Genomic DNA, 52,141 nt, shown 5'->3' on the forward strand with positions numbered 1-52,141 from the left:
AGGTATGGGAGGGACCCCGCAGAGTGGCGCGGCTGGTGCGCGGGAGCAGACCGGGTGAGCAACAAGCGTAAGGCCCGGAACGAGTGTGAGCTACTGCGCGTCGTGGGGGGAAATCCCGCGGGTTCACGCTGGGCGGGCCTCCCTTATGAAAGGCAAGCGACGATCGCGAGTACTACGTCGGCGCCGAGCTCGCCCGAATACATCGAAAAGAGAATCCCGGCACCAGCCGCGACTGCAATGACTTTGAGCGTGATCATGTCCCCTCGCTATGTGAACGAAGATAGATCCGAACCGTTTCCGGACAGCTTCAAGCGAGCGCCAAATGGTTTCATTCACCGAAGCGTTATCCTGAGGCTGCTTGCGGGACTGCAAAATGGGACGGCAGGGGCGAAACCGCCATCGGTCAGCGCGTAGAACCGCCGCTCCGCTTTCGCCAGGTCTCGTGCGTCGTCAGGATTGAAAAGGTGACGGCTGTCGCCGGTACGGTCCAAGAGGATCTGGATTGCCATGATCTGCCTCCTAGGAACGCTGATGGCAGGGACCTGACTAAGTATCCGACTGACGCCGTGGCGGTTCAAGAGAGAAGAAGTTGCCGTCATGAACCTCGGACACCCATAAGGACCCGGCCGCCGAGCCGATCTTGGCCGGACGGGGAAAGCCGCCGTGAAGATCCATTTCATGAGCGTTCTCCGGGCTCGGTTTCCGCGAGACCAATTCGATCCGGAGGTGGTCGTTCCGCTGCGGGCACGTTCCTGACTGCAGCTCCGAGATTCGCTCGTCTGCAGCGGAGCCGGCCTCGTCGGCGAGCCGCCACCCCCCTCGCGTCAAGGAGCAAGTCCCTGGCCTCCGAGTTTCCCACCTGCTGGAGCGAAATCGTTCATGCATGGAGAGGTCGTGCGCGCGGTCAAGGAGAGCAAACGGTCCAGGAGGTCCCGCTTCCTCCGCGACGCGATGGTCGACGTGCAGATTGCCAGCCGCGGCATTCGCAGCAGGCGGGTCCTGCTGGCGATGCGGCAGGTCCCCCGCGAGATTTTCCTCGATCGGCGGTTCGCGGAAGCCGCGTACGAAGACTGCGCCGTGCCGATCCCGAAAGGGCAGACCATCTCTCAGCCCTACATCGTCGCCAGGATGCTCGAGGCTGCCGCGATCGCGAAGTCGGACCGGGTTCTGGAGATCGGCGCGGGTTCGGGTTATCTGGCGGCACTCGCCGCCAAGCTCGGGCGGGAGGTTTGCGCGCTCGAGCGTCATGAAGCATTGGTGCAGCGCGCCCGATCGCGCCTTCGTCACCTTGGCTGCCGCAACGTGGATCTGCGCGCAGGCGACGGGACTGCAGGATGGGCCAGATGGCGGCGAGTTCGACGTGATCCTGGTGTCGGCCGCCACCGCGCAGACGCCCGGGGCTCTCAAGGCTCAATTAGCTCCGTCGGGAAGACTTCTGATACCGCTCGGCCATCCGGACGGTGTCCAGTGGCTGACGAAGCTGACGCGCGGGCCGGACAGTCATTTCGTCGAGAAAAGGATAGAGGAGGTCCGCTTCGTTCCTCTGATCTCCGGCTAGGGACCGCAGAAGCGATGCTCCACTATTCGGAGGATGCAGGCGACTTCGTCACCTTTGCTCTGGCTGATATCAGCCGACTGCAGCTGGAACCAGATCCTTGGGCCAGGGTTGGGTGCTCGGCACAAAAGTCGACCTCGGCCCATGAGGGGCACCGGGGTCGACTTTGAGGGGTGTAAGGCCGCGGCGAGCGGTCTCGGCGCACCGGAGTCGAGCAACTTGCGCGCGGCCCTTCTCCGCTCGCGAACGTAGCGGGCGAAGCGTGATGAAGTGGATGCTTGTTGTCCTGGTAGGCGGCGTAACCCCGGTCAATACGGACTTGGTGTTCGACAAGTTCACCGACTGCCTCTCTGCCGAGGAGCAGATGCGGAAGCACTACTCCGACGCATTCGAGGCTTGGGATCGATGGGCCGTAGCGAACATCGATCGACGACGGGAATACTCAAAAGCCCGCGACCTCCAGGCCAAGCGCTTGCTGAGCAACATCGGCACGTGCGTCCCGCATGGAGACGGCGATCGGCCGACCGTCGCCGCACCTCAGCAGCAGCCCGCGACACCTCCTGCATCGCAGCCGTCCGCGCCGCAGGCTTCGCCAACGCCGCAACCGCCACCGAAGACGTGAACCCCCGATCCGAGCGCCCGCAACATGACTGCATCCGCCGGCAAGCCTCAAGGCGGCCCGGTACAGGCCCAGTGACGACGAGGACGCTGTCGGCGCCGACGGCTAGTCCTTCAATAGTGTCGGCGCGATTTGAACGAGCCTAGGGTATCTTGCCGGTGAGCAGGGGCCCGCTGCGCTCAACTGGCCGAGCGGCTCCGGCGCGAGACGTGGCGGCTCGGCTCCGCACGCCCCACCGACCGATGGGAGACCGACAGCAGCGTCAGCAGAAGCGCGCGATTGGCATTGTACCTCGCGGCCCGCCTCCTGCTCTCCGACCCCTGCATGACCACGTCGCCGTCAGTCGTACACACGTACCATTTCCAGGTGCGGCCACGCTTCTTGAGGTGGGTCTCGAAAATGGGCAGTTGGTCGGGCATTGCCACCGTAGGATCGGCCAGAGGGACTTCCATTTATGGTCTGTCTTTCCTTCCCGTCGCAGGTTCAAGCGCGCGAAGGATCAAACAGATTGAAAGCCCAATCGATTAAAGCTACCTTCACACGCGTCGGAGCCCGCATGCCTCGCGTTGGCACTGCGAGCGAGCGGCAGCATCGAAGCCGCCCCAGCCCCGCCTTCAGCTACCAATAATCAGACCTCGTGCGGGAGCGCATTGCTCCGCGTGGGGCAAGCCGAGATGTGCTCATGTCGCCCGTCCCTCGCAGGCTCGCTCTCTTCATCGACGGCGCCAACCTGCATGCCACTTCGAAGTCCCTGGGCTTCGACATCGACTACAAGCGTCTACTGATCGAATTCCAGAGCCGCGGCCCGCTCGTTCGGGCGTTCTATTACACCGCAATCATCGAGGATCAGGAGTTCTCCTCGCTCCGGCCTCTGGTCGACTGGCTCGACTACAACGGATACACCGTGGTTACCAAGGCAACGAAGGAGTTCGTCGACTCTTTCGGGCGGCGCAAGGTGAAGGGCAACATGGATATCGAGCTCGCGGTCGATGCCATGAGCCTCGCCGAGCAAATCGACGAAATGGTGCTGTTTTCCGGAGACGGCGACTTCCGCTCGCTGGTCGAGGCGGTGCAGCGTCGCGGCGTCCGAGTAACCGTAGTCTCGACCATTTCCAGCCAGCCGCCGATGATCGCCGATGAGCTTCGGCGACAAGCCGACGTCTTCCTAGACCTGATGGAGTTGCGATCCAAAGTCGGCAGGGACCTCTCGGAGCGGCCACCCTCGCGCGAGCGCGCCGCGCCGCCGCCCGTTCGACAGCAGGTCCAGCGGCGCGCCCGCCCGGTTAGGGCGCCTGGCGCAAGCGACGACCTCAATGCGTAGGTCGGCTCGTGCGTCATTTGATTTACGTACGAGTTCCGTGCCTCACCCAATCGCCCCGTTCATGCTTTGAGCGCCGGGAAACTTCCCAGGTTTCTGCAACTGTTCTCCGTAGAATCCACGAGGGTGGCCGTATAGTAGGAGAGGCGCCACGCAACACGGGAGCAGCGTGAACTTAGAAAGTGTTTGCCCGAGCTCTCAGAAGCGATTGAAGCCGCTGATCAGGAAAACGCAGCCACCGGCGTGCCCCACTCTCCGCCGAGATTGACGTCGAGGATGGCTGCGTCAGGCCGGTCGCCCCAAAAGATACAGACGCTCCCAATAGCCGTGCTATGGTAGCGATTAGGGGCTTAGACGCATGGTAGATCGCCTGAAGGGTTCACTCGCCGATTTGGAGCCAGCCGGCTGCATGTGTTGCAGAATCCCTATGCGATGGTTCATGTCGAAACTGGTGCGCCAGAAGCCACTGGCCACGGTAGTGCATCAGTTCGTCTGTCCAGGTTGTGAGGGCATCGACGGGATCGAAACCGAGTTCAAGCCTATCCATGTCCTTCCGGACGGTCAGGCGAAAGCACGCCCTGCGGCGCGGGTCGCTTGAGAAGTCTCTCGGAAGAGGCCTGACAACGCCCGGAACATCGAGCCCGGAGGGCACGTTGCCCCCGAATGGAAGCCTTTCTGCACCGCCTTCTGTCGGCCAGGTCGGACTTTCCGATCTGGGTGCGCTACACCTTGACGCTCGGCCTGGTCGGCATCGCGTTCTTCGCCCGGGCGATGCTGGACGATCACCTGCGCTCCTACCCCGTTCTGCTGTTTATTCCGGCTATCTTCCTATCGTCGGTCCTCTTCAACCACGGCAACGGTATCCTGGCCACCGCGGCGGGGGCCGCGCTCGCCGCCGCTTTCTTCATCCCGGGGCCACCGTCCTCCGCTGCGATCCCACTCATCCTGTTCATCCTGACGGGCATCTGCATAGCCGCCGTCACCGAGCTCCTCAGGAGCACCTTGCATAAGCTCTCCGGGGCGAAACGGTATACCGAGGTACTGCTGCAGGAGCTCGCGCACAGAACGCGGAATGACCTCGCCACGATCGTCTCGGTTCTCCGGCTGCAGGCCCGCTCAGCGACCGATCCGGCGTACAAATGGCGATCGCATCTGCGGTGGGCCGGGTGGACGTGGTGGCGAAGGTCCACGACCGCTTGCGCGATACCGCCGACAGCAGCCGCATCGCACTCGCGCCCTACGTCGAAGCATTATGCGGGAGCCTGGCCCACTTCCATCGTGGCGTGCGCACGATTTCGATCGGCGTTCGGTGTGAGAACATCGAGGGGCGGAGCTCGCAGCCGGCGTCCATAGGGCTGATCGTGAACGAATTGGTGACGAACTGCTTCAAAAACGCCTTTCCGGAGGGTCGGCCGGGCACCGTCAAGGTCGACGTTCGCGCCAAGGAGGGGCGCGTGCTTGTGACGGTGCAGGACGATGGCGTCGGTTGTCCGGTGGAGGTCAAAAGCGGGCTTGGCGCTGCGCCGGTGGCTCCCACCATCACTCGGCAGCAGCCTCAGCCGCGGGCGATCCGACGCGCCCTCGCAGCGGCATCATCGCGGCCAACGCGCCGAAGCTGAGACTTGCAGTGACGACGCCCCAGCCCAAAGGTTCGATCAGCAGCCCGATCGCGAGCGGCGCCACCGCCTGCGCGATGCGCCCTGCTCTGCAACGCTTTGCGACCGGAGCCATCCTCGTCGTCCTAATCACGGTGCTCGGATCGATTCCGGTGCCCATCTCAATCCAGCGCCGCAGCGCCCGGGGATGGCGAAGTCATGGAGCGTGACCAGGTCGTGATCCGTTGGGGAAAGGTCTCGCCACATCTCCAGTTGACGTTATCATCAGTCAACGCTAATCATTAGCTATGACTAATTATGCCAAAGAGTCGAGCGGCAATGGCTAAAGACAGCGTGCAATTGGCCGCGCTGGGGGATTCCACGCGCAGACGGATCTTCGAGCTTGTGGGCGCGCGGCCTCGCACTGTCGTTGAACTCACTCGAGAGCTGACGGTCTCCCAGTCAGCAGTCTCCCAGCATCTGAAGGTGCTGCGCGAATCTCACTTGGTTCGTGCCGAGCCAAAGGGAGCCAGCAACATTTATCACATCGATCCAGCGGGGCTCGGCCAGATGCGCGCCTGGCTTGACCGGTTCTGGAGCAGCACATTGGCAGCCTACAAAGTGGCCGTCGAAAAATCAGTGGAGGACCAGTAATGAATAAACGTGTATCGGCCGCGCCCGTAAAACAATCCATCGTGGTCGAAGCGCCTATCGATCGCGCGTTCAAGGTCTTCACTGAAGACTTCGGGAGCTTTAAGCCTCGCGAGCACAATCTGCTTACCGTCCCCATCGCAGAGACTGTGTTCGAACCGCGGGTCGGGGGTCACGTTTTTGATCGAGGTGTCGATGGCAGCGAATGCCGCTGGGCGCGTGTGTTGGCTTTCGAGCCCCCGAATCGCGTCCTTCTGAGCTGGGACATCAGCCCACGCTGGCAAATCGAAACCGATCCCGACAAGACCAGTGAGTGGGAGGTGCGGTTCATCGCCGAGACGCCGAGCCGGACGCGATTGGAATTGGAGCACCGACACCTCCAACGTCATGGCGAAGGTTGGGAAGGCGTGCGCGATGGAGTTGAGGGCGATAAGGGCTGGCCGCTCTATCTGAAACGATTCGCCGAGCGCATCGCCCGTGCTGGCTGACGCTCGCAGCAGCTTCATGGTGATGGTGGAGGTCCACGTGGCAGCCTACTCGCTTAGTATTGTCGGAGTGCTTGTTCTTTGCCTCGCGTCAATTCTGCTGGCGATCTATTCGGGATCGTCCAAAGGCAGAGCGGGGGCACTCTCCGGACCTGTTTTTCCGGCGGATGACGATAATCTTTTGTACCGCATCGATCGCGTTCACATGAACACGGTGGAGGCACTGACGCCGTTCGTGGTTCCGGCTGTACTGGCTATGATGACGGGAGTTGGACCCGCCACGCTTGCAACCCTCGTCTGGATCTATCTCGCAATACGTCTGATCCATGTTGCCGTCTATTTGCGCGGCGGCAACGCCGCCAAAGGCGGCAGCATTAGAACCATTCTCTATGTTTCAGGCGCGCTCGTGACGATCGTTCTGATTGCCGTGACGGCGGCCGCAGCTATTCGCTACACGCCCTAGCCCTACCAAGCTTACGGTTTCGTCTGTCGACTGTGCTTGCGCATCAACTAGGACGCGGACTCATTAAGGCGCATCCATAGCCTGATTGACGCGAGTTGAACGAAGGCACGGTAGTTGGCAGCGAGCCTGTCGTAGCGCGTCGCCACCCGTCGGCATTGTTTGATCCTGTTGTGAATCGCTCGACTTGGTGCGAGCGCGGTAGAGATAGGGACTAAAGCAGATCGGATCGCTGCGATTGCTTTTCGGCGGGATGTTAGCCCACGCGTCTTCATGGCAAGCTCCCTGATCCAGTCTGCGTCTTAGCCACGGTCGCCAAGGAGCATTGACCCGGATTTCAGACGAGACAGCAGTTTTCCGGCAAGTCGAACATCATGGGCCTCACCGGGGCTCAGCGCCAGCCGTACCGGTAGACCATTGCTATCGACCACCGCATGGATTTTGCTCGTCAAACCACCACGTGACCTTCCCATCGATTAGCGCTGGTTTCGTGTGATGCAGGCTCCATGCTGATGGACACGGACAATGGAAGTGTCGATCATCTGGACAGCGACATCGTGGGCACCGGCAAACGCGTCTATGATGCGGCCCCAGATACCAGCCCGCCGCCAGCGGACGTCGGTCGTTTACCCGAGGAACGCCACGCGGCTTGTTCAGCAGCATCGGCTTTATGGCAAGCCATTCATAGTCGGCGAGTTCGTAGCGCATGATTCGACCCTCGGTTTGGGAGTTTGAATCACGGGGTCGGTCCAAGCGCAACGCGCTTCTGGCCCGGCCCGGTTCGACGCTCACGGGTAGCAGCGGCTTAATCTGCCGACAGACCCCGTTGAATCCGTCGAAAATGCCCATTGCCGACATGCCTCCCAGAACTCTGGGCGGTGAAATTGGCGAAGCCGGCTCGACCGTTTCGCAGAGCTAACGGCGCGGGGTGGTTGCATGGCTGAGTTCAGATTCAATCGCGGTTGCGTGCCTACGAAGGCGAGCTACAATCTCCTCGGTGCGTTCGGGCGAGCGCCGTCGCGCTGTTGGAGTTATGGCAAGAGCGCCCGGAGCTTCGCCACAAGAAGACCGGATCGCCACAGATATGGGGCTTGTGCCAGGAATGAGGGATCGTTCGCGCCCTGCAAAGCCCTTCGATCGGGCCACCGCAACCTCCTGCAAGATCGCTTCCGTCGATACGCCGTATCGAGAGAAGCGCGATCGGTTCTTGGCGAATACTTCGCGCGCCGCGTCGCTTTGCATGCTGGATAGGATCGCGATTCCGGCGTTGGAGAGGCCAAGGGGGCGGCGTTCACCGACATCCCAAGCGAGCGCCTGGATAGGGTAACTTCCCAGCTGCCTTGCGACGCAGACCGTCTCAAATCCTACACAGCGTGTGAAAAAGCCAGTGTCACCGAGTTCGCTGACGGCAGCCCGCAGATGAGGACTGACGATGTCCAATAGGGGATCGCGTATTCGCCTCGACAGCGCCAGCAATGGCATCTGCTCGCCAATCAGATACCGTTAAGAGCCTTGTCGCCTCTCAGCGATGCCTTCCGCAATCAGGACGCTCAGTATGCGATGTGTCGTTGGGCGAGTGAGTTCCGCGTGTTTAGAAATTTCGGTGAGTCCCAGGCCAGCCTCGCGGGCAGTCGCCAAGATCCGCAACACAGCCACTGCTCACTGAATACATTGCGTTCCGCCCGGCATATCGACGGATGCGGCGCCGGTGGTATCGCGAGGGCCACGAGCTGTCATGGGAGCCCCAATGTTTTAGGGCTTCACGGCGGCAATTGTGGCGCTGGTTAGCGCAGCGCAGCTGGATCAATACCTAACTCACGATCGGCACACCGACGCGGCTATGGCTGTCCTGCGGCAGATCAGGCACGCGTTTGGATTTTAGATAATTCTTTTGGCGCGGAGGAGCGTGATGGACATCTCATGGGCTGATCTCGATAGCGATGAACAGCGCACCATGCGATATTGGGAGCCGGACTTTCCATAACTGTGCGACCCCTCTGGCCCTCCTTACGTTAAGCGACTCGGTCTGATCATTGGGTCCCATTTGACGGCTACTGGACATGATCTGCGAAGGAATGCCGTTGTGAAGAGTGTTTACCGCTGGCTTTCGTCCCGCGTGAGTGCAGCAAGCCTATCCAATTGACTGGCTACCCCCGCGAAGCTCCTGGCAATGTTCTTCAAGATGAAGGCGCGATCGGGGGAGATGCCGGGTGCTCGAGAAAGAACTCTATATTCAATTGCGAGTTCTTCGCATGTTGCTGCGGTGATCATGTTGGCTTGTGCTCTCAGTTTGAATTTTGCTTGAGCCTTTTGAAGTAAGCGTAGAGGTATCCCCTAACAGGCTGTATCGCGACCAGCTCCCAGCCTGCTGCGCCCACCTTATTTAGAGCCGCCTGCACATGATCCACCTTTTGGGCCATGCTGTAGCTGTCGATGAATATTCCCACTGCAAGGCCGACTCCTTGCGAAGCTCACCGCCTAGCCCTCCAAGCCCAAAGCCGACGAAATTTCAAACTGAGACACTACCGGAATTCGAGATCCTCAACGCAAAGATTAGGTCAAGGTGGGGGCGAATAAGGTCCAGGGGCCGGCGGCCTACTTCGGCTTCTCGGCGTGGATGTGGAGGACGTAGAGGGTGTTCTGGAACTCGTCGACTACCTCCATCCGCCATCCATGGTCGGCGTTAGCTTTCCGTCGAGGCCTTGGAGTATCTGCCCGGCCGTCACCGTGGCTTCTTTCCAAGCGGCGTGCTTGTCGGGCAATTCCTCACCGTGGAGGTCTGGCGCTCGTGCGTAATGTGAAAGAAGTATCTCGGCATACCCAGTAATGTTGACGAACCGGGTCGCGTTCCCAGTCCGGGTAGTAAGGGCGGCCTCAATGCATCAGGACGTACAGGATGATGCTGGCGACGATGGCTAGCCAGATCAGCGACAAGCGAATGTAGAGGTTGTCGTGGGACATAGCGTCGTCCCGTACCACTTAAGCTACTTCGGCGGCTGCAAGCCCGGCGACCGTAGCCACTCGTTCATGTGAGAGCCGGTTTCGGCCTGTCGTGCCTTCCGTAGCAGCTCCTCGCGAGCCGCCCCAGGTGGAAGCAAATCGGCTTTATCACGTAGGCGGATCGCTTCTTCGGCAAGGCGGACCTCTAGGATGTCTGTTTGCTTGAACCGACGCCGCTCACTCATCGCGCACCTCCGAATACGGGTCCTAGTCCGTGGGGCTCAACGGGGCTGAATCTAAATATGCGGATGCGGGGCTGTCGGTTCCATAGTCGACACAATTCAAATCAGGCCACTGCGATTTTCAAACTAGGCCCCCGAGGTCGGAAACAGGCCAGCGCCACCCATTTTTACCGGCGGTCGACCGCAGGGAGATTTTCTTCAGACGCGCGAAACTAAGGGGGCTGGTCATGCGCCAGCGATAATGAAAAGGTTGTTTATTACGGGCGTTGAGCAGAACGCAACGACGAGCGCGATGCTGGAAGGGTCCTTAGCGTCTGTAATAGCGGTACGGCGGTTCGAAAACGAATGTCGAGCCGTAGCGATACGGCAGGGGATCATAGCCGATCAAATATGCTGCTCTTATCCGGTAGTGGTTATATCGGACGATTCGGACGGGCCTATATGAGCTGCACGCGCACCGCTGACGAGAGCTGAAATCGGACGCCTGACTGTGCTGCGTGTTCGTCTGATACGCGGAAGCTGCTTCTGGAAGGGTGCAGAAAGCGCAAAAAGCGAGAAGCGCCAGCAGCCGAGTCATATCGACAAATCCTAATGGCAACGGAGCACGCCGCGATAACAGCCGGGAAATACGTAAGTTCCACGGCGGCCAGCGCTGAGTCGCGCCCGCCGCGCGCGCCGTCGGACGAATTGCGAGGCTTAGCCCCTGCCACGGTGACCCCTTCCCGGCCGAGGGCAGCCCTAGTCGGCAGCGGGTTCCAAAAACTCGTTCACGAGGCGCAGAGTGATTTGCTTTGGTTCACGCTCTCCTTGCGAAGCGAGCCAGAGAACGCGCTCGGCAACCTCTACCGCAGAGCGGTGCCGCTGACGAGTGAACGACGGGCTGGAGAGAACTTCATCTAGAACGTCGCGGAGCATATGTATTGTTGATGGGTCGTATGCCATGCGCCAAATATCCTGCTTCCTTGAAACAAATTTCGCCGCGGCGAAGACGCGCAAAGGGAAGACAAGTGAAAAAAGCGTTGCCGGGCTCGAAATACGACGTCCCGGCAGCGCCTATTCTCTAACTGAGCGCTGAAATCCCAGTTGGTCTCAACTAGGCAATGGTCATGCCACAGGTTTGTGACAGTCCCGTCCTCGCCGCCCAATGAAGAGGCCCAGCCCAGGGGAAAAGCTGGGCACTCGTGGGCTTGTGGAGAAGAGGCCGCCCCTGGTGACGGCTGCTGACAGGAATCGGCTAACTTATCGATGGCGACGGAATCCGGGAGGGCTGGACAGTCGCTACCAAGGCAGTGCGGCATAGATCCCGCGCGGCCTTGGCTCATTGAGGGCCGCTCAAAAGCCGAACGTAGGTCCCGGACTCGTGCAACTCGAGCCAGGCGCGCTCGACGGCATGGCTGATGCCGGCGCCGAATTCCGGCCCAGTGGCCTTGAGCGTGTACAGGAACGGCGCGTTGATCTTTTCGATATAGATGCGGCCGTCCTGCACCGCGTCGATGCTCTTTGCGATCTCGACCAGCTTGCGCGCCGCGGCTTCTGGGTCGGCGAAGGGACGTTCGACGGTGAGCTTCATGAACAAACCCTAGCGCGATTCGGGCTTGGGAAGATGCTTACTACCGGACGCCATCACCGGAGCCATCGCGATCACCGGAGCCATCGCGGGATGCGTCCTGTTCCTCGCCTTTATCCAGTGATCGAAGCGGCGTTCCAGAATTAACGTGCAGCGCGGACATCAAGCTTAACGGGGGAGTTAAGTTGTCCGCGATAGAGAGGCTTCTATTGTGCTCACAACAGTGGCCATCTCTTTAGCGCGTTGCCGGGTGGCCAGGGATTGCCGCAGCATAACTGTGGCGAGCCAGCCCAGCTTAGACCTCGCCGAGTACCCATCCGATGTGGCGACATTTTCCTTACCGTACCAATGGGCGCGGCCAAATCATTCTGGCTGGGCTCACTCCAGACGAGACTTTCGACTTTGAGTGGTTAGCCAATCAGATTCACAGAACTCCTGCTGACGAAACACGCTTTCGCTCATTGGCTATGAGGTGCGGTGTGGCGACCCTTCTCTCCGAGAAGTAATCTTAGGAGACCGATGTCTCTTGCCAGATTTCATACTGGGCTTTCAGAGCAAGGCCGATAGAAGGATTATCCTAGAACGCGCAACTGCGGATTCCGCAGCCGAGGCGGTGCGTCGCTTGAAAGCGAAATACCCGGCGCCTGTGTTCAGCTTCGTGTTCATCACCCCGGCCCCCGGCGACAAGCCACCGTCGAAGGATGGTCGCTGACTGCACTGTCCTAAATTGCTCCCGCGAGCGTCCAAATAGGGACAGCACCAGAACAGGGGGGCCTTTGAGGTAGACCGGGGCCGCTCCCGCCCAATCTCTGAAGCCATTCCGCTCCAGACGCTAATCGACGGTAATGCGTCCCGGTGTGAACAAACCAAACGGCTGCAAAACCTTTGGTTCCAAGCAGCCATGATAGTGGTCCGCGATAAGTTATCGGCATGACTTATCATCCGAGCCATTGCGGCCTACGAGCATCCGATAGCCGTGGTGTTTCACACCTCGTGGATGATCCAAGTCTCTCCCCTGTTGGGACCTGTTGTTTGCCGGCCGCCAACGCTCGGGAAGGCATTACGCATGGCTACAAAATAGAAGCGGAAAAGCGAACCGTTGTATCGATTGCTGGTCCTGCCGTGCGCTGCACCCGGCGGCCCGGGCCAGCTAGGAACCAACCACGGCAGGCGCGATTGTTGTGTCAGGAACTCTGACCAGTCTAACGGAATAGTGAAGTCGCGAGCATTGAGGGCGGCCACAATCAGAGGTATTTCTGAAGAATATTGCTACTCAAGCTGCCCTTTTTCAAGACGATCGTTCTCTTTTGCGAGGCAAATCATGGATTTGAAAACAGCCAGGATTGCAGTCGGCATTCGATTCAAGATCAGCAAGCTCGGAAAAATTCGTTGCCCAGAACTGGCTGGTAAGGTCGGCGTCGTTGTCGACGTAAGCCCCCGCACCACCGGCGTCACCGTTCTGTTCGATGGTGCCCAGCGACCAACGGTTGTGCACAGGGATTACATTAGCCCGGAGATCTGATCAGGCGTTACCCCTAACGAGATACCCGTCAAAAGGTTAGGTGGGCGAAGATCATAATCTGCTCTGTGTACAGTCGCAATTTTGCGACTTCGCAACACTTTCCCTCCAGTTTCCCTGCTCCAACCGGGTTATAATTTCCACCACGGTCACCATGGAGGGGGAAAGGGCCATGGAAATTTTTCGCGCGGAGAAGATCTGCGTTGTCGAGGACAACTCCACAAGAACCTGCCGTGTCTGCGGCAAGAAAATGAAGCTTGTCCGGGCAGTGGTGGACGCCGAGAGCGGCGGCATCACGCATATGTTCGAATGCGCGTGCGGAAAGCGCCTCTGGGACGACTGAGGCGCACCGTGGGTTTGGCGATGGGTCTGCGGAGAAGATGCTGTCCTTGGCGGGCGTCTGAGAGGAACTCCATCACCCGAGGCTGGAACGCCGCCGTCCGTGATAGATTTAAGCGGGCAGCGTTTTTGCGTCTGTCTAACTAACTAAGGCTCGCTACTTGGCTCCGGTTCGGATCTCGGAGCTCTGATCAACCAGTGAGGCAGCCGCAATTCGGAGAGCATGTCGAGCACATGGCTCATTTGCCCTTCGCCTTCAGCCAGTGCCGGCGGATGGCCACCTAGATCGCGCCCATCTTCACACAAATCGCGTAGGCAATCACAAATCCCGGCAGAAAAACCACACGACGCCGTTGGGTTCGCCATGCGATGCAAACTCCCGGTTTGCGTCCGTCTCACGGCCATGGGGCACGTCTGAAGAGTAGATCTGACTGGGGCGCCTGCGTCTGGCTGCCATCTTTAGAAGCTGCTTGACGGCGGTTTCCTGCTCGATTGTCGTGGCGTCATCTCGATCGGGCATCCGCGCTCTACCTCCTCGCCTTCCAGCCGAGTTTCGTCCAGGCTATGCCGCGCTCGGCCCGCTCTGACATCCGCAACAATTGCTGTTTATTGTCGCCATGGCGGGCGAGGCAAAAACGCCAAAATCGCTTGGGCGAGGACAACTCCAATCATACCTCCCGCTATTTTCTGAAACAGGTCAAAAATACCGGCTCGCGGCCGGCTGTCAATTCTAGCAAAAGCTCAAGCAGGATCGGCACGCTCGCTGTGAGAGCGCAAGAGAAGTGGAAAAGCCCTGGTAATACAAAGGAGAGCGAAATTCCCAGAATCCCATAAGCGCTCAAGCGCTCGATGACGACCACCCAATCGGCTTCAGCATGTCCCAATGGTGCAGCCCGGCCCGTCAGTCTGATCAGCGTGGCGTACGCGATCAACGTGAGGCACATTCCCGTCGCAGCCTTGAGACGGTTTTGGGGCATTGCTGGAGCATAGAACATCGCCCATCTGGAAGCTCGAAAAGCCGACGCCATAGTTAAAAAGGAGACTGTGAAATACTGGCTTTGGCGCAAAAGCTTGAGGGCCGTTTCTTTGGGGCTAAGTTGGCAATAACCCCTCGAAGGCCTAAAATCCTAAGTTCCCTCGTCTTGTGAGTCGGGGAGCTAAGCCGTGGGTATTTTCTTACTGTCTTTAGCGGCGTGCATTGTTGGGGTTCTGCTCTTCATTGCATTCTGCCGATAGGTCCGACAACGGACGCAACAGTTGCTTTGAATCCTCAGCTGAAGGCCGAAATTAAGAGTTTCGGCTGGTTGTTTTTGACTGTGCACAGCTGAGCGCGTTCACCTTCCCAGGACAGAGGTGAACGTGATCACGTGGCTGCTTGTAGTGCTCATCGCAGTCAGCGTAGCGATCTTGATCGCGCACGCGATCGACGCTCTGCGCTCGTGAAACAGCTGCTTGACGGAGGTTTCGTGCTCGACTCTGAATCGGTAGCCATCAGCGTTGGTCTTCAATCCAAGCCTGCAGGCCGCGTTGGATCAGCCGGCGCATGGCATCGGAGCGGCTGGTCTGTTCGGCTGCCGGCTAGGAAACGACCGCCTCGATCATCTCCTTGGGAAGCCGGATATGCACGCGGACTTGAGCAACTCCCAATCGCTGCCAAGGACACTGCCTGATTTAGCTGGCTTTCTGTAGGAGCTTCATCTGCCGTTCCATTTGCAACGCAAGCTGCTTGCGTTCGAACTTGAGCGCGGCCTGTTGCTCCACAGTAGCGAACGTGATCCTTCGCCGACCCGTCTGGCGGTATTGAAGTACACGAAGACGGTCATTGATCCCTCTTCCGCAGGCCCCAGTGCGGTTCTTTTCCCTTCGGATTGAACTCCGGGACAAAGTGTCGGTTCAGTGCCCGCATCGCGCTTTTGTTCGACCAAGAATTCGCGCCATCTCTTGTTCTGGCCTTCAACCTGCGGCGTTCGGCCTCAGTCAGCCCCGCGGTCAACATTGTTCTGCCTCGTCGGCTGGGTTAAACACGCAGGAACAGTTCAGGGACGAGACTCTAAAGAACGACGATGTGACGTGCGGGCTGGATGATCCATCCCTGCGAAGGTTCTCAGGCTGCAAACACTATCTGCGTCCCGATGAATGTTATCTTGTCGTAGCGCAGCTGCGCGGTTCGCTCTCACGCCGGTGACGTTTGCGTTTGATACGGAGCACCCAAATGGATTCCACGCTGGACGACAAACTCTCGGAAGGGAGGTTTGCGAGCTTGGAGGAGCAGCTTTCAAACCTAGCGCGCGAAGCGGGGGTCAGTCCTTCGGCCCCCCCGACCAGCATGAGGACCTTTAGCCCTCCGCCAACGATTCAGGAATTGGCCGATTGGCGCTACCTGGCTTTCGTCGGTTCTCTGTTGGCTGTATCCATCGGTGCTGCTGCCTGGTGGTGGTCGTCCTCCGTTCATACGGAAACCATGGCCCCCTCAGACCCAGCACCTCTGACACAGGACGCGCCGACTGCGGTCGCCCTGGCGTCCGACTTGGCGCAGCAGCTCCAACCGATGGAGCAAGATCTTGCCGCCTTGAGGCAAGCGGTCGCACAGCTCGAGATGAGGCAAGCACAATTGCTCCGCGAAAATGAAGATGTCGCGAGCCAACTCAAGGCGAGCCAGGCAGAAATCGCACGCAACAACATTATCATCGAGCAGATCAAGGCGACCCAAACACAGGTAGAGCGCAAAAGCGAAACGGTTACCGAGCGGCTCAACGAAAGTCAGAGAGAACTGGCCCGCGTCATCGCCACCAGTTCGGAGCCAAAGGTGAGCCCTGAAGAGCCAAAGGGCAGTCCCGAGGAGCCAAAGGCAATGCCCGAAATACCAGTGCCGCGTCCGCGACCGACCAATGTCGCCCAGACACACAAGCCAGTGCCAACGGCGGAGCGGCCGCAGGCCAGCAAACCGCAACCATTGGCATGGCCATGGTCACCTCGCTAAAATGCCGTGGCGTACCTGTTAGCGAAGCCGGAGTGCTCGAATAGAAGCCGAAAGAGCGATGTCATTCGGCCTGCAATATTGACACCCTAAGCCGGGGGATCGGCGTCCAAAATTGGCTCTGACGCAAGTTTGGTGCAGCGCCGACTATTCTGCGCCGATCAACCTGGCTTGAAGCAGATCGATTTTCCCACGACCGTACATTTGACGTCGAACGAGCTTGAGGCGCGTAATCTGACCTTCGGTCTGTCCGTTCGACCATGGTGAAGCGATTGCCGCCCGTACCGCAGCCTCATCCTTCGCCACGCCGCTGGCGAACGAGGCGACGAGGCTGGCGCGAGCGCGGTCGATCCATGGGATGAAGCCCGCCTCGGTCTTGCGCCGGATCATCAGGTGGAATTCGGCGATGATCTCGCGTGCCTCGACCAGCGTTGGCACGCCAGCTTCGATCGCCACGACCGTGACGGTCTCCGCTTTCGTGAGCAGGTCCCGCCCGATGGTCATGAGGCGAGCGATTGTTCTGGCTGAGGGAATCCGCTGGAGGTTCTGTGCATCGGCCTTTTCGGCCTGTCGTCTGCGGGTCGCCCACTCGCTGACGACGCGGAGCGCGCCGCGGAAGCCACGCGCTGCTAGGCGGCGCCAGAGTTCAGCCCCGTTTCGACAGCCGGACGCCCACTGATCGTCGAGCCATGGCAGGTGCAGGTCCAACGAACTTTGCCGGGTCCGGAAGACATCGGTGCGTTCGCCGCGGATCACCTGCCGTACCAGCTTCCGGCTATGGCCAGTCTGACGCACGATCTGCTTGATGGGTATGCCGTTCTTCGACAGAGCCAGGATGGCCCCATTGGTCTCCTCGCGGCGCACGTAGCCCTCATACTGGAGGCGCTCGGCTGCTGTCAGCAGCTGGGGATCGATCGTGGTCGCACCGATGACGGTGCGAATTTGGCGCATCGATTTGCGGACGGCGTCAAGGAAGGCCCGACTGGCGTTCTCCATCAGATGCCAGCGGTCCGCGACCTGCACCGCGTGCGGCAGGGCCTTTGCTGCCGCTTCGCCATATCCGCCGCCACGATCGCGGGCGACGATCGCGATCGTGGGATGCGCAGCGAGCCAAGCTTGGGCGGTCGCGGGCTCACGATCCGGCAGCAGGGTGACTACCTGGCGCCTTTCCAGGTTGCAGATGATGCTGGCGTATCGGTGATTGCGACGCCAGGCCCAATCATCGATGCCGATAACCTTGAGCGGGTCAGCCGGCGGACGGTGACGGCGTCGGATCACGCGCAGAAGCGTGTCCTTGCTCACCGGCAACATCAGCCGTTTTGCGAAGCCCGCCGCCGGTCGACCGCCAAGCGCCAGGCCAAGGTGATGGACAATAGAGTCCAGCCTCGCCGTGCGTCGCGCTGATGGAGCCAACATCCCATCGGCAAAACGCTCAGTGAAGATCTGGCGTCCGCACAGGACGGCGTCGCAGCGGAAGCGACGGGCGACCACCAGGAGATCTACGACCCGCCCGGACAGCGGCAGATCGGTCACGCGTCGCTGATACCGGCTATGGACACGCCGCGAAACCGTCCCGCACGATGGACACAAGCCGTCACTTCCGGATGCCCGGACCGTGATGACGGCCTTATCACCCTCGTAGCACGCACTCTCTACAACAAACCCACGCGGCACCAGACTGGAGCGGTGGAGTGCTTGCTGCATGGCGCTGATTCTCCTCCAATCAAAACGCCAGACATCCCTCGAACTGCATCAAAAGTGAGTCAGAGCCAAATTTGCAAGCCGATTGACAGTCGAGCAACAGATTGTGGACCTTGACCGCAAGGTGCTGCGGCTGGCTCTCAATAATGCTCAGGTGCGACGGTTCATGACGGCTCCTGGCATCGGCCCGGTCACGGCCCTTTGCTTCCTTGCGACGATCGATGACCCCGCTCGCTTCAAGAGATCACGAAACGTCGGAGCCTACGCAGGGCTAACGACCCGCCGATACGAAGCGGGCTACGCAAAGCCAAGGTTGCGGTTGCCCGAAAACTTGCTGTCGTTCTGCATCGGATGTGGATCGATGGTACCGAATTTAAATGGTCATCAAAGGATGCTGCTGATCAGCCTGCATAAAGCATAACGAGTTCCCGCCGAACAGCGGGAGCGAACGTCCCTGCCGGGACGCTGGCGTTGGTGAGATCGCCCCTGGCTTTGCGGTGCTCGAAAGGGCAAAGCGCGCTTCACACATTGATCCGCTAACGTCATCTTACGCCATCATGCGGAGGGCACGCCCCTACCGCGGAGAGAACCATGGACCCGGCAAGGATGTTCGAGGAGAGCTTGACCTCACGCCCGGAATTAGAGAACAGCCAGGGTCAAAATGCACCGTGAGGCTTCGGATCACTGCTTCCGGTCTACCCCGAAGAGCCGACCAGCAGTGAGGCTCGCAGTTAGATCCAAATCCCGAAGGATCACGGCTCAAGTCTTGCGTGCGATCAGTTCGCAAGGGGCAATGATGCCTTTCGAGATACACGTCATCATGTTGCGTATTTGATCTTGCCGTCTCTCGCCCATCAACGTGTGCAAGCCCAGCGGTCCAGCAACGCCAGCGGGAAGCGAACGGGCTCTCAAGTCGGCAAAATAGGCAAGCGCGAAGTCCTTTCGGTTGCGTTCCGACAGGATTTCGAAACCTGCTCGCTGCAATGCACGCTTGTAGCGCTCTGGAGCGCTTACTGTGCTCGAATCGCTTGTTGTGGCCCATGGCACAGGAAACAGCAATTCGCCTTCGGCTGTTCGCATGACGTCATAGACAGAGAAAAGCGCTCCCGGTTGCAAAACACGCGCGATTTCAAGACAGAGATTTTCCTTGTCTTCGACATTCATGCCGACATGAAGCATGTATGCCTTGCTGAAGGTCGATTCCTGAAACGGCATCGCAAGGGCGGTGGATCGGTGAAGAGTGATGCGATCATCGAGCCCCATCCATTGGCATATTCGGCTTCCCGTCTCGACGTAGTCCCGTGTCAGATCGACGCCGCTGACCCGGCACTTGTAACGGGCGGCGAGAAAGCGCGCTGGGCCACCCAGACCGGAACCGACATCCAGGACATGGTCCGCGGCCGTAATTCTAAGCTGCGCCATCAGCTCCTCTGTCGCTTTACGACCGCCGATATGGAATTCGTCTACCGCGGAGAGATCGTCGATGGTGACAGTATCTCTCGTTTTGCCCATCTGAGCGAGAGCGCTTTCGATCACGTCGATCAGTCCGCCGCGAGCGTAATGATGCGCAACTGCGTCTTCCGCGGCCGTTCTCGACGACTTGATCGTCATGAGGCCTTGATCCCGGCATCGCGAATGACTTTTCCCCATTTCCGGTATTCAGACGCCAGGTATGCGGCGCATTCGTCGGAAGAGTTGGCTACCGGCTCGTATCCCAGACCGGCGAGCCGATCCTTCACTTCAGTTCGAGCGATCAATTTCGCAATTTCGCGCTGGAGCAGGCCGATATATTCCTTTGGCGTTCCTGCCGGGACGAGAACGGCCGTCCAGATGTCCGCCGCGATGTCGGGGTACCCGGCCTCCGCGATGCTGGGAACGCCCGGCAGGGCCTCGGAATGGGTTTTGCTCGTCAGCGCGAGCGCCCGCAACTTGTTTTCCCTGACGTGCTGTATAGCGGGCGGCAGCGCGCCGAATGACACGGGCGTATGGCCCGCGAGCGTCGATCCAATGGCCGCACCGCCGCCATTGAAAGGAACGTGTACGATGTCGAGTTCAAGTGAAAGCCGAAAGAGTTCTCCCAACAGATGGGGCGGTGTGCCTGCTCCCGGCGAAGCGTAGCTGAATTTGCCCGGGCTGGCCTTGATCAGCGCTACGAGGTCCTTGACCGACTTTGCCTGAATGGACGGATGCACCGTAAGCAAAGTAGGCGCGGTCGCCGCCAACGTTACGGCGTCAAAGCTCTTTTGGACATCGTAGGGAACGGTTTCGAACAGCGTGGGATTCGCGACATAGCTGGGTGAAGCCACAAAGATCGTATGACCGTCGGGCTGGGCTCTGGCAGCTTGCCCTGCACCGATGTTGCCTCCGGCCCCGCCAATGTTTTCGACGAAGAATTGCTTGCCGAGTTGGTCGGAGAGTCCCTGCGCAATGACACGCGCCGCCACATCGTTTGGACCTCCGGCAGCAAACGGCACTATGACGCGCACCGGCCGGACCGGATATTGTTCTGCAAGGACTGGCCGTGACAAGGCGGCTACCGCGAGTGTCGTGCAAGAGGCTGTCAGGAAGCGGCGGCGGTTCAATTGCATGTGGACCTCCATGTATCGTCGCCCGAACGATAAGCTTCCCGACGCATCCAAGCTATAATATGCTGGCCTCAACTTCCATATCTAATGGATATGACAATGGAGCTGAGGCATCTGCGCTATTTCATCGCCGTGGCGGAGGAAAAACATATCACGCGAGCCGCTGAACGCCTCGGTATGCAGCAGCCGCCGCTGAGCCAGCAGATCAAGGCCATCGAGCAGGAACTCGACGTGCAGCTTTTTCTGCGCAAAGCCCGGGGCGTGGAGCTGACGGACGCGGGTCGTGCTTTTCTGGAAGAGGCGCGCGCTACGTTGATGCATCTCGATCGGGCTTTCGACTCGACCCGGCGCGCGGCGCGAGGCGAACAGGGGCGCCTGTGTGTCGGGGTCACCTCTACGACGCCCTTTCATCCGGTAGTGCCGCGCGCCATTCGCGCATTTCGCGAGGCTTGTCCCATGGTGGCTCTGACCTTGGAGGAATGTCTAAGCAACGAATCGGTCGATCGCGTAAGAAACGAACAAATGGACGTAGCTTTCATTCGCGCTGCGTCGGGCAATGGACAAGGGCTGGCCGTCACTTCGCTGCTTGACGAGCCAATGGTCGTGGCGCTGCCAAGCACCCACGTGCTGGCTCAAACCAAAACCGAGGCACCGGTTTCGCTTGATCGACTGTCCCGGGAGACTTTCATCCTTTACGGACCGCCGGGGACGGGAATGTACGATTCCACCATTGCAGCATGCCAGGCAGCTGGTTTCAGCCCGCGCATCGGCAATCTGGGGGCGTCCACGCAATTGGCGCCCCGCATCACTTCGACGCTGAGTCTGGTCGGCGCTGGCCTTGGCATCACGTTTGTCCCGGCGTCGCTTCAACGTATGAACATGGAAGGCGTGATCTACCGCTCGATCAAGGGATCTAACCGACCTATGGCTACGCTCAAACTTGCCTCCCGCCGTGATGAAAAGTCCGCGGTCGTGAAGCAGTTTATTAATTCCGTCAAGAAGGAAGCAAAGGACTACGCGATCAGATAACTGTTTCTCGGATACGACGACGTTCCGCTCCATCCTTCTCAGGTGGCGTCCGCTATGGGTCCGCAAGCGGCGGTCCAAGGTTCGCTGATGCCTAGTCCGGACTGCCCTCAAGACCAGACCAGCCGCAGGCGAGGAAGTTGGTCGGCCTGGGGCCAACAGCAACCACTGTCAGCATTTTGGTTAATCGTCCCTGAAGCCATCCGAGCATTGGGTCATGAAGTCGTGAACCGCTGTTAGAAGAGCCCGTGGTAAGTTGGAGTCATGCTCAGCCCTGAACCACCGCTACGGGACGTACCGAAGTCGCTCACCGACGATCGAATTGCTTCAGCACCGCTCATCGTCAATGGCCTGACGGTCCGACCGCGCAAGCAAGTGAACCCGTGGCTCTGCGCACTTTGTCTGCTACCAGATTTCGTGGCGCTCCCCATTCTTGCCGGTCTCGGCATGCAGCGGCTGCTGCGATACCTAGACACCCAGCGAAAGACAATTAGCTAGGCGTGACTTCCGCAACGGGTCACAAGCGGGCCTCAGCCGGGACCGCCATGGAGGTCAGCTACGGGCCAATTCCAGACCAATGCGCCGCACCAAGACTCCCTCTGTTCCTCACGCTTTCCAAGATGTGAGCACGGCCTGCGCACACTCGTTCATGACGGTGAGTGCGCGTTCAACGGTCTGAGCACCCAGCACGAACGGATTGGCACCGCCAGCCGCGACAACTTCGAGCTTCTCAACAGAGCCGTCATAGCCGCTATGGTTGGAGATAAGTACATCGACACCCTGTTGCTTGGCGATCTCACGGGTCCGCGCTGTCGCATCCACATAGGCCTGTAACCGCTCCGGGTTTTTGCCGAAATTGAAGGCAGTGCCGCCCCACAGCAACGCGCGATGCCTCTGCGATCCTAGGCGCACCTCGAAGATCGGCGAGATCGTTCCCATGGTGTGTCCCGGCGTGATCAGAATATCGACGGTTGCATCGCCAAGCCGGACCTGTTGGCCGTCGGCGACGACGATGTCGCGTTTTGGTGGGCGCCCCCACAGCGGATGATCGAATTCGAGCTTGGTCTCCATCATGGTCCAGTCGCTCTCGCTGAGGGCAATACGCGAACCGTATTTTCGGGTGAAATAGGCAGCGCCACCATAGTGGTCGCCATGGCCGTGGGTCACAATGATCGTTTTGACGTTCGACGGATCAAGTCCAAGAGCCCTGAGGCCTTGCTCGATGGTCCGCTCGGCATCATCATCATTGTTCATTGCATCGATTAGGATGATGCCCTCGGAGGTCGTAAGCGCCCAAGCGCTAACCCATTTGCCGCCCACAAAATATAGATTGTCGAACGCTTTGCCGGGCGGCGGCGCAGGCAGCGCGATCAACTTCACCAAATCGGGCCTCGGCGCTTTAAAATTGGGGTCGGCCGAGTTGCCAAGGACAAGCAATGCCTCAAGATCGGTACCTGCGGCCTGCTTGGCGGCGGCGAGATGACGCTCGACCTCAGGCGTCATCGCGTCGGCCAACGCATATGGCGCCGCTAACGCGAAGCAGCAGGCACAGCCCATCTTGAGCAGCGCTCTCCGACTGGTGAGCGAAGCGGAGGGGACTTCCTCAGCGCGAAACGAGGTCGGCGTCGATTGACGAAAAAGGGCCATGACTTTCCTCTCCCAACCGGTTGCTTGTTCTGTGGCGTTTGTAAATATTCTAGCTCCGACCCGCCAAAGGCAAGTGATCAATTTCCGTCCCCAGGCAAGCCGCGTACTTCCGCTAATGGGATGGTCCGGCCGTGCTCCCGCCCCGCCAGCAAGCGAAGCTGGCAAGGGGCGCCAAAGACAAGGAGCACGCTATGTCTCAGACACCCAATACCGCGGTCGCCGTGATCGGGATCGATATCGGCAAGAACTCGTTCCACGTCGTGGGCCACGATGCGCGCGGCGCCATCGTGCTGCGGCAAAGGTGGTCGCGTGGCCAAGTGGAAGCGCGGCTCGCCAATCTGCCGCGTTGCCTGATCGGCATGGAAGCCTGCGTCGGCGCACATCACCTGAGCCGCAAACTCGCATCGCTTGGTCACGATGCCAGGTTGATGCCGGCCAAATATGTCCGCCCCTATAGCAAGGGACAGAAGAACGACTTCAATGACGCCGAAGCGATTGCCGAAGCCGTGCAGCGCCCGACGATGAAGTTCGTGGCGACCAAGACCGCGGAGCAACTGGATCAGCAGGCGCTGCATCGGGTGCGCGAGCGGCTGGTGTCGCAACGCACCGGCATCATCAACCAGATTCGTGCCTTCGTGCTGGAACGCGGGATCGCCGTGCGCCAGGGCATTGGCTTCCTGCGCACGGAACTGCCCACCATCCTTGCGACGCGCACCGATGCCCTGTCGCCACGCATGTTGCGTGTCATCGAGGAGTTGGCAGGCGACTGGCGCCGGCTGGATCAGCGCATCGATGGCCTCTCCGGCGAGATCGAAGCACTGGCCCGTCAAGATCAGGCATGTTCGCGCCTGATGACGGTGCCTGGCATCGGGCCGATCATTTCAAGCGCTATGGTGGCCGCGATCGGCACTGGAGACGTATTCTCCAAAGGCCGCGACTTCGGCGCCTGGCTCGGACTGGTGCCTAAGCAGATCTCGACGGGAGACCGCACGATCCTCGGCAAAATCTCGAGGCGCGGCAATCGCTACCTGCGCGTTCTGTTCGTGCAGGCGGCATGGGTTGTGCTGGTCAGGATCAAGAACTGGGAACGCTACGGGCTCAAATCCTGGATCGAAGCCGCCAAGAGGCGCTTGCACCACAACGTGCTGGCAATCGCGCTCGCCAACAAGCTTGCCCGTATCGCCTGGGCGGTGCTGGCCAAAGGACGCGCCTTCGAACTGACGAGGACCGACGATGCAGGCGTCCGATCCGCGTGATCCTTGCGCCGTGCGCGGCGCGGTCAAGGCGCAGCCTGGCAACGCCGGAGCCAGCCGCAAGCCAAGCGCGACGGCCGGCCTTGACCGCCCCTGCGCGCGTCGCGATCGACGTTCTACGAGTCGGGACGAAGGAACGGCCCTTGGCTCGAACACAGGAACTGCGCGATATGAGGAGCAAGCGATGACGTAACCCCATCAACAGTTTCCAGCCGAGGTCTGCGAGAGGAATGAGACGAGATGGAGGTTCGGTCTTCCGGGCACGTGCGAACACTGGTGACCCAAATGGTCCAATCGAGGCCTGTCCGCTAATGAGAACGCGCGCGCGCTGATATCCATGATGGCCCGGAGCACATGCTCCAATCAGAGGCCGGATACATTGATGCAAGACCGCTTACCACCAGATCGACGAAACTCTTGCAACGCACGGCCGGACCATACAAATGGAGTCAAAAGCTGCTCAGCACGTCCCATCGCGCCAGGTCCGGTCTCCCTCAAACAGCCGACGTGGCGACGGCGCGTTCGTTGTTCGGCTCAGGGCCAGAAGGCGACATTGGATCGGACCTTGAGTTGAGAAGATGCACCTAATTTGAAAAGTCGCCTCCCGGACCCCCGCCGGGGTATCTCTCGGGCGAGTCGCCGGGTGCAACCTTATCGCCCTTGATGAAGCCGACAACAATGATACCCAACAAGCCGATACCCAAGAGAACCATAAACCCTTGGAACAGTGTCATGGGTTACTGCCGTTAGAGCTTGATCGGCGGCTTAACATCAGCCAGCGCCTCTTTCAGTGGAGGCCAGTTTAGAGCCATCGTGACGGTGCTCGCGATGCCACGTTGAGTAAAGCTGATCTCAAAAATTTCGCCCGTTTCAGCCTCAATTTCGAAAGTGATTTTGGCATCCGTCTCAGTGGGAGGCGTACCAATCATACGACGACCTAAGACCATTAGCGGCAGTTTTGTTTTACGTGGCATCAATGGTCCTTTAGGTCACGAGCTTGGTTGTATAAACAAAACATATCAACCTTCTGCGCTGTGAAAACCCTCAATTTTTAGGGAAGCGGGTGCTCTTAGGGAAGCGGTTTCAACTTCTGCAATGGGGTCAAAAGCTGCTCAGCACGTCCCATCGCGCCAGGTCCGGTCTCCCTCAAACAGCCGACGTGGCGACGGCGCGTTCGTTGTTCGGCTCAGGGCCAACAACGGACATCAACCGTCCGTCAGTCGTGTTTGCTAGACGAGTTAGCGTCACCGTGTTCCGGCTTGTTCGGCTGGCTGAGAGCGTATCGTAAGGTTTCGAGGCTCAAAATAACGCCGTGGGGATCCTGATCAATGATCCAGACGTCTTCCATCCCTTCGGCCGCCATCTGTTCGCCCAGCGCAAGCGCGTCTTGCGGTGTCGCGGCCTGATAGACCTGCGGTCCGGACCTAACGATGAATCTATTCTTGGGCATGAGAGGGGGCGATTTCGTAAGGGCCATAAGGGAAATCTAGACGGGGTAGCGCCACCTCAGAATGCGACGGACAACAATCAGAGCCAAAACATTTGCCGGCAGGCTAATCCAAAGAAACGTCGGGACCGTCAACGCGATGCACGCGTGGATCAGATAAATAACCTGGCCGATCAGACTGGCAAGCAGTCCAACTCGAATCCAGCCCAATAGCGTTCGCGGCACCCAATCGTCGGACTCGCCGATCAGATATGCTGCGATCCATGCCGAAAAGGATTCCATGCTCTTACTGTAACACCCCGTCCTTCGCAGGTATTTAAGAACTCGCTTCGACATTGATCAAGTCCGCTGCGGGCCAGCAGCAGACTTAATGGTCTGCAAACCCTAATCGTCAGAGAGCTGCCAGCTAAGAGCGTCCTCGTGCTACTTTAGCGGGCATGTCGCCTTTCAGCATTCGTTCCACCCTTATGCTCGTCCTCATCGTCGGGGGCACGTCCAGCATCTACGTGTTCCTCGGCCTCAACCTGATTATGGTACTGATAGCGGTGGGCCTAGCCTGCCTTCTGTACGCTCCGTTTGCTAGGCGCTACGGGTGGGGCAATGAAGGGCGTCTCACGAGGCATCTCAGTCGTCCGCCGTTCGAAGACGAACGACGCAAATCCAATTGATTGTGCTGGAATGAGCTGGCTTATTGCTCTTGCATTCTTCGGCTTTTGTTGGTGGCGCGCAGCAAAAGCACGCGAACGAGCCGCTGAACTCGCAGCAACGGGAATTGGGCTGTCACCCTTGTATTGGGTGTCGAACGCGCTGGTTGCTGTCCTGTTGGGCCTCGTGTTGTACATTGCCCACATACACAATCAGTCGCCCGTTCCAGCTTTCCTCTGGCTCGCCGCCTTCGCGATCATTGTGGCTTTGCTTTTCCTGCGCCGCGCGTTGAAATGGCGCTACCCGGTTTAGCCCCAATGGCCGAAATCCTCCTGCGCATAATTGGCGCTTTGATCGAAGGGTTGATTGATGGGGTGTTCGAAAGCACAGGCCGAAAAGTCCTGTCCTCTTGGGGCATGAAATCAACTCCGTTCGTTGAAGTCCTCATCGGCATATTGTTTTGGGCGGCCGCGTTTCTGCTGTTGGGTGTGCTCATCTACGCGGTCTTTGCTCACTGACCATCTACGTCAGCTTCGGGTCTTGGCCGTGTAAAAACACCCTTCCCTGGGAAGTCGATGAGAAGCCAGGACCGGCTCGGTCTCAGGCCTCGATCGCAGCCATGAGCTGCTTGCTCCCGACGATGTTCATGACCCGCGTCAGATTGTAGGCCAGGACCGAGAGAGCCATCTCGGCGGCTTACTTTTGGGAGCTTTTGTGAGGAAGTGTGTCGCTCCCATGCGGGCCTTCATCGTGCCGAACGGATGCTCGGCGGACGGCGCGGCAGGTCTCCTATGGGCCATGTGTGGACGGCTCCGGGTTGGCAAGAAGAATCTTCACGCTGCAGGGATTGGTCGGAGCAGCCATGTGTTCGGCCTTTTCGCGCGGTACACGTGACCGCTGGCCATAATGCCCTCCGTGGATCAGGTCCCGGTCAAAAGCACGCATTCGAGATGCCATGGCCCATGTGGGTTGTCCTGATCGCCGGATCGACCGGCACTGCATTACGTGCTGTTCGTCCTCCCAACCGTTACGTCACGCCGGATATGCCCGACGCGATCTCGTTTAGGCCGCCAGCCCGGCCGGTTCCTGATAGCGTTCGTTCCTGGCCATCATCGCCCAAGCAATCCGGGCGAGTTTGTTGGCTAACGCGATCGCCGCGACCTTGGCGGGCCGCCGGGCCAACAATCGCGTGAGCCAGGGTCGATGATCGGAGCCGTGAATCTTGGCGTAGCGGATCACCGCAAGTGCGCCAGCCCTGAACAGGCTACGCAAATAGCGATCGCCTTGCTTGGTAATGCTGCCAAGCCTGTCTTTGCCCCCGCTCGAGCTCTGCTTTGGCACGAGACCGACCCAAGCCGAAAAGTCTCGCCCGGATCGGAAGGCTTTAGGATCGGCAATGCTGGCGACCAGCGCTGTTGCCAACGCCGGACCGACGCCGGGAATAACATCAAGCCGCTGGCTCGTCGCGTTTGATCGATGCCAGGCTATGATGCGTCGGTCGAACTCAAGGATGCGAGCCTTTAGAGCGCACAGTTGTTCGCCGAGAGCGGCGAGGCACATCCGAGCGACCTCCGGGGCGGGCTACACCTCTGTCGAGAACGCGCTTCTGCGGATCCTGGACATCCTCGGCGAGACGCCGCCATCCGGCGATGTCTGGCATAAGGATCTCATCGACCGCCTCTCGGGGCCGATGACTGGAAAAATGCCAGGTCGGCATTCTTCGACGCCGAAATGCGCCGAGATGTTCTCGAGTGCCTCCGGATGCGACATCGCGTCCGACATAGCGAATACGACGAGTTCATCCCGAACAAGGCAGAGCCCTCCATCGAGGCAGTGCGCCGGTTCCTTCCACGCATCAAGGAAGTGGTCGCGCGGTTCAAAAAGCAGATCGACCCCGACCCCGACGACGAAAACGACGGCGGCGAAGGGTCCGGAGGCGGAGCCTCGGGGGGGCCGCCGATCTAGCCTCTGACACCATGCCCATCGCGGGCCTGCTATGCCTCCGTTTGCGGGCCAACATGCGCGCTCTGCGGGCCAACTATGAGTCGGTTTGCATGTGGTTCACGCGGTAGCGGCCGCCCGCCCGGCGTCGGTGATGCGATACTCGATATCTCCGGATGGAAGCGGTTCGGTTTCCACGAGACCGAGCTCCACGAGCCGCGCCACGATTTCATGGTCGAACGTCGGCGGGCTGACCCGGGATTCGCCGAGGAGCTTCCTCAGGAAATCGCGCTCCAGATCAGTCAGCTCCATGCTCTAACTCCGCTCGCCGACCTCGTCCGGCACATTGCGGCGCGTCATCCGATCGGCCGCTTCATCCCTGGGAAATCAACATTTCGCCGCAGCCGGATTTTTCATGGGATCAATTTCGTCGCAACTGTTGCAGCGATGCTCAACTTTCCCCGACGTTGAGGCCCTCGTCGCAATCTATGGGCTCTTCTCGGATCCGTACCGATCAGACGGCGCACGTCGCGGGATAGCCAAAGGCGACGGTCTCGGCCTCTTCCTTTTGAGAATGAGTCATGGGCAGGGCCGTAATGATCGCTTTCCTGGCTCACGGGACCCAAGCCATGCGCAACATCGACATTGACCGTTCACGCAGCTTTGCAATCGTTCGCGAGATTGGTGAGCGATTGCGAGCATTGCTGAAAGAAGAACCCGAGTTGCCCCAGAACCTCGAAAAGCCGATGCGACGATTGCGCCAGTTGGACGAGTCGGCGTGAATCATACCCAAGACTCGGCGGCACTCTTTTCATGAGTTCAATCACGACCTTTCGCGCGTGCAGCAGACCAAATCCGCGCGCTTCCCGTTAGCCATCCCGATTAGCCATCCCGACGATTTCAGCCTCCGTGCAAATACGGGCAACGGGGACGGCCGGGAAAATCAGGCATAGCATCTGGCTCCCTCAAGGAGGGGGCTGACCATGAGTGAGTTCAACGATCGCACACAAGCGAATCTGGATACCGTGCTGGAAGAAACCTGCCGTGAGCTACCGCATCACGGCGGCGACCACAAAACTCGCAAATACATTGCAGAACAACTGATTGCAGCCGCACGGTCCGGCAAAACCACACTAGGAGATCTTCGCGTCGTAGCGGGCCGCGCCCTAATGACATTCACGGGCCGCCAAGCGAGCTAGGGATATCAGCTGTAGCCCTGCGATCACGGACCATCCGAGGTCGGAGATGGGCCCAGAATGCGAAGAACTCAGGGTGAGCAAATCTAATCCGCTCTTTCTCACTGAGCGGACCTCAATGATGTGCGCCGCCACTTCGCTGATGGGCCCAGAAGCGTACGTTTCGAACGTCACTGCAAAATTCGGTCCTTGAGCTGAATTCTTCCTACAAAAGAGCCAAAGCAGCCTTCTCCGCATCGTGAGGAAAGATCCAATCCGCCGCCGACATCCAAGCCTGCAATCTCTGCGCCTGTGCGGGATCGCCGACAGATCGGTAGAATTGGCCGGCTAGTCGCGAGGCGGCCTGCACGCGGCTGGTCCGTTCCCATCTCAGATCCTGATAGGTCTTCAGGCGTGCCGAAATCTCGTCGCGTTTGGCGTGCTCCAGTAGAACGGCAAGCGCGAAGCCATCTTCGATGGCTTGCCCGGCGCCCTGCCCGAAATGCGGCACCATCGGGTGGGCGGCGTCACCGAGAAGCGTCACATGTCCGCGCGACCAATACGGCAATGGCGGCCGATCGTAGATGCCCCAGCGGAACGTATGGTCGAGCGCCGCAATCAAATCTCGGACCGGCGCGTCCCAGCCCTCGTACTCAGCTGCGAGCGCCCGGACGTCGCCCGGCGCGAACCAGGTCTCCTCCATGTCATGCATGCTCGGAACGAACGCGACGATGTTGATCAGCCGCCCCTGCGACACTGGAAAGCAGATGAAACTGCGACCCTCACCCATCCACATGTTCAGGCCTCGCAGCTCCGCGCCCCATGAGAGCTTTTGCGACTGCACCAGACCACGATAGGCCACGATGCCTTCACTGGTCGGGTGCGCTGTCAGGCCGATCTGGCGCTGGACCACCGAATGGATGCCATCCGCACCGATGACTACGTCCGCATCGCAGACGGCACCGTTGGCAAAGGTCAATCGCGCTCCGGGTTGCGTTTCTTTGACGGCCATACAGCGATGTCCGAACCGGACCGGCTCTTTCACCGCACCAAGGAGCATTTCGAGGAGCTCGAGGCGGTGAATCTGATAGCTCAGCGCCGTGGGCGATCCATGCGAGAAGGGCACTCCCCTTGACGTTCGTCGCGTGAGCCCCTGGCTCCTCGTGGTGATCTTCTCGATATCGCCGCAAAGCGCGGTGCGTTTGAGCAAGACCAGTGCATTCGGAGGGATTGATAGTCCCGCCCCGGCTTCTCGCGGGGATTCTGCACCTTCGAAAACCGTGACGCTCAAGCCCCGCGCGCTCAGCGCCAGCGCCGCCGACAATCCGCCGATCCCCGCGCCGACAATGGCGATGTTCAGTCTGCCGGTCATTGGCTCGCCCCGCCCATCGAACATTTGGTTTCCGAAAGGATGAATCGTCAATTGCCGACGACATCATCGAGCAGCACCCATCTAGTACCGTCGAAACGCGCCATCCTCGCCTTTCTCCAGCCGATCCGGTCCGAAGGAGTAATGTTGATCGTGATGCCGGGCAGGAACGTCGGGAGTTGAAGCGCCTGGATGTTGGTGGCCTGCCTGATGAGATTTTCCCGCGACAGGTCGTCGCCGCACTTCTTCAGGACCTCGACGATAATCTGAGCGGTCGCATAGGGGAAAATCGATTCCTCGATATCGTCGTTCGGGGCCCACTCCTTCATGAAGGCTCGAAACTCGCGCATGCCGGCATCCTCATCCCACCTGGGATCCTCGGATGTCTTCAGCCAGAACGCGCTGACAGCCCCTTTCGCGGCTGCAAGTCCCGCCGGACGCAGGACAGCCGAAATGCTGCTGACGCCGGACAGCAGCACATGCTGGACCTTCCAGTTGAGTTCATGCGCCTTGCGGATGGCTTGCGCGGCGAAGCGTGCGTTAGAGGCGTGAAACAACGTATCCGCACCGGAGGCCTTTAGCGTCACGATGTGCGAATCGACCGTCGGCTCCATGATGTCGTAGGCGACCTCCGCGACCACCATGGTCGAGCCGCGCGATCCCAGAGCGGCTTTGAAGCCGGCCAAATTGCCCTTCCCGAGGTCGTCGTTCTGATAGATCACGGCGACCTTCGCGTCAGGCTTGGTCTTCAGCAGATAATCGGCGTAAATCCTGGTCTCGGCCGGCTGCGGCATCATGAACGTGGTCGTCCACGGCAGGTTCTCGGGATCGTCGAGCTTGGGCGTGCTGGCGAGCAGCAGGATCTGCGGGACCTGCTTACTGTTGAGATATTTCGTCACCGCGAGGTTGGTCGGCGTGCCGATCGACCCAACGATCGCCAGCACGTCGTCGTCCTCTACGAGCTTGCGCGTCTGCTGCACTGTCTTCGCGGGCGTAAAGGCATCATCGAGCGAAATGAGTGTCACCTTACGACCGTTGACGCCCCCCGCCGCGTTGATCATCTTAAAATAAGCGGCTTCAATTCGGCCGAAGCGGCTCAGCGACGAGATTGGCCCACTATAGGGAACAGTCTGTCCAATCCTGATCTCGGTGTCGGTGACACCGGGGCCGTATTTCTTGTCGGCCGCCGCAACGGGCGAAAGACCGAGGATCGAGAGACTTAACGCAGCAAGGATTAGGGGCCGGATCATGGAGGCGGTACCTCATATTGGCGGCTTGGAAAGGATGCGTTTCGCTATCCCGGGCTGCAAGATAATGCTGTACAATCACCTCTCCGTCCCGAAACTCTGCCGAAATTTTCCGAAAGCAAGTTCGACGAGGCGTCCTTGTTAAAGTCACCGCAGCACCCGATCGTGATCGGCGACCGGGTCGTGGATCTGGCCCGTGAAACGTTGCGTGACGGCCGCGGCGACGTCGTCCCCCTGCGTCCGCGCGCCTGGGCCGTGCTGCGGCTGCTTGCGACCCGGCCAGGACAACTGGTTGGCAAAGATGAAATCATGGATCAGGTCTGGTCGGATTGCGAGGTCACGGAAGACTCACTCGTCCAAGCCATCGGCGACATCAGGCGCGCCCTGGGAGACGCCGGCCGGTCGGCCCTGAAGACGATGCCTCGCCGCGGCTACATGCTGGTCGTAAATGGAGAGCCGGTCGACAGCTCGATCTCTTCCGGCGTTGCGACCTCGCCGAGGCCGGACAATATCGAAGAACCGTCGGCTTCATCCTTTCCACACCTATCTATCGTTGTTCTACCGTTCGCAAACCTCGGCGCCGACCCTCAGCAGGAGTATTTCGTGGATGGCGTGACTGATAGTCTCACAACTGATTTGTCGCGCATCGCCGGCGCGTTTGTTATCGGCCGCAGCACCGCGTTCACGTTCAAGGGAAAGCCGGTGAACTTGAGGGAAATTGGCCGTGAATTGAATGTGCGTTACGCACTGCAGGGGTCGGTGCAACGCGGCGGCAACCGCTTTCGCGTGAACGTCCAATTGACCGATACGGAAACTGGAGCCCAGCTCTGGGCCGAGCGCTTCGACAAGCCGGCCGCTGACTTGCTGGACATGCAGGACGAGATCGTATCCCGGCTCGCCAATACGTTGAACGCCGAACTCATCAAGGCCGAAGCCCGACGCGCCGAGCGGTCGCTCCAGCCGGACGCCATGGATTTATACTTTCAAGGCAGGGCTTTCCTGAGCAAGGGAATAACGCCTGCGGTTATGGCGCGAGCAAGGGATTTCTTCGTGCGCGCCTTGGCTCTTGATCCACACCATGTTGAAGCAGCGGTTGCCGCAGCTCACGTCGATTTTGCGATCGCTTCTTCTTCCATGGCCGATGACGCACCGGCGCATATCAGGGCCGCGGAAAAGACGCTGAATGATGTGTTGTTGCGGGCGCCGAACCATCCCAGAGCTCACATGCTCCTTGGCGCAGTTCAGATTCGGACAAACCGCGCAGCCAAGGGAATCGCTGAATGTTGGCAGGCGCTGGCGCTCGATCGGAATTTGGCCGACGCGCATGGGTTCATTGGGCTTGGGAAGCATGCGCTAGGACGGGGTGAGGAAGTCGAAGGGCATATTCAAGAGGCGCTGCGACTATCCCCGCGCGATATGCGTGCCTTTCTCTGGTTCATGATTGTCGGGATGGCTAAGTTGGTGGTCAACGCAGACCTTGAGGCACTCGAGTGGCTTCGCCGAAGCATTGAGGCCAATCCCAATTTCGCGCTCGCTCAATTTCACCTGGCTGGCGCGTTGGCCATGATGGGACACCTCAACGAAGCACGATCCTGTGCCGAGGCGGGACTAGCACTTGATCCTAGCTTCACCATCCGTCGATACGACGTCAACGGCGCTTTCCTGTCGGACAATCCGGGATGGCTTGCCAGGCGCGAGCGGCTCTATGAGGCTATGCGTCTCGCCGGCGTACCGGAGGGGTGATGCCCACTTGAGCTTCACCCGAAGAACCAAAGCTAGTCAATTCTGCCCTCGAAAGCGGACATCGCGAATTGGAGTGATAAGTCAGCTAAAAGGTTATCAGTGTCCTTTCAATCCTCAAATTGAACAAAAGTACGCCTCCGATCGTCCGAAAGCGACGTGAATTGAGAAGGATGCCGGCCTGAAAATGACCAGCCTCATCAACTGAGGTGGTCATCATGACGGATGTGCCAAGCTGTGAGACCGTCTCCAAGCAAGTCCCGTGGAATAAGGGAAAGATCGTCGGCGCCGAGCCCCCACTCCGCCCGAAGCACGTCTGGTCCATCCGGACGAAGCTCCAAGTCGAAGGCCGAATCCGGGATCCGGCGTTGTTCAATCTTGCGATCGACAGCAAGCTGCGGGGCTACCACGTCGTAGCCCTGAAAGTCGATGACATGCACCAAACGGTTACGCTGCCGATCCGCCAAAAGAAGACCGGACGGCCGGTTAAATTCGAACTCACGGAGTACACCCGTTAGGCCATCGACGATTATCTAAGGGTAACCAGCAAGAAGCCGGGCGACCACTTGTTTACCGGCCGGAAGCAGCAAATTGCCGCCTAACAACTCGTCAGTACGCGCGACTGGCTGTCCGGCATAGGGCTGGAACCTCACCCTGTTCGGAACGCAATCCCGGCGTCGGACGAAGGCGACTTAAGTAACCTACGGGCTGTGCAGCTTCTGCTGGGGCTGGGGCACACAAAGATCGAGAGCACCGTCCAATACCTGGGAATTGAGGTGGACGATCCGCTTGCAATAGCGGAACAAGTAGACGTCTGAACTTTGGTGGGCAGGGCGGAAATGCTCTGCCCATGCCTTGATGATGGCCATGGGCCAGAAGGAGGCCTCTGCAGTAAAGTAGGCAATGCAGATCCTTGTCATCTCATTGCTCGCGAACGCCGGCCTTTCTGAGTCCATCGAGGATGTCGTCGTACTCACGACGAAACTGCGGATTGCTGGAACGCGCGTAACCCATTTGGCGGGACCACTGGACCGTGAAGTCCGGCCGGATTGCATTCAATTCGGCTAACATTTGCTGGGCCATTTCCAATTGGCCGGTGGCCCCATAAGCTGAAATCAAATCCGCATACGGCATCCAGTATAATTTGTTCAGATTGATCGAGCGCCTGCATTCCTCAACCGCTTCGTTATATTGGTGCACATGCACGTGAGCATGACACAGGAAGAAGTGCCAAATGCCAGCGGCCGGATCTTTGGGGCTTAGGCGCAAAGCGATCTGAACTGGGGAGAACGCTTCGTGAGCGCGTCCCGCCGTGACAAGTGCGATTCCCTTTGTTGCGTGCGCGACCGGTGAATTAGGGTCGATTTCCAGAGCGGCGTCGAATTCAGGCAATGCCCCCTCGGGATTTCCGTATAGCAAAATGTTTCCCTTGGTGATGTGCGCGCTTGCACTCGCCGGGCGTTTTGCAAGAACTTGATCAACTAGGTTTGTCGCGATCTTTTTGTCTTCCGTCACGAACGTTGACCATCCGTTGAGCACGCTAGTGGCTATGCACCACGCTTTCCCGAGCATTGCGTCAATGTTGTCCGGATCGAGGCGCAGCGCGCTGTCAAACAAATCCTTTGCCTGAGCGTTCGTTATCTTGGTCTGAGGCCCATTGACCTTCGCCCAGCCGCGCATACTGAAATCCACAGCATCCGGATTCGCGGACTGGTCCATTAGGCCGCGCCGGCTTTCGGCCTGGATAAGTTCGACGTTAAGAGAGCGGGCAAGCCGCGCCGTGACCTGCTCCTGCAAAGCGGCGAGATTCATCCGATCGCCGTCAAAACGATCCGACCAGACGTCGCGACCGGTCGAAAGGTCGGCAAGCGACACGTTCATCCGGACCCGGTCTCCGGCCCGTTGCACGGCGCCCTGTACGGCCCATCGAATACCAAGGTCCTTGCCGAGCGTCTTGAGATCGACCTGCTTATTCTTATAGGTAAAAGCCGTTCCGCGGCCGATCACGAATGCATCGGGCGTCCGTGCGAGGTCGGTCGTCAGGTCAGTCGCAATGCCGTCCGCAAAATAATCCTGTTCCGGATCGTTGTTGAGGTTCGCAAAGGGCAGGACGACAAGAGACAAACGGGGAGCGACATCGGGCCGGGCCGCTGCTTCTCTCTGTGTCTTTTGCCCTTCCTGTAAAGCATCAGTGCGGACCGTCTTCCAGACATTCCAATAGACGACGAGGAAGACGGCCACGGCACCGACGACCGCAATTAAGGCAATCACGCCGCCGAGAGGCGTCAAACGCGCTCGGATTCGACCCATGGAACGACGAGGCGGTGAAAGCCGGCCTTGTCTTGCGCGTTCAGACTGGGTAGTCGGGCCAGGTCCATTCCTGACCATGGCATAGGCGCGCACCGGGCGGTCGATATTCTTGAGGTTCTGCTCGCCCAGATCGGCGAACTCAACGCTGACCTTGCCCCGGACTTGGTCGTAGGCAGAGGCTGAGATGCAGATGCCACCCGGTTCTGCGATACTTTCAAGCCGCGCCGCAATGTTAACGCCGTCTCCAAAGATGTCGTCGGGCTCGACGATTACGTCGCCGATATTGATGCCCACACGGAAAGCTATGCGCCTATCTTCAGCATCTCCGATTGTCAGTTCGGCGATCCGGGTCTGGAACTGTACAGCAGCTCGGACGGCTTCGACGGCGCTCGAAAATTCCGCCAAAAAGCCGTCGCCGGTGTTCTTCACGACCCGGCCGCCGTGGTCGGCAATCGCCGCCGTAACACCGTCAGTTAGGAGAGTGGCCAGTTTGGCGTGGGTCGCCTCTTCGTCATTGTGCATCAGACGCGAGTAGCCAGCTACGTCGGCAGCCAATATCGCCGACAGCCTCCGCTCAACCCGGACTGGCCGCTCCTCCACCATGCCTGCGATCCAACCTAGACGCGATTTGTACACCGGATCACTTTGGATGACTATACCGGCTAGTGTCGCAATTGGGTCAAAAGGTGCGTTCGGAAGACCGTTCGGCTGCTTCCGGTTTGCCCCTATAAGCCGACAATCAAAGAGCCAGACTGAACTTCGCTTTCGGGCCCATAACAGGACTCTGTTGAGTCAAGAAAGCTATGCGCCCTTGGGTTTATGGCTTGCTACCATCCGCCTTTAGAATAATCATGCTTGCGGCAAGCGTTATCCTCTCGGAGAACTGCCTGAGGAAGGATTTCAAATGCGCCGCGTCGTGGTGTCGTTTCTCTTTGCCGTGTGCACGATCGCACAGTTGTGGGCACAAGAGGTCAAGCCCAACTGGCCGATTCCCCCGGAGCTGAAATGGGAGGCAATCAACGGATATCCCATGGCTTACCGGGAGGCGGGCGAGGGTACGTCCATCGTTCTGGTGCACGGGTCAACGGCCGATTACCGGATTTGGGACGCCCAATTCAGAGTTTTTAGCGCATCTTACCGGGTGGTCGCGGTTAGCCTAAGGCACTTTTACCCGGAACGCTGGGATGGCGCGGGCACCGATTTTTCGATCGAACAGCACGCTCAGGATGTTGCTGCGCTGATCGAGAGATTGAACCTCGGTAAGGTGCACCTCGTCGGGCATTCGCGGGGTGGCGCGGTTGCAGTCGAGGTAGCGAAATCGCACGCCGACGTCATCCGAACACTGGTGCTGCCGGATGGCAGCATCGAGATGTTGGTGCCTGAGACTGCCGAGGGCAAAGCAGCCGGAGATTTCACAAAAAAGGTGATTGGGACCCTGCAGGAAAACCTGAAAGCAGGAGAACCAGCCAAAGCTGTGGAGGTCTTCGTCGATATGTTGAATGGCCCTGGCACATGGCAAAAGTTTCCCGAACCCACGAAGCAGATGTTTCTGGCAAATATCTACACGGCTTTGGGGGACAAAGACCGCCCGATCAGCACATGCGACGACGTCAAGAAATTTGATTTTCCAGTGCTGTTCATGACGGGGGACAAGAGTCCAAAGAAATTCGAGTTTTTTTACAATGAAATGCGCAAGTGTCGGGAGTTTCCTGCAACGGTAGTGATACCAAATGCAGGGCACGGTATACAGAAACAGAATGCTGATGTCTTTAACAAGATCACGTTGGATTTCCTGTCGAAGCATTGATGTCGCGTTGACGGACTGTCCTCGAACCGAACGATGGCGGCTTCGGCTCACAAGGCGAAATTCTCAGAACCGGTACAAGCCGTCTGCTTCAACGCCGAAACCGGACATCGCACTTTGTGAGGACACGTCCTGAGCGCGATTTAGAGGAAGGACAGTTCGCAAACAATCCTTTTGGTTTCCAACCGCTACGCGCTTCTGGCGCCGGGCCAGGCGACCACCTGTCCGGACATGACGAGCCGATCGCGGCCGTTGTCCTTGGCCGCGTAAAGCGCACGATCCGCCGCCGCCACCAGGGAGCCGCAGTCCATCGCACCCTCGGAAGGCATGTTGGTCGCGCCGCCGAGGCTCACCGTGACGATCTTGGACGGCAGGTTCAGCGCGTGCAGCATGCCGAGGTCGCGCACCGCCCAGCGCACATTCTCGCCGACAAGTTCGCAGCCCTCCGCGTCCGTGTTCGGCAGCAGCAGCGCGAATTCCTCGCCGCCGTAGCGCGCGGCGAGATAGGCCGGTCGGCGCACCTGCGTGGCCAGGATCCGCGCCAGCGCACGCAAGCAGGCGTCGCCGGCCTGGTGGCCGTATTGATCGTTGAACTTCTTGAAGTGGTCAACATCGATCAACAGCAACGAGAGCGGAGTGCCGTCGCGCTTGGCCCGTGCCCATTCTTCCACGAGGCGCTCGTCGAAATGACGGCGGTTGGCGATCCCGGTCAGGCCGTCGGACGTGGCGAGGGCGGATAGCTTGTCCTGCAGGTCCTTCTGCTCGGTCATGTCGCGCGAGATCGCCACGACGCCGTCGATCTCATGGGTTTCCGAAGACCGGGTGACGCGCAGCGCCGTCTCGACCCAGATCTCCTTCTTCTGGCGGTGATTGGCGCGATAGATGATGCGCGCCTCCTCGGCCTCCCCGGCCTTCAGAGCCGAAACGACCTGCTCGACGCGCGGCCGGTCCTCGGAATTGACGCCCTCGAGAGCCGAGGTCCCCAGCAGCCTGGCAGGATCCCAACCGAGGATGCGGGCGCAAGACGGGGAGGCATAGAGGATGCGCTCGTCCAGCCCGACCCGCATCACGACGTCGCTGCACTGTTCGGCGATCAGGCGGAAATCGCCTTCCTTGGCGACGAGGGCCGCGGCCATGCGCTGCCCCTTCGAGAGATAACGCACCAGGAAGAAGCCGATCATGGCGATCGACAAGGTCAGACCGGTGACGATGCCGAAGCGCGTGACGGCCTGCTGGCGCCACGGGGCCAGGACATCGCTCTGCGCCTTCGTCGCCAGGACGACGATCGGATACCGGCTGCTCTTCTGGTAAAAGCTCAGTCGCTCCTGCCCGTCCAACGGTGATTTGAAGTAATAGGCGCCGGCATCCGGCCGCCGGCCCATGGTCCGGAACAGCGGCGAGCCCGCCATGTCGCGACCGACATAGGTGCCCTCGTCGTCGCGACTCCTGGCCAGCATGATGCCGTCGGCATTCAGGAGCGAGACCGCGCCGTTCGGGCCGATGTCGAAGCGCCCGTAGAACTGCATGAAGTACGCGACGTCGACGCTCGTCAGCACCACGCCGGCGAAGCTGCCGTCGGGATGATTGAAGCGGCGCGAGGCGGTATGATCCACTGTCCGCCGGACCGGCTCTCCACCGGTCGACCGATCAACGTCCCGCGGTCTGCCGAGGCGCGATGACGCTGAAAGTAGTCGCGATCGCTGTTGTTGAAGTTTGAGAAGTCGCCGTCTTCGGTAGTCGCAAGCCAGCGGCCGGTTTCATCGTAGACGAAGATGCCGCGGATGCGCTGCCTGTTGTACTTGCGGGCTTGCAGGAAGTTCTGGATCTTCGCCACCGCGGCCGGGCTCGTGCCGCCGACCTCCATCCGGTCGACCATTCCGGCAAGGATGGTGTCAGCGAGCTCGAAGGTGTCTTCGGCATGTTGCGTCAGCGACTGGGCAAGGTTGGCCATGTCGACTTCGGCGTTGCGCAGCTCGACCTGGTGGGCCTCCCACTCGCGCCATCCGCTCAGCGCGAGAATGGCGACGCAGGCGAGCGCCACAAACCCCGCCGCCCACAACGGGAAGCGAGCTTTCTCGACCTCGCGGCGGTTGCTCGGCATGGGGCGGTGGCTCCTTTTCGCGCAGGGTCCCACCCGGGCCTTAATGGCGGGTTTGCAGCCACGCCATGATGCGGGCACCGAGTAAGCGTCGCTTCATCGTGGTGTCCGCGATCTTACGCATCGTAGTGATCGTCCATTAACCAGACGCCACCTGCCGCGAGACGCGGCTCGATCCGGCCAAGAACGGACGCATCCGTTCGCTGCGCCCGCCCCGCGATTTCTCTAAGCGCGCTTGTTGCGGAGCAAAGCTAGTCGCGGCAAGGAAATCCAGATGGCCAAAGTGCACCTGATCCGGAAGCCGTGTCCGCACTGCAGGAAAGCGACGAAGCTTGTCTCGAGCCGACCGGTCAGGGGCGCCCAGTAATCAAGCGCAAAGACACCTCACTCCCCGTCACGCTACGGGTCCTTAGCAACGCCGGAAATCAATGGAAGTAGCGTCAAATGAAACGGCCCGTCAGAGTGAGCCATTCGACGAGCCGTTTCAGGGCGAGCCTCTATTCGCTCAATGCGCGCGAAGTAACCAATGGCCGGCACCGGCCGGTCCGAAATCCCTACTTGTCGGTGCAGACCTTAGTACCCCTTCGTCACGCTTCCCCGCTGCCGGAGAAGATCGTCGAGCGCGGTGGTGCGTGGCGGCGGCAGCGGCCTAGTGCTTCCGGCAGGTTTGCTCTTGGCGTCGTATCTCTTGGCCAGATCGAGCAGCCGTCTTCGAGTGAACGGGTCGGCCTTCTCCGCCAGATCGCGTGCCCGCTGCGCGAAGCCAACGTAGAACTCTTCCATGACGCCACCCCACAACATCGCCGAAGGCCGATCTTCGATGGTCGGTGAGGGTCACGTCAAGAGATCGCTTGTGCCCGCCTGGCAAGCGGCACTACGCTGTCTCGCCCGTAGCGGCGGAATGCTTGGCGGCGAGCAGCTTCAGCGCGGTCTCGATCTTGGCGAGGAGCGCCTGGATTTCGGCGCGCTCGTTCGGACCGGGATCCGCTTCGAGCCGCGCCAGCAATTGCTCCTTCTGGCCCTGGAGCTTCGCAACAGCAGACATCTCATCAGCTCGACGTCGAAAGGGCCGCTCAGAGAGCGGCCCTTTTCCTAGTTTACCAGCTTCGGGTGCCGAAGCTGAAACCGATGCTCGGGCCGCCGCCGTAGTAGCCGTAGCCGCGGTCGTAGTAGCCCGGCCCTCCGTAGGAGCCGTAGCTCCGACGGACGACGTAGCCGTCGTCTCCGCCGTAGTACCGCTGGACGTAGCGGGGACCGCCGGTGCGGTAGCAGCGGCCGTACTCATTGCAGACCAAGCGAACCTGGTCGACGTTGGCCACCTCCGCCGACCCGATGGAGGTGGCATTGAGCGGAGCTGCCGACGCGGCCGACGCCAACAGGACCGTTGCGAAAGCTCCGAGCGCAATCGTCTTCATGTTCGTGTTCCTCCGTTTGGCGAGATCAGTCGATCTCTTCGATGACGCGACGTTCCTGCGGTTCGACGATGTAGGTGCGGCTATCCCGGTGAATGTACCGGTACTCCCGCAGACTCGGCGCGTCGCGATAGACCTCGTCGGGGAAGGCATCGATTTCAACGCCCTCAGGCACGCGCTCGCCTCGGCGGATCTCGGTTCGGACCGTGCTGCCGGTCGTTTGCCGCTCGCGCTCGACGGGACGGGCCTTGGCGTGCTTCCGGATCACCTCGCGATCGCGGTCGCTGAACGTCACCTTGCGCTGCTCGGTGCTCGCCGGCGCCGACGCCGTGGAGCGCCCCGAGTACGGCAGGACGGTCACGATCTTGTAGCTGGACGGCTCCACGATCACGATCTCGTCCTTCACCAGGACGAAGTTGTAGCCGCGATACTGCGGCACGATCTCGACGACCTCGGCCGGCAGCGGCTGCAGGCGGACGTCGCGCGGCACGACGGTGCCTACGGACAGGGAGAAATTCACGTTGGTCAGCGGCTGTATGTTCAGGTGCGAAATCGACGTGCTGATCCGGGTCCGCTGCTGATCGTTGATGTTGACCGAGGCGTTCACGTTCGTGCTCGACGAACGATCGGCCGTGTTCTGCTGGCTGTTCGGCTGCTGGGCCGTGTTGGTCGAGCCACCAGCCGGAGACTGCGCCTGATTGGTGCCAGAAGCCGGCGGGTTCGCGCTCTGCGTCTGGCTGTTCGAAGGCGGGTTGGTCTGCGCCTGGTTCGAAGCCGGATTGGCTTGGTTGGAGGGCTGGCTGGTCTGCGCCTGGTTGGTCGAATTGTTCGAGGTCGGCGCCTGCGTGGTGTTGGTGCCCGAGTTGGACGTTTGGCCTGCAGCGCTCTGGCCCGTCGATGACGGAGTCTGCGTCTGGGCCGAATTCGTCGAAGGATTGGTCTGCGCGGATCCCGAAGAGGAGTTGGACGACGGTGTCGACGTCGACGAGGACGGCGGCGTCGATGTGGACCCCTGCTGACGCTGCGTAGCCGACGGATTGGAGCTCGACGTGTTCGGAGAAGATTGTGCGAGAGCCGAAGTCGCGAGCGCGACTGCGGCGGTCGTAGCCAAGAATAAACGCTTGTTCATCTGAAATCCTCCTAATGGTCGCCGAACAACACTGGACGAAGCGTCGGGTTCCTGCTCGGGAAGTTTCGGCAAATCGGCTGAAACTGCGCCGCCGAAATTCTTCCGGCTGGCGGAGAAATCATTCCCGCATTGCGGTGGCGCGCCGCCCCAGTGATCGGGAACAAACGGAACTTCGCGCGAGCCCCCTCGTTGGCAGTGACTACTTACGAAGGATTTTTTTAGGAGGACACCATGAAGAAGCTGATCATCTGCGGCGCTCTCGCCGCCTTCGCCCTCGGCACCCAGGCCGCCAGCGCCGCCGAGTTCTACATCGTGCGCGACGCGACCACCAAGAAGTGCACCGTGGTCGACACCAAGCCGACGACGACCACCACGACCGTCGTGGGTGATGGCGTGTACAAGACCAAGGTCGAGGCCGAGTCCGCGGTCAAGACCACGAAGGTCTGCACCGAACAGTAGCCGGTCGTCGCAGGGCCTAGTCGGCCAGGCGAAACGTGTTGACAGCAAATGGAGGAGAAAATGCCCGTACTGATTTTGTGGGCCGTTCCCGCCGTGCTCGTTGTTGGCGGCGTCGGCTATTGGTTAGTTCACATGCACTGAGCGAATAGACCGCTCGCGTGAATGGCCCGCCCGATGATTCGGGCGGGCCATTTTTTTACCCACGGAGCGGCCGACTGGTTGCCACGGGGCAGAAAAGAGCCCCATGGTGGGGCCCTAATCTCAGTGAGCAAACGCCCTACTCTAGTTGTAATCCGAGTATTTGAACTGCGGCAGCGCTTTCAGTTGCTCTTTGTTGCCGCTCATGACGGCGTGGTCGGGCACCCAATCGTTCGCGTTGCGGTTCGTGGTGGTTGTCGACGCGGCGCCGGTGGTGGTGTCGCGCGAGGTTGTCGAGGTGCTGGTCGAGCTGGTCCGGACAGGCTCTTCCACAAACTTCAGCTTGTCGATCGAGACGGCGATGTCGTGCTCGCCCATTCCGAGGAAGCCGCCGATGCCGATCACCACCGCGTTGATCTTGCCGGTCTTGTCGACGAGCAATTCGTTGATGTCGCCGAGCTTCTCGTTGGCTTCGTTGTAGACGTTCAGCCCGATCAACTTCGAGGCGCGCCAGCTGCTCTTCAGCGCCATCTTGGCATCGGCCGGCTGAGCGGTGGCCGCCTGGGCGGCGCGGTCGGCCGGCTGAGTGGATTGCGCGAACGCGGCGCCGCCGATCACGGCAGTGCCGAGCAGAGCGACGGCAAGAAAGCTTTTCATCGATTATCTCCTCCAACGTGAGCCCGCACCCTTTCAGATGCCCGGCCCAACGCCCGCAATTGCCACTTGTTCCTGATCACTTTCAGCTCGGAATGGTCTGAAAGAATTCGATCCAAAACTTCGCGGCGTCCAGACCCGGTCCACTACCGACGTTCGGTGGTCACAAGCCGCACGGCAATCCCCTTGCCTTCGGAGCGAAGGCAAGCCCGGGAGAAATGCGGCCAAACCTGCTTCGAACAGTCGTCCGCTTCCTTCGCGGAGTCGCCGGCCTGCTGGACCTTCGGCTGTGGAGGAGGCACTTCGTCTGCAAGAGCGGCCGTCGCGAGAATGACAAAAGCCGCCGCCGCGGAAAGAATGGTTTTCATGGGAGCCTCCTGATCGGCAACTCAACGAAGAGGCTCCGAAGCCGTTCCGACCGCGAGACGAGATATAGCTGCCCCCTTTTCGAATCCATCGCGTAATCCGCGACTGAGCAGATCGCGATATCGGCGTTCGTACTCCTTCGCCATCCGGCTCGCGGCGAAACGCTTCTCGAACCGGGCGCGCACCACTCGTCTGTCCAGCCGCTCCAGTTGGTCCACTGCCCTGATCGCCTGCTCCTCACCATCGACGATGAAGCCGGTGACGCCGTGCTCTATGACTTCCGGCACCGAGCCTGAGCGATAGGCGATTACGGGCGTTCCGCATGCCATCGCTTCGATCATGACGAGACCGAACGGCTCCGGCCAATCGATCGGAAACAGCAGGCCTGCTGCGTTCGCGAGGAAAGATTGCTTCTTCGCATCGTCGACTTCGCCGACGAGCTGGACCTTCTGGCCATCGATGTTCGGCTCGAGCTTGTTCTTGAAGTAGGCCGTCTCCGCGCGAGGTATCTTGGCCGCTATCCGCAGCGGCATCCGCGCGGCGCGTGCGATGCGCATGGCGGCTTCCGGTTCCTTGTCCGCCGTCAGCCGCCCGAGAAAGGCCAGGTACGAACCACGTTCGTAGGACGGCCTAAGCAGATCCTTGGGCAGCCCGTGCTGGATCGTCGCGATCCAGTTCGCGTTCGGAAGGGGCCGACGCTGGTTGTCGGAAATTGAGATGAAGGCCGCTTTCGGAAAAGCCCCGATCACGTCGGACAGACCAGGAAGGTCGAGGCGGCCATGCATCGTCGTCAGGAACGGCACGCCGGTCCGGCTCAGCACCGGAAGAGGCAGCCAGTCGACGTGGGAGTGGATTAGGTCGAAGTCGCCCGCGCGCTCGGCGATCGCTTCGATCAGCAGCGCGCAGGCGGCGTTCGGATCAGTGCCCCTCCGCCCCAGGCGCAGCGCGCGCGGCCCGACAGGGTGGAGCTTTCCCTTCGTCTTCGAATCCCCGCTCGCGAACAGGGTGACGTCGTGTCCGAGCTCGACCAGTTCGTCGACAAGCCAGGCGATCACGCGCTCCGTGCCGCCATAAAGCTTCGGCGGAACGCTCTCGGCCAACGGAGCAAGCTGGGCGATCCGCATCGGCTAGGCCCCGACCACGCGCCGCAGGGCAATCACGATGACCGCGGAAATGAGATATGAAATCGCGAGCAGCGTCCAACTGGGCCTTGTGCTGTCGCGAACCACGCGCGCGACGAACGTCTTCATGCCCGTCAACATTCGTCTTCGGGAAGCTGGTGCAGGTAGGCTATCCCGAAGCTGGCGAGTTCTTCGGCATCGCTCTCTCGCTCTCCCCGTCTCCTGTGCAGATAGCGCTCGAGCAGGCAGCGGCGGCTGTCCTGAACGTCGATGTCAGGGTGCGCCGCCCGGTACACGGTCCAGGCCGTCTCTGCCGCCTTTCTCACCGTGACTTCGTCGACCATCCTTACACTCCGAGCGACTGGATCCAGTCGCTGCCAACTCAGCGCGATGGCGAAAGTTTCTAGTTTTTCCCAAGGCTTCGACCTTTGGCGGAGAAGCGCTTGGCAGGTCTATCAGGAAGCTTTCGCCCGCGCGCGGTCGCGGGCGGCTCGGCGGCGTTGCCGGCGTTGGGCTCGACCAAGCCGTACTGAGTCGTGAAGACGAGGCGCCGGCAGCGGTTCAGCTGCGGGTAGTTCGCTTGCCGGAACCGGCTCGCCAGGCCGGGCTTCCATGAGCTCCAACAGTCCGCGGCCCTTCTCGGTGATGCGCCAGCCGCCGTTCAAGCGCTCGACCAGTCCTTGCGAGAAGATGTCCAGATCCGGCGCTCGAGCGGCCAGGCGTTTGGTCCGCTCGGCCCAGTCCCGTCCGCTCGTCGCCAGGATTGCCATGTCGCGCTTGAGGTCCGCCATGACGGCGAAACCGTCGGGATAGCTCACCAGGATCTTCAGCACCGTGACCTGGAAATTCACCCCCCGCTCCCCTCCGCCTATCGCCACATGGTTGGCGCATCGTGGAGAGCCTCGCGGCCGACCTGCTTCAGCCTGTCGCGCGAAGTGTCGCCCTTCGTGGCGGCTTCCAGAATCCTGGACGCCACGTGAGTGCGGGCGCCGGTCTCATAGCGCGAGACGTCTTCGCAGACTTCGTTGAGGACTGCGCGCAGAAGCGCGGTCGTGGCCGGATCGAACATAGGATCCCCCCAAAGGAAAAACAGTCGTAGCGCAATCGCACGGGCGCCGAATTCAAGAGTGTTAAGCGCCCCAATATCCCGCCAAGTCTACACGCGAAGTCCAACTCGGCAAGCTCCGAAAGTCGCCGCACCGCACGCGGATTGCACCCCTCTTCGGTCGAAATGTTTGTGTCCAAGCTCGAAACTTTCGAGTGACTGCCGCACCGGCGCCCGACTATCCCATGCCGCTCGGCACCTGGGCAAAAAGCAACCATTGCCTGTTTTTCCCGTTATTTGGCCGGGCAAGAAACGCGGAAAGGAGTAATCCGATGAGGAAGATTGCAATGGTGGCCGCGACGGTCGGCGCTCTCGGTCTCAGCTCGGTCGCGGCGACGTCGCCCGCCGAAGCTCATTGGCGAGGTGGCTGGGGACCGGGTATCGCTGGCGGCCTGATCGCCGGCGCGTTGATCGGCGGGCTTGCCTCCTCGGCGTACGCCTGGGGGCCGGGCTACTACGACTACGGTCCAGGCTACTACGGCGCCGGCTATTATGGCAGACCCTACGCCTACGACTATGGGTACGATGCGCCCTACCGCTGGGGTGGCGGCTACGCCACGACCTACTACACCGCGCCGGTGTCCTATGGCTACCGGTACCGTCGCGTCGTCCGGCCCGCCTACGCCTATTACGGCGGCGCCTATCCGGTCGTGCGGCACCGCTGGCATCATCACCACTGGTGAGACGGCGCCGTCCCTCAAGGCCCCGTCAGGCCGCGCTCGGAACGAGCGCGGCCTTTTCGTTGCGTGAAGCTGGATATTGCAGCTCACCACCATCCGCCGGTAAAGAAATCGTGCCGTTCGAACGCCAGCCGTGGCTCGGCTGGCCTTCTCGCGGATTTCGCCCACCGCTTCGCCTGCGGACGAGCTTCCGCGCGTTTGCGCTCAGGCGGCTCCTTCTTGGCGTCGGGAGGTGGTGCTGCAGGCATCGAGGCCATCGCCTCTCGCGCCGATTGCTGCGGTTCCTCCGGCATCGGATGAGCCTCCGCTATCTTCGGAACATCGGCCCGCGGCCGCGCGTCGAAGACGATCTTCTCTGGAAGGCTTCTTGCCGACCGGATTCTGATGGTCGTCCTGTCGGGATCGGTCGCGCCGGTACGCTCGACCGGCGCCGGCAGATAGCGGTCCGCGGCAAAGAGCAGCGCCAGCAGCAGCCCGCCGACGAATACGAAGTATCTGACGATCGGCATGGACCGCACTCGCAGCTCAAGGAATCGCTTCTCGGCGGATGCCGAACGCCGGCTTGCGGCGGGTCGCCTCCTCCCGCGACCCGCCGCGGTGGACTTAGTCCACCTCTTGGACCACGGTGCGCGTCGACGGATCGACCAGCATCACGCGCTCGCCGGAGTAGACGTAGCGGTATTTGGTGAGCGACGGACCCCAGTCGGCGGGCACCGCCTCGAGCTCGACATCGCGCGGCACGGGCTGACCCACGACGATCTTCTCGCGTGTCTCGACCGGGCGGATCTTGTGCTCGGTCACGTAGGTGCGGATCTTGGTGCGGTACTCCGGCTCGATCTGCACGGCGGCATGACCGGCGCCTGTGGTGGTGACCACCGTCGACTGAGCCATCGCGCCCGTCGAGATCAGCGCGGCGGCCGCGGACATCAGCAGCAGCTTCTTCATGACTCTCTCCTGGCCGCTGGATGCGGCGCTGCATGAACCCATCAGTGATGGCAATCGTTCCGGAGCAACGGCAGGAGGACTTCCTCTTTTTCCCGAGGGGAGATCGGAACCCATTGCCACACGGCTACCGGAGCTGCATGCGCGGCGCCTATTTGAGAGCTATCTGCGCGCTGCGAACCGGTCATCCCGATGTGAAAGCGGGTGCGCTCTCGATCGGCCGCTTCTGTGCGACGTTTCCTATCGGGCGAATGCTTCCGGGGCGTCACGGACGACGCATTGGCGGAGATCGGGCGGCAGCGTCGCGTGGCGCGGTCGGTCACCAGCTTTTTGCGGTTTCGAAAAGTCGGAAGAGCAAGCTTCCGGCAAAAACTCATTTGGCCCGACCTGACCCAAGGGTCTTCGCCACCGGTCCTGAGTCCTTCCGCGTGCCGCGCGCCGTTTCAAATTTTTTCGGGCGGCACCTTGAAACGCTTTTGCGCCTTTCTAGTTTTTTTCTTGCCGCGAGAGCGGTGTGCCGGATGCCTGCTCGGGTCCGGCGCGGGCGCCGGTCCGGAAACTTCGGACCCCTCTGGATTTCCGCCCTGCGCTCCTTCGTACCCATCTTGCTCTTTGGAGGACTTGGTTATGAGGACCACGTTTGACTTCGCGCCCCTGTGGCGCTCCACCATCGGCTTCGACCATCTGGCCGACCTCGTCGACAGCACACTGCGCCAGACGAACGAAGACAATTATCCCCCCTACAACATCGAACGCTCCAGCGAGGATCACTACCGGATCACACTGGCCGTCGCAGGCTTCGGCGCCGACGACATCGCGGTGACGGCCGAGCAGAATGCGCTCACCATCGAAGGCAGGAAGCCCGAGAAGCCGGCCGGCGAATATCTCTTCCAGGGGATCGCCGCACGTCCGTTCCGGCGCGTTTTCAACCTGGCCGACTACGTCCAGGTGAAGGGGGCTTCCTTCCGCGACGGCCTGCTGATCATCGACCTCGTCCGAGAGGTGCCGGAGGCGATGAAGCCGCGCCGGATCCAGATCGCCGGCGGCGCTTCTTCTTCGGCGCAGATCGAGCAGAAAAAGGCAGCCTGACGCCAATTCGAACTTCGACGGGGAACGCGGCGTGCGCAAGCGCGACCGTGCTCCCCGTCCCATGAAATGAGGGAGAGCAACCATGGCAATTCGTGATCTCATTCCCTGGTCGAGAAACCAGGAGGTCGCGCCGGCGCGCGGCGGCTACGACCCGTTCATGACGCTGCATCGCGAGATGAACCGTCTGTTCGACGATGCCTTCCGCGGCTTCGGCGGCATGGGCCTGTCACCGCTGATGGAAGGGCAATTCGGCTGGCCCAAGCTCGAGCTCAGCGAGACCGACAAGGCGCTGACGGTGTCGGTCGAGCTGCCGGGCATGACGGAAAAGGACGTCAACGTCGAAATCAACAATGGCGTCCTCACCATCCGCGGCGAGAAGAAGAACGAGCGCAAAGACGAAGGAAAATACTTCACCGAGCGCTACTACGGCGCCTTCGAGCGTCAGATCCCGCTGCAGGACGTCGAGGAAGACAAGGCCGAGGCGTCGTTCAAGGACGGCGTCCTGACCGTATCGCTGCCGAAGTCCGAGAACCCGCGGGCGGGCGTCAAACGCATCGCGATCAACAGCCAGTAACGACATCCGGACGGCGGCCCGCCGCCGCCCGGCACGCAATCGAAACCGTCCCGAAGAAAGGAGCGTAGGGAGGCAACCGATGAGTATCGCCAGCACGATCACCGGCAATCTCGATCCCCTCTTCCATCCGGCCGCGCACTATGCATCTCCGGACGACGTCCTGAACGACGGTGACCTCTCCGTCCCGGAGAAGAGGATCATCCTGTCGTCCTGGGCATCCGACATGTTCGCGGTCGAATCCTGTCCCGCCCTGCGAGAAATCCCGGGCGTGGGCCACACCCTTCGCCTGGCCGACATTCTCGCCGCGTTGCGGCGGCTGGACGGAGAGGACGACGATCCGCCCCGCCCCGGCGGCGTCCCCATGCGGCGGCCTTGGGCCGCCGCGCAGCGGCAGTCCGTATGATGTTTACGCAGGCCATTCTCACGATGGTGTTGTTCGGGCACGCAACCGCAGCCTTCGCCATTCCATTTGTCGCGTGCCTGAACGGACGAGGCGGCACTACCGAACTCAGCGTAGCAGCTCCCACCGGAGCATCCTAATCCGCAGGGCCTCTCGCATACCAACATCGCTATGAAGACCAACTCGCGCCAATCTCTCGGTTCAGGGGGCACATGGGACCGGACCTACCTCGAGTCGCTGATCCGTGAGGATTTCGAGCGATGCCATCCCGGCGAGACGCTGGAGGATCTCAAGCGGCGTGCGTCGTTTTCCAGAGAGGACAGAGGCCTGCTGCGGGACTGGATGCTGGTCGCGGGGGCGCGCGCCGCGGCCGCACACCAAGTCAAAGAACGCTAACGATCAACCGCAACCGATGTGGGCACGATCGAAGCATCGGAAACTCACCACGATTCCGGTTCAAGCCGGCGAGGCTCCGGTATCAAGTAGCTGCGAGAAGGCGGCAGCCAATTGCGCCGGCGCAAAGGGCTTCTGAATCAAGACGCTGCCGCCGACACCCTGCGATTCCCAGTCCGGCGCGCTGGCGCTCGTCATGTAGAGCACAGGAAAGTCAGGCGTGATTTCCCTGATTTGCCGCGCCAGCTCCCAGCCGCTGATGCCATCACCCAGGTTGACGTCCGTCAGCAGGACTCGACATCCCTCGCGGCCATCGCAAAAGGTGCACATGGCCTCTTCCCCCGAATGGACCGAGCAGGCCTCGAAACCGCCGTCGGACAAGGCGTCCTCGACGAAGCTTGCGATGAGAGCTTCATCCTCCACGACCAGAACACGAACGGCATCACTCACTTTCAAATCTCCTCGGCGACCGAGCCGGGTTGTCTCGCGTGCGGCAGTGCGCTGGTCCGCAGTCCGGCGGAAGAGCAACCTCCGCCGTCAGCCAGCCAAGCACCGTAATGCGCCGTGTCAAGCCACCGGCACACCGTAATAGGCGTTCACCGAGCGCGTCGTCGCCGGGTCGCTCCAATTCCAACTGCTCTCGTCGGCGTATTTGGGGGCGCCGCGGAGCTGGTCCTGGGAAATGCCGGTGACTACATAGCCGCCGAGGTTGGTGTCGTATTTCAGCGTCTGCCATGGCAGCGGATAGTGATCGTCACCGATGCCGAGCAGGCCGCCGAAGCTGAGCACCGCGTACGACACCTTGCCGCTGATCTTGTCGATCATGACGCGCTCGATGTAGCCGACCTTTTCGCCCTTCGCGTCGTACGCGTTCGTGCCCTCGACCTTGTCGCTGCCGATCAGGCTGAACGTCTCGCGATCTTCCATGGTCATGTTGACCTCCTGGATGTTGTCTTCAGGAATCAACGGGGCCACGATGCCTCTGTTCCTGGCACAATCCGGGGCGAAAAGTTGATTTCCCAGAGATGAAGCGGCCAGGATCGGATGACGCGCCGCAATGTGCCGGACGAAGTCGGCGAGCGGAGTTAGAGCATGGAGCTGACCGATCTGGAGCGCGATTTCCTGAGGAAGCTCCTCGGCGAATCCTGGGTCAGCCCGCCGACGTTCGACCATGAAATCGTGGCGCGGCTCGTGGAGCTCGGTCTCGTGGAAACCGAACCGCTTCCATCCGGAGATATCGAGTATCGCATCACCGACGCCGGGCGGGCGGCGGCTACCGCGTGAACCACAGATCGGCGAGCCGCGGGCAAGTCGGAGGAACGATAGCCTTGCCGCCCTATTGAACTGCAGGGACCGTCGCCCGCCGTTGAACTACGGCGCCTGTCGCGGATAGCCAAAGGTCTCACGACCCCGCTATTCAGAAC

At 60.4% G+C, this 52,141-nt stretch carries 61 protein-coding genes and 9 pseudogenes; 34 read left to right on the forward strand and 36 right to left on the reverse strand.

Features of this window, described 5'->3' with window-relative positions; translation table 11 throughout:
- Positions 1–332 precede the first annotated feature (332 nt).
- Positions 333–509, reverse strand: coding sequence for a hypothetical protein (locus I3J27_RS30215; RefSeq protein ID WP_270173036.1), 177 nt, complete (start codon positions 507–509; stop codon positions 333–335).
- A 499-nt stretch (positions 510–1,008) separates the two neighbouring features.
- Between I3J27_RS30215 and I3J27_RS39220 the strand changes: the two are divergent.
- The 7 genes and pseudogenes from I3J27_RS39220 to I3J27_RS39230 all read left to right on the forward strand — a co-directional run.
- Positions 1,009–1,269: pseudogene (locus tag I3J27_RS39220) on the forward strand (protein-L-isoaspartate O-methyltransferase family protein); the annotation flags it as partial.
- Positions 1,247–1,558, forward strand: a complete 312-nt coding sequence (locus I3J27_RS30220; RefSeq protein WP_270162523.1) for a protein-L-isoaspartate O-methyltransferase family protein — start codon at positions 1,247–1,249, stop codon at positions 1,556–1,558. The pseudogene I3J27_RS39220 and the gene I3J27_RS30220, both read left to right, overlap by 23 nt.
- A 262-nt stretch (positions 1,559–1,820) precedes the next feature.
- Positions 1,821–2,177: a hypothetical protein gene (locus I3J27_RS30225; protein ID WP_270162524.1), complete on the forward strand. Its 357-nt coding sequence runs from the start codon at positions 1,821–1,823 to the stop codon at positions 2,175–2,177.
- Between the two features lie 679 nt (positions 2,178–2,856).
- Complete coding sequence (locus I3J27_RS30230; protein WP_270172915.1) at positions 2,857–3,495, forward strand: LabA-like NYN domain-containing protein; 639 nt, start codon at positions 2,857–2,859, stop codon at positions 3,493–3,495.
- A gap of 436 nt (positions 3,496–3,931) precedes the next feature.
- Positions 3,932–4,090, forward strand: coding sequence for a hypothetical protein (locus tag I3J27_RS30235; protein WP_270162525.1), 159 nt, complete (start codon positions 3,932–3,934; stop codon positions 4,088–4,090).
- A gap of 173 nt (positions 4,091–4,263) precedes the next feature.
- A pseudogene (locus I3J27_RS39225) lies at positions 4,264–4,703 on the forward strand (histidine kinase dimerization/phosphoacceptor domain -containing protein); the annotation flags it as partial.
- A gap of 162 nt (positions 4,704–4,865) precedes the next feature.
- Positions 4,866–5,111: a hypothetical protein gene (locus I3J27_RS39230; protein WP_370691989.1), complete on the forward strand. Its 246-nt coding sequence runs from the start codon at positions 4,866–4,868 to the stop codon at positions 5,109–5,111.
- On the opposite strand, the gene I3J27_RS30245 is transcribed toward I3J27_RS39230, so the two are convergent.
- On the reverse strand, positions 5,032–5,223 hold the full coding sequence (locus I3J27_RS30245) for a hypothetical protein (RefSeq protein WP_270173037.1): 192 nt from the start codon (positions 5,221–5,223) through the stop codon (positions 5,032–5,034). The two genes, I3J27_RS39230 and I3J27_RS30245, sit on opposite strands and share 80 nt — an antisense overlap.
- 203 nt (positions 5,224–5,426) lie before the next feature.
- On the opposite strand from I3J27_RS30245, the gene I3J27_RS30250 reads away from it, so the two are divergent.
- From I3J27_RS30250 to I3J27_RS30260, 3 genes are read left to right on the forward strand one after another with little or no spacing between them, the layout of a single operon-like run.
- Positions 5,427–5,741, forward strand: coding sequence for an ArsR/SmtB family transcription factor (locus I3J27_RS30250; RefSeq protein ID WP_270162526.1), 315 nt, complete (start codon positions 5,427–5,429; stop codon positions 5,739–5,741).
- Positions 5,741–6,226: an SRPBCC family protein gene (locus I3J27_RS30255; protein WP_270162527.1), complete on the forward strand. Its 486-nt coding sequence runs from the start codon at positions 5,741–5,743 to the stop codon at positions 6,224–6,226. The genes I3J27_RS30250 and I3J27_RS30255 overlap by 1 nt, the downstream gene beginning before the upstream one ends.
- 37 nt (positions 6,227–6,263) lie before the next feature.
- The gene (locus tag I3J27_RS30260; RefSeq protein WP_270162528.1) at positions 6,264–6,686 is read left to right on the forward strand and encodes an MAPEG family protein; all 423 of its coding nucleotides are present in this window, start codon (positions 6,264–6,266) and stop codon (positions 6,684–6,686) included.
- Positions 6,687–6,733: 47 nt separating this feature from the next.
- Here the strand turns inward: I3J27_RS30260 and I3J27_RS30265 are convergent.
- The 5 genes and pseudogenes from I3J27_RS30265 to I3J27_RS30275 all read right to left on the reverse strand — a co-directional run bounded on the left by I3J27_RS30265 (position 6,734) and on the right by I3J27_RS30275 (position 11,435).
- A pseudogene (locus I3J27_RS30265) lies at positions 6,734–7,391 on the reverse strand (IS5 family transposase).
- 207 nt (positions 7,392–7,598) lie between these two features.
- Positions 7,599–8,165 (reverse strand): IclR family transcriptional regulator domain-containing protein, encoded by a 567-nt coding sequence (locus tag I3J27_RS39235; protein ID WP_370691880.1) that lies wholly within the window; start codon positions 8,163–8,165, stop codon positions 7,599–7,601.
- A 21-nt stretch (positions 8,166–8,186) separates the two neighbouring features.
- Positions 8,187–8,339 (reverse strand): helix-turn-helix domain-containing protein, encoded by a 153-nt coding sequence (locus tag I3J27_RS39240; RefSeq protein WP_370691881.1) that lies wholly within the window; start codon positions 8,337–8,339, stop codon positions 8,187–8,189.
- A 998-nt stretch (positions 8,340–9,337) separates the two neighbouring features.
- Complete coding sequence (locus I3J27_RS39330; protein WP_441465704.1) at positions 9,338–9,445, reverse strand: hypothetical protein; 108 nt, start codon at positions 9,443–9,445, stop codon at positions 9,338–9,340.
- 1,738 nt (positions 9,446–11,183) lie between these two features.
- Positions 11,184–11,435, reverse strand: coding sequence for a hypothetical protein (locus tag I3J27_RS30275; RefSeq protein ID WP_270162530.1), 252 nt, complete (start codon positions 11,433–11,435; stop codon positions 11,184–11,186).
- 523 nt (positions 11,436–11,958) lie between these two features.
- On the opposite strand from I3J27_RS30275, the gene I3J27_RS30280 reads away from it, so the two are divergent.
- From I3J27_RS30280 to I3J27_RS30290, 3 genes are all read left to right on the forward strand, one after another.
- Positions 11,959–12,144 (forward strand): hypothetical protein, encoded by a 186-nt coding sequence (locus tag I3J27_RS30280; protein WP_270162531.1) that lies wholly within the window; start codon positions 11,959–11,961, stop codon positions 12,142–12,144.
- A gap of 609 nt (positions 12,145–12,753) precedes the next feature.
- On the forward strand, positions 12,754–12,954 hold the full coding sequence (locus I3J27_RS30285; protein ID WP_270162532.1) for a hypothetical protein: 201 nt from the start codon (positions 12,754–12,756) through the stop codon (positions 12,952–12,954).
- A 169-nt stretch (positions 12,955–13,123) separates the two neighbouring features.
- Complete coding sequence (locus I3J27_RS30290; RefSeq protein ID WP_270162533.1) at positions 13,124–13,294, forward strand: hypothetical protein; 171 nt, start codon at positions 13,124–13,126, stop codon at positions 13,292–13,294.
- A 676-nt stretch (positions 13,295–13,970) separates the two neighbouring features.
- Here the strand turns inward: I3J27_RS30290 and I3J27_RS30295 are convergent.
- Complete coding sequence (locus I3J27_RS30295) at positions 13,971–14,285, reverse strand: VanZ family protein (RefSeq protein ID WP_270162534.1); 315 nt, start codon at positions 14,283–14,285, stop codon at positions 13,971–13,973.
- Positions 14,286–15,502: 1,217 nt separating this feature from the next.
- On the opposite strand from I3J27_RS30295, the gene I3J27_RS30300 reads away from it, so the two are divergent.
- Complete coding sequence (locus I3J27_RS30300; protein WP_270162535.1) at positions 15,503–16,270, forward strand: hypothetical protein; 768 nt, start codon at positions 15,503–15,505, stop codon at positions 16,268–16,270.
- 144 nt (positions 16,271–16,414) lie between these two features.
- Here I3J27_RS30300 and I3J27_RS30305 read toward each other — a convergent pair whose 3' ends face one another.
- On the reverse strand, positions 16,415–17,971 hold the full coding sequence (locus I3J27_RS30305) for an ISL3 family transposase (RefSeq protein WP_270162536.1): 1,557 nt from the start codon (positions 17,969–17,971) through the stop codon (positions 16,415–16,417).
- A gap of 163 nt (positions 17,972–18,134) precedes the next feature.
- Between I3J27_RS30305 and I3J27_RS39335 the strand changes: the two are divergent.
- Together I3J27_RS39335 and I3J27_RS39340 are read left to right on the forward strand one after the other, a co-directional pair.
- Positions 18,135–18,221, forward strand: a pseudogene (locus tag I3J27_RS39335) (transposase); the annotation flags it as partial.
- 35 nt (positions 18,222–18,256) lie between these two features.
- Positions 18,257–18,382, forward strand: a pseudogene (locus I3J27_RS39340) (IS110 family RNA-guided transposase); the annotation flags it as partial.
- Between the two features lie 345 nt (positions 18,383–18,727).
- Here the strand turns inward: I3J27_RS39340 and I3J27_RS30315 are convergent.
- Positions 18,728–19,579: a class I SAM-dependent methyltransferase gene (locus I3J27_RS30315; protein WP_270162537.1), complete on the reverse strand. Its 852-nt coding sequence runs from the start codon at positions 19,577–19,579 to the stop codon at positions 18,728–18,730.
- On the reverse strand, positions 19,576–20,556 hold the full coding sequence (locus I3J27_RS30320) for a Bug family tripartite tricarboxylate transporter substrate binding protein (protein WP_270162538.1): 981 nt from the start codon (positions 20,554–20,556) through the stop codon (positions 19,576–19,578). The genes I3J27_RS30315 and I3J27_RS30320 overlap by 4 nt, the downstream gene beginning before the upstream one ends.
- A 96-nt stretch (positions 20,557–20,652) precedes the next feature.
- Between I3J27_RS30320 and I3J27_RS30325 the strand changes: the two genes are divergently transcribed.
- The gene (locus I3J27_RS30325) at positions 20,653–21,582 is read left to right on the forward strand and encodes a LysR family transcriptional regulator (protein WP_270162539.1); all 930 of its coding nucleotides are present in this window, start codon (positions 20,653–20,655) and stop codon (positions 21,580–21,582) included.
- Between the two features lie 603 nt (positions 21,583–22,185).
- On the opposite strand, the gene I3J27_RS30330 is transcribed toward I3J27_RS30325, so the two are convergent.
- On the reverse strand, positions 22,186–23,226 hold the full coding sequence (locus I3J27_RS30330) for an MBL fold metallo-hydrolase (RefSeq protein WP_270162540.1): 1,041 nt from the start codon (positions 23,224–23,226) through the stop codon (positions 22,186–22,188).
- A gap of 191 nt (positions 23,227–23,417) precedes the next feature.
- On the opposite strand from I3J27_RS30330, the gene I3J27_RS30335 reads away from it, so the two are divergent.
- Positions 23,418–24,482 (forward strand): IS110 family RNA-guided transposase, encoded by a 1,065-nt coding sequence (locus tag I3J27_RS30335; protein WP_270172916.1) that lies wholly within the window; start codon positions 23,418–23,420, stop codon positions 24,480–24,482.
- Between the two features lie 743 nt (positions 24,483–25,225).
- Here I3J27_RS30335 and I3J27_RS30340 read toward each other — a convergent pair.
- Together I3J27_RS30340 and I3J27_RS30345 are read right to left on the reverse strand one after the other, a co-directional pair.
- Complete coding sequence (locus I3J27_RS30340; protein ID WP_270162541.1) at positions 25,226–25,453, reverse strand: hypothetical protein; 228 nt, start codon at positions 25,451–25,453, stop codon at positions 25,226–25,228.
- A gap of 512 nt (positions 25,454–25,965) precedes the next feature.
- Positions 25,966–26,208, reverse strand: coding sequence for a hypothetical protein (locus tag I3J27_RS30345; protein ID WP_270162542.1), 243 nt, complete (start codon positions 26,206–26,208; stop codon positions 25,966–25,968).
- 396 nt (positions 26,209–26,604) lie between these two features.
- Between I3J27_RS30345 and I3J27_RS30350 the strand changes: the two genes are divergently transcribed.
- Together I3J27_RS30350 and I3J27_RS30355 are read left to right on the forward strand one after the other, a co-directional pair.
- The gene (locus tag I3J27_RS30350; protein ID WP_270162543.1) at positions 26,605–26,883 is read left to right on the forward strand and encodes a hypothetical protein; all 279 of its coding nucleotides are present in this window, start codon (positions 26,605–26,607) and stop codon (positions 26,881–26,883) included.
- 5 nt (positions 26,884–26,888) lie between these two features.
- Positions 26,889–27,089 carry a hypothetical protein gene (locus tag I3J27_RS30355; RefSeq protein WP_270162544.1) on the forward strand — a complete coding sequence of 67 codons (201 nt, stop codon included), beginning with the start codon at positions 26,889–26,891 and terminating at the stop codon, positions 27,087–27,089.
- 82 nt (positions 27,090–27,171) lie between these two features.
- Here I3J27_RS30355 and I3J27_RS30360 read toward each other — a convergent pair.
- Positions 27,172–27,344 (reverse strand): annotated as a pseudogene (locus I3J27_RS30360) (IS5/IS1182 family transposase); the annotation flags it as partial.
- 289 nt (positions 27,345–27,633) lie between these two features.
- Positions 27,634–28,131, reverse strand: coding sequence for an IS110 family RNA-guided transposase (locus tag I3J27_RS30365; protein ID WP_270162545.1), 498 nt, complete (start codon positions 28,129–28,131; stop codon positions 27,634–27,636).
- Here I3J27_RS30365 and I3J27_RS39245 point away from each other — a divergent pair.
- Both I3J27_RS39245 and I3J27_RS30370 read left to right on the forward strand, forming a co-directional pair.
- Positions 28,082–28,210: pseudogene (locus tag I3J27_RS39245) on the forward strand (hypothetical protein); the annotation flags it as partial. The gene I3J27_RS30365 and the pseudogene I3J27_RS39245 sit on opposite strands and share 50 nt — an antisense overlap.
- Positions 28,211–28,302: 92 nt before the next feature.
- Positions 28,303–28,536 carry a hypothetical protein gene (locus tag I3J27_RS30370; protein WP_370691882.1) on the forward strand — a complete coding sequence of 78 codons (234 nt, stop codon included), beginning with the start codon at positions 28,303–28,305 and terminating at the stop codon, positions 28,534–28,536.
- 96 nt (positions 28,537–28,632) lie between these two features.
- Here I3J27_RS30370 and I3J27_RS30375 read toward each other — a convergent pair whose 3' ends face one another.
- Positions 28,633–28,824: a hypothetical protein gene (locus I3J27_RS30375; protein ID WP_270162547.1), complete on the reverse strand. Its 192-nt coding sequence runs from the start codon at positions 28,822–28,824 to the stop codon at positions 28,633–28,635.
- A gap of 317 nt (positions 28,825–29,141) precedes the next feature.
- On the opposite strand from I3J27_RS30375, the gene I3J27_RS30380 reads away from it, so the two are divergent.
- Positions 29,142–29,294 carry a hypothetical protein gene (locus I3J27_RS30380; RefSeq protein ID WP_270162548.1) on the forward strand — a complete coding sequence of 51 codons (153 nt, stop codon included), beginning with the start codon at positions 29,142–29,144 and terminating at the stop codon, positions 29,292–29,294.
- A 201-nt stretch (positions 29,295–29,495) separates the two neighbouring features.
- Complete coding sequence (locus tag I3J27_RS30385) at positions 29,496–29,711, forward strand: hypothetical protein (RefSeq protein WP_270162549.1); 216 nt, start codon at positions 29,496–29,498, stop codon at positions 29,709–29,711.
- Between the two features lie 202 nt (positions 29,712–29,913).
- Here the strand turns inward: I3J27_RS30385 and I3J27_RS30390 are convergent, their stop codons facing one another.
- Positions 29,914–31,059 (reverse strand): FAD-dependent oxidoreductase, encoded by a 1,146-nt coding sequence (locus I3J27_RS30390; protein ID WP_270162550.1) that lies wholly within the window; start codon positions 31,057–31,059, stop codon positions 29,914–29,916.
- A gap of 47 nt (positions 31,060–31,106) precedes the next feature.
- A complete protein-coding gene (locus I3J27_RS30395) occupies positions 31,107–32,306 on the reverse strand; it encodes an ABC transporter substrate-binding protein (protein WP_270162551.1) in 1,200 nt (399 codons plus the stop codon).
- Positions 32,307–32,441: 135 nt separating this feature from the next.
- Here I3J27_RS30395 and I3J27_RS30400 point away from each other — a divergent pair, with 135 nt between their 5' ends.
- Positions 32,442–34,046, forward strand: a complete 1,605-nt coding sequence (locus tag I3J27_RS30400) for a winged helix-turn-helix domain-containing protein (RefSeq protein ID WP_270162552.1) — start codon at positions 32,442–32,444, stop codon at positions 34,044–34,046.
- A 215-nt stretch (positions 34,047–34,261) separates the two neighbouring features.
- Complete coding sequence (locus I3J27_RS30405; protein WP_270162553.1) at positions 34,262–34,561, forward strand: site-specific integrase; 300 nt, start codon at positions 34,262–34,264, stop codon at positions 34,559–34,561.
- 403 nt (positions 34,562–34,964) lie between these two features.
- On the opposite strand, the gene I3J27_RS30410 is transcribed toward I3J27_RS30405, so the two are convergent.
- Positions 34,965–36,956, reverse strand: coding sequence for an adenylate/guanylate cyclase domain-containing protein (locus I3J27_RS30410; protein ID WP_270162554.1), 1,992 nt, complete (start codon positions 36,954–36,956; stop codon positions 34,965–34,967).
- A 301-nt stretch (positions 36,957–37,257) separates the two neighbouring features.
- Between I3J27_RS30410 and I3J27_RS30415 the strand changes: the two genes are divergently transcribed.
- Positions 37,258–38,160 (forward strand): alpha/beta fold hydrolase, encoded by a 903-nt coding sequence (locus tag I3J27_RS30415; protein ID WP_270162555.1) that lies wholly within the window; start codon positions 37,258–37,260, stop codon positions 38,158–38,160.
- Between the two features lie 185 nt (positions 38,161–38,345).
- On the opposite strand, the pseudogene I3J27_RS30420 reads toward I3J27_RS30415, so the two are convergent.
- The 5 genes and pseudogenes from I3J27_RS30420 to I3J27_RS39250 all read right to left on the reverse strand — a co-directional run bounded on the left by I3J27_RS30420 (position 38,346) and on the right by I3J27_RS39250 (position 42,796).
- A pseudogene (locus I3J27_RS30420) lies at positions 38,346–40,258 on the reverse strand (diguanylate cyclase).
- Between the two features lie 584 nt (positions 40,259–40,842).
- A pseudogene (locus I3J27_RS30425) lies at positions 40,843–41,038 on the reverse strand (hypothetical protein).
- Between the two features lie 91 nt (positions 41,039–41,129).
- Entirely contained in the window at positions 41,130–41,300 is a 171-nt protein-coding gene (locus I3J27_RS30430) for a hypothetical protein (RefSeq protein WP_270162556.1), read from the reverse strand.
- A 52-nt stretch (positions 41,301–41,352) separates the two neighbouring features.
- Positions 41,353–41,670 (reverse strand): hypothetical protein, encoded by a 318-nt coding sequence (locus I3J27_RS30435; RefSeq protein ID WP_270162557.1) that lies wholly within the window; start codon positions 41,668–41,670, stop codon positions 41,353–41,355.
- Positions 41,671–41,695: 25 nt separating this feature from the next.
- Positions 41,696–42,796: a DUF1236 domain-containing protein gene (locus tag I3J27_RS39250; protein ID WP_270172917.1), complete on the reverse strand. Its 1,101-nt coding sequence runs from the start codon at positions 42,794–42,796 to the stop codon at positions 41,696–41,698.
- 231 nt (positions 42,797–43,027) lie between these two features.
- Here I3J27_RS39250 and I3J27_RS30445 point away from each other — a divergent pair, with 231 nt between their 5' ends.
- Positions 43,028–43,255 (forward strand): hypothetical protein, encoded by a 228-nt coding sequence (locus I3J27_RS30445; RefSeq protein WP_270162558.1) that lies wholly within the window; start codon positions 43,028–43,030, stop codon positions 43,253–43,255.
- 282 nt (positions 43,256–43,537) lie between these two features.
- Here I3J27_RS30445 and I3J27_RS30450 read toward each other — a convergent pair whose 3' ends face one another.
- The 7 genes from I3J27_RS30450 to I3J27_RS30480 all read right to left on the reverse strand — a co-directional run bounded on the left by I3J27_RS30450 (position 43,538) and on the right by I3J27_RS30480 (position 46,603).
- Positions 43,538–44,050 carry a PRC-barrel domain-containing protein gene (locus I3J27_RS30450; protein ID WP_270162559.1) on the reverse strand — a complete coding sequence of 171 codons (513 nt, stop codon included), beginning with the start codon at positions 44,048–44,050 and terminating at the stop codon, positions 43,538–43,540.
- Between the two features lie 143 nt (positions 44,051–44,193).
- On the reverse strand, positions 44,194–44,415 hold the full coding sequence (locus I3J27_RS30455) for a hypothetical protein (protein WP_270162560.1): 222 nt from the start codon (positions 44,413–44,415) through the stop codon (positions 44,194–44,196).
- 21 nt (positions 44,416–44,436) lie between these two features.
- Positions 44,437–45,537, reverse strand: coding sequence for a glycosyltransferase family 4 protein (locus I3J27_RS30460; protein ID WP_270162561.1), 1,101 nt, complete (start codon positions 45,535–45,537; stop codon positions 44,437–44,439).
- A gap of 3 nt (positions 45,538–45,540) precedes the next feature.
- Positions 45,541–45,663: a hypothetical protein gene (locus I3J27_RS30465; protein WP_270162562.1), complete on the reverse strand. Its 123-nt coding sequence runs from the start codon at positions 45,661–45,663 to the stop codon at positions 45,541–45,543.
- Between the two features lie 5 nt (positions 45,664–45,668).
- The gene (locus tag I3J27_RS30470; protein WP_270162563.1) at positions 45,669–45,878 is read right to left on the reverse strand and encodes a hypothetical protein; all 210 of its coding nucleotides are present in this window, start codon (positions 45,876–45,878) and stop codon (positions 45,669–45,671) included.
- Positions 45,879–45,989: 111 nt separating this feature from the next.
- Positions 45,990–46,385: a hypothetical protein gene (locus I3J27_RS30475; RefSeq protein WP_270162564.1), complete on the reverse strand. Its 396-nt coding sequence runs from the start codon at positions 46,383–46,385 to the stop codon at positions 45,990–45,992.
- A 17-nt stretch (positions 46,386–46,402) separates the two neighbouring features.
- On the reverse strand, positions 46,403–46,603 hold the full coding sequence (locus tag I3J27_RS30480; protein ID WP_270162565.1) for a hypothetical protein: 201 nt from the start codon (positions 46,601–46,603) through the stop codon (positions 46,403–46,405).
- A 308-nt stretch (positions 46,604–46,911) separates the two neighbouring features.
- Between I3J27_RS30480 and I3J27_RS30485 the strand changes: the two genes are divergently transcribed.
- Positions 46,912–47,322, forward strand: coding sequence for a hypothetical protein (locus I3J27_RS30485; RefSeq protein WP_270162566.1), 411 nt, complete (start codon positions 46,912–46,914; stop codon positions 47,320–47,322).
- Positions 47,323–47,405: 83 nt separating this feature from the next.
- Here I3J27_RS30485 and I3J27_RS30490 read toward each other — a convergent pair whose 3' ends face one another.
- A complete protein-coding gene (locus I3J27_RS30490; protein ID WP_270162567.1) occupies positions 47,406–47,828 on the reverse strand; it encodes a hypothetical protein in 423 nt (140 codons plus the stop codon).
- 94 nt (positions 47,829–47,922) lie between these two features.
- On the reverse strand, positions 47,923–48,264 hold the full coding sequence (locus I3J27_RS30495) for a DUF1236 domain-containing protein (protein ID WP_270162568.1): 342 nt from the start codon (positions 48,262–48,264) through the stop codon (positions 47,923–47,925).
- A 624-nt stretch (positions 48,265–48,888) separates the two neighbouring features.
- Between I3J27_RS30495 and I3J27_RS30500 the strand changes: the two genes are divergently transcribed.
- From I3J27_RS30500 to I3J27_RS30515, 4 genes are all read left to right on the forward strand, one after another.
- Positions 48,889–49,350 carry an Hsp20 family protein gene (locus I3J27_RS30500; RefSeq protein WP_270162569.1) on the forward strand — a complete coding sequence of 154 codons (462 nt, stop codon included), beginning with the start codon at positions 48,889–48,891 and terminating at the stop codon, positions 49,348–49,350.
- A gap of 82 nt (positions 49,351–49,432) precedes the next feature.
- Positions 49,433–49,924 (forward strand): Hsp20/alpha crystallin family protein, encoded by a 492-nt coding sequence (locus tag I3J27_RS30505; RefSeq protein ID WP_270162570.1) that lies wholly within the window; start codon positions 49,433–49,435, stop codon positions 49,922–49,924.
- Positions 49,925–50,003: 79 nt separating this feature from the next.
- Positions 50,004–50,327, forward strand: coding sequence for a hypothetical protein (locus tag I3J27_RS30510; protein ID WP_270162571.1), 324 nt, complete (start codon positions 50,004–50,006; stop codon positions 50,325–50,327).
- A 168-nt stretch (positions 50,328–50,495) separates the two neighbouring features.
- Positions 50,496–50,720: a hypothetical protein gene (locus I3J27_RS30515; RefSeq protein ID WP_270162572.1), complete on the forward strand. Its 225-nt coding sequence runs from the start codon at positions 50,496–50,498 to the stop codon at positions 50,718–50,720.
- Between the two features lie 60 nt (positions 50,721–50,780).
- Here the strand turns inward: I3J27_RS30515 and I3J27_RS30520 are convergent, their stop codons facing one another.
- Positions 50,781–51,167, reverse strand: a complete 387-nt coding sequence (locus I3J27_RS30520) for a response regulator (RefSeq protein ID WP_270162573.1) — start codon at positions 51,165–51,167, stop codon at positions 50,781–50,783.
- 117 nt (positions 51,168–51,284) lie between these two features.
- Positions 51,285–51,650, reverse strand: coding sequence for a PRC-barrel domain-containing protein (locus I3J27_RS30525; RefSeq protein ID WP_018643617.1), 366 nt, complete (start codon positions 51,648–51,650; stop codon positions 51,285–51,287).
- 159 nt (positions 51,651–51,809) lie between these two features.
- Here I3J27_RS30525 and I3J27_RS30530 point away from each other — a divergent pair, with 159 nt between their 5' ends.
- A complete protein-coding gene (locus I3J27_RS30530) occupies positions 51,810–52,001 on the forward strand; it encodes a hypothetical protein (RefSeq protein WP_028150789.1) in 192 nt (63 codons plus the stop codon).
- The last annotated feature ends 140 nt before the right edge of the window (positions 52,002–52,141 follow it).

The sequence above is a fragment of the Bradyrhizobium xenonodulans genome (genome assembly GCF_027594865.1).
GTDB classification, from domain to species: domain Bacteria; phylum Pseudomonadota; class Alphaproteobacteria; order Rhizobiales; family Xanthobacteraceae; genus Bradyrhizobium; species Bradyrhizobium xenonodulans.

What these genes read in the sequence shown, in the direction of transcription:
- I3J27_RS30435 (WP_270162557.1), bottom strand. Translation starts at nt 41,670, where the DNA reads ATGAAGACGATTGCGCTCGGAGCTTTCGCAACGGTCCTGTTGGCGTCG.
- I3J27_RS30325 (WP_270162539.1), top strand. Translation starts at nt 20,653, where the DNA reads ATGGAGCTGAGGCATCTGCGCTATTTCATCGCCGTGGCGGAGGAAAAA.
- I3J27_RS30355 (WP_270162544.1), top strand. Translation starts at nt 26,889, where the DNA reads ATGGCCGAAATCCTCCTGCGCATAATTGGCGCTTTGATCGAAGGGTTG.
- I3J27_RS30290 (WP_270162533.1), top strand. Translation starts at nt 13,124, where the DNA reads ATGGAAATTTTTCGCGCGGAGAAGATCTGCGTTGTCGAGGACAACTCC.
- I3J27_RS30470 (WP_270162563.1), bottom strand. Translation starts at nt 45,878, where the DNA reads ATGGTCGACGAAGTCACGGTGAGAAAGGCGGCAGAGACGGCCTGGACC.
- I3J27_RS30370 (WP_370691882.1), top strand. Translation starts at nt 28,303, where the DNA reads ATGCGCCGAGATGTTCTCGAGTGCCTCCGGATGCGACATCGCGTCCGA.
- I3J27_RS30395 (WP_270162551.1), bottom strand. Translation starts at nt 32,306, where the DNA reads ATGATCCGGCCCCTAATCCTTGCTGCGTTAAGTCTCTCGATCCTCGGT.
- I3J27_RS30275 (WP_270162530.1), bottom strand. Translation starts at nt 11,435, where the DNA reads ATGAAGCTCACCGTCGAACGTCCCTTCGCCGACCCAGAAGCCGCGGCG.
- I3J27_RS30225 (WP_270162524.1), top strand. Translation starts at nt 1,821, where the DNA reads ATGAAGTGGATGCTTGTTGTCCTGGTAGGCGGCGTAACCCCGGTCAAT.
- I3J27_RS30320 (WP_270162538.1), bottom strand. Translation starts at nt 20,556, where the DNA reads ATGCAATTGAACCGCCGCCGCTTCCTGACAGCCTCTTGCACGACACTC.
- I3J27_RS30495 (WP_270162568.1), bottom strand. Translation starts at nt 48,264, where the DNA reads ATGAAGAAGCTGCTGCTGATGTCCGCGGCCGCCGCGCTGATCTCGACG.
- I3J27_RS30305 (WP_270162536.1), bottom strand. Translation starts at nt 17,971, where the DNA reads ATGCAGCAAGCACTCCACCGCTCCAGTCTGGTGCCGCGTGGGTTTGTT.
- I3J27_RS30500 (WP_270162569.1), top strand. Translation starts at nt 48,889, where the DNA reads ATGAGGACCACGTTTGACTTCGCGCCCCTGTGGCGCTCCACCATCGGC.
- I3J27_RS30490 (WP_270162567.1), bottom strand. Translation starts at nt 47,828, where the DNA reads ATGCCGATCGTCAGATACTTCGTATTCGTCGGCGGGCTGCTGCTGGCG.
- I3J27_RS30445 (WP_270162558.1), top strand. Translation starts at nt 43,028, where the DNA reads ATGAAGAAGCTGATCATCTGCGGCGCTCTCGCCGCCTTCGCCCTCGGC.
- I3J27_RS30335 (WP_270172916.1), top strand. Translation starts at nt 23,418, where the DNA reads ATGTCTCAGACACCCAATACCGCGGTCGCCGTGATCGGGATCGATATC.
- I3J27_RS30530 (WP_028150789.1), top strand. Translation starts at nt 51,810, where the DNA reads ATGGAGCTGACCGATCTGGAGCGCGATTTCCTGAGGAAGCTCCTCGGC.
- I3J27_RS30430 (WP_270162556.1), bottom strand. Translation starts at nt 41,300, where the DNA reads ATGTCTGCTGTTGCGAAGCTCCAGGGCCAGAAGGAGCAATTGCTGGCG.
- I3J27_RS30235 (WP_270162525.1), top strand. Translation starts at nt 3,932, where the DNA reads ATGTCGAAACTGGTGCGCCAGAAGCCACTGGCCACGGTAGTGCATCAG.
- I3J27_RS30450 (WP_270162559.1), bottom strand. Translation starts at nt 44,050, where the DNA reads ATGAAAAGCTTTCTTGCCGTCGCTCTGCTCGGCACTGCCGTGATCGGC.
- I3J27_RS30525 (WP_018643617.1), bottom strand. Translation starts at nt 51,650, where the DNA reads ATGACCATGGAAGATCGCGAGACGTTCAGCCTGATCGGCAGCGACAAG.
- I3J27_RS30215 (WP_270173036.1), bottom strand. Translation starts at nt 509, where the DNA reads ATGGCAATCCAGATCCTCTTGGACCGTACCGGCGACAGCCGTCACCTT.
- I3J27_RS30330 (WP_270162540.1), bottom strand. Translation starts at nt 23,226, where the DNA reads ATGGCCCTTTTTCGTCAATCGACGCCGACCTCGTTTCGCGCTGAGGAA.
- I3J27_RS30345 (WP_270162542.1), bottom strand. Translation starts at nt 26,208, where the DNA reads ATGGAATCCTTTTCGGCATGGATCGCAGCATATCTGATCGGCGAGTCC.
- I3J27_RS30390 (WP_270162550.1), bottom strand. Translation starts at nt 31,059, where the DNA reads ATGACCGGCAGACTGAACATCGCCATTGTCGGCGCGGGGATCGGCGGA.
- I3J27_RS30410 (WP_270162554.1), bottom strand. Translation starts at nt 36,956, where the DNA reads ATGGTGGAGGAGCGGCCAGTCCGGGTTGAGCGGAGGCTGTCGGCGATA.
- I3J27_RS30485 (WP_270162566.1), top strand. Translation starts at nt 46,912, where the DNA reads ATGAGGAAGATTGCAATGGTGGCCGCGACGGTCGGCGCTCTCGGTCTC.
- I3J27_RS30510 (WP_270162571.1), top strand. Translation starts at nt 50,004, where the DNA reads ATGAGTATCGCCAGCACGATCACCGGCAATCTCGATCCCCTCTTCCAT.
- I3J27_RS30285 (WP_270162532.1), top strand. Translation starts at nt 12,754, where the DNA reads ATGGATTTGAAAACAGCCAGGATTGCAGTCGGCATTCGATTCAAGATC.
- I3J27_RS30455 (WP_270162560.1), bottom strand. Translation starts at nt 44,415, where the DNA reads ATGAAAACCATTCTTTCCGCGGCGGCGGCTTTTGTCATTCTCGCGACG.
- I3J27_RS30375 (WP_270162547.1), bottom strand. Translation starts at nt 28,824, where the DNA reads ATGGAGCTGACTGATCTGGAGCGCGATTTCCTGAGGAAGCTCCTCGGC.
- I3J27_RS39250 (WP_270172917.1), bottom strand. Translation starts at nt 42,796, where the DNA reads ATGAACAAGCGTTTATTCTTGGCTACGACCGCCGCAGTCGCGCTCGCG.
- I3J27_RS30245 (WP_270173037.1), bottom strand. Translation starts at nt 5,223, where the DNA reads ATGGCTCCGGTCGCAAAGCGTTGCAGAGCAGGGCGCATCGCGCAGGCG.
- I3J27_RS30350 (WP_270162543.1), top strand. Translation starts at nt 26,605, where the DNA reads ATGAGCTGGCTTATTGCTCTTGCATTCTTCGGCTTTTGTTGGTGGCGC.
- I3J27_RS30480 (WP_270162565.1), bottom strand. Translation starts at nt 46,603, where the DNA reads ATGTTCGATCCGGCCACGACCGCGCTTCTGCGCGCAGTCCTCAACGAA.
- I3J27_RS30405 (WP_270162553.1), top strand. Translation starts at nt 34,262, where the DNA reads ATGACGGATGTGCCAAGCTGTGAGACCGTCTCCAAGCAAGTCCCGTGG.
- I3J27_RS39235 (WP_370691880.1), bottom strand. Translation starts at nt 8,165, where the DNA reads ATGCCATTGCTGGCGCTGTCGAGGCGAATACGCGATCCCCTATTGGAC.
- I3J27_RS30415 (WP_270162555.1), top strand. Translation starts at nt 37,258, where the DNA reads ATGCGCCGCGTCGTGGTGTCGTTTCTCTTTGCCGTGTGCACGATCGCA.
- I3J27_RS30380 (WP_270162548.1), top strand. Translation starts at nt 29,142, where the DNA reads ATGCGCAACATCGACATTGACCGTTCACGCAGCTTTGCAATCGTTCGC.
- I3J27_RS30505 (WP_270162570.1), top strand. Translation starts at nt 49,433, where the DNA reads ATGGCAATTCGTGATCTCATTCCCTGGTCGAGAAACCAGGAGGTCGCG.
- I3J27_RS30465 (WP_270162562.1), bottom strand. Translation starts at nt 45,663, where the DNA reads ATGAAGACGTTCGTCGCGCGCGTGGTTCGCGACAGCACAAGGCCCAGT.
- I3J27_RS30315 (WP_270162537.1), bottom strand. Translation starts at nt 19,579, where the DNA reads ATGACGATCAAGTCGTCGAGAACGGCCGCGGAAGACGCAGTTGCGCAT.
- I3J27_RS30385 (WP_270162549.1), top strand. Translation starts at nt 29,496, where the DNA reads ATGAGTGAGTTCAACGATCGCACACAAGCGAATCTGGATACCGTGCTG.
- I3J27_RS30460 (WP_270162561.1), bottom strand. Translation starts at nt 45,537, where the DNA reads ATGCGGATCGCCCAGCTTGCTCCGTTGGCCGAGAGCGTTCCGCCGAAG.
- I3J27_RS30365 (WP_270162545.1), bottom strand. Translation starts at nt 28,131, where the DNA reads ATGTGCCTCGCCGCTCTCGGCGAACAACTGTGCGCTCTAAAGGCTCGC.
- I3J27_RS30220 (WP_270162523.1), top strand. Translation starts at nt 1,247, where the DNA reads ATGAAGCATTGGTGCAGCGCGCCCGATCGCGCCTTCGTCACCTTGGCT.
- I3J27_RS30340 (WP_270162541.1), bottom strand. Translation starts at nt 25,453, where the DNA reads ATGCCACGTAAAACAAAACTGCCGCTAATGGTCTTAGGTCGTCGTATG.
- I3J27_RS30255 (WP_270162527.1), top strand. Translation starts at nt 5,741, where the DNA reads ATGAATAAACGTGTATCGGCCGCGCCCGTAAAACAATCCATCGTGGTC.
- I3J27_RS30295 (WP_270162534.1), bottom strand. Translation starts at nt 14,285, where the DNA reads ATGTTCTATGCTCCAGCAATGCCCCAAAACCGTCTCAAGGCTGCGACG.
- I3J27_RS30300 (WP_270162535.1), top strand. Translation starts at nt 15,503, where the DNA reads ATGGATTCCACGCTGGACGACAAACTCTCGGAAGGGAGGTTTGCGAGC.
- I3J27_RS30515 (WP_270162572.1), top strand. Translation starts at nt 50,496, where the DNA reads ATGAAGACCAACTCGCGCCAATCTCTCGGTTCAGGGGGCACATGGGAC.
- I3J27_RS30250 (WP_270162526.1), top strand. Translation starts at nt 5,427, where the DNA reads ATGGCTAAAGACAGCGTGCAATTGGCCGCGCTGGGGGATTCCACGCGC.
- I3J27_RS30230 (WP_270172915.1), top strand. Translation starts at nt 2,857, where the DNA reads ATGTCGCCCGTCCCTCGCAGGCTCGCTCTCTTCATCGACGGCGCCAAC.